The organism is Actinomycetospora sp. (genome assembly GCF_036497245.1).
Classification (GTDB): Bacteria; Actinomycetota; Actinomycetes; order Mycobacteriales; family Pseudonocardiaceae; genus Actinomycetospora.
Genome location: NZ_DASXJS010000006.1, coordinates 1 through 46,581, shown reverse-complemented (window position 1 = coordinate 46,581; position 46,581 = coordinate 1). Strand labels below are relative to the sequence as shown.

Below are 46,581 nucleotides of genomic sequence, written 5' to 3'. Positions count from 1 at the left end.
GTCTTCCTCGACGGCCTGGTCTTCCTCGACCGCCTGGTCTTCCTCGACGGCCTCGGCTTCCTCGACCGCCGGCTCGACGTCCTCGGCGGGCCCGTCGTCCGCCTCCGGTGGCCGCCGCCGCCGACGAGGACGTTCCTGGTCGCTCCCGTCGCGGCGGCGCGGAGCACTCTCCCGACGGTCGGGGGCGTCCCCGGTCGGCTCCCGGTCCGCGGGCCGGCGACGGCGTGGCCGTTCCTGGTCGGACGACTCGGCGGAGTCGGTCGAGTCGCGGGACTTCGAGGGCTGGCGTTTCGTCGTGCCCGACCCGGACGTGTCGGTCCGCGGCTTCCGGGCGGACGTCGAGGACCTCGTCGTCCCCGACCGCTTCGTCGTGCCCTTCGCACCCGTGGAGGATGACCGGCGGGGTCGGTCCTCCGCCTCCTCGCGGGCCCGGCGTCGGGGTGCGGGACGGTCGTCGTCGCTCACGCCGGACCCCCGGTCCCCGGGCCGGGCTCCGCCTGGGGCCCTCCGACGAGGCGTTGGAGGAGCACCTCCTGCTGCTCGTCCCGCTCGGCCTCGGTGATCTCGTCGCGCTCGAACGCCGCGTCGATCTCGTCGATCTGGGCACGGATCACGCCGGGGTCGTTGAGCCGGTAGTCGACCTGGTCCTGGATCTGCTCGGCGATCCACGAGACCCCGCGGACGGGGGCGAGGGGAAGCAGGAGCAGCTCGGTGAAGAACCCCACCTCAGCCCTGACCCTCCTCGGGAGGGTCGTACTCGGGGAGGAAGTCGAACGCGGCGGTCGGGCCGATGAGGCGCAGGTCGACCCGGCCGCTCCACGCGTCACCGAGGTCGTCGACCGCACGCTCGAAGTCGGTGCGGTGATCGCGCCGCACCAGGAACGCCACGTGCACCGCGCCGTTCTCCCCACCCGGCTCCTTGACCACGGTCGCGACGGCGTAGCGCTCGAGCGCATCGAGCGTGGCGTCGGCGTCGGCCTGGCGCAGCCGGTCCACCGAGTGCGAGATCGCCTCGCCGAGTTTGATCCGGTCGTAGTACGAGGCGTCCTCGTCCACGCCGGCGATCCGCTCCCGCAGCTGCTGGATCTCCGGGTTGTCCTCGACGATGCGGGTCAGCACGGCGGTCTGGTCGTACTCGCCGCGCAGCGAGAACTCGGTGAGGCCGTCCATCTGGCCGAGGGCCCGGACGAAGTAGTCCTGATGCGGCGTGAGCAGCTCGTCGGCGACGGCGTCGTCGTCGGTCACCACGGCGCCGAAGCGCATGGGCAGGACGGGCGAGTCCTGGGCGATCGCGTTGAGCACCGTCTCGTGCGCCATGAGGTCCTTGCGGGTCCCGAGGGCCCGCGTGGTCACCACGTCGCTGACCACCGCGGCGAGCTCGCCGACCGTGACCAGGCCCAGTCCGCCCTCGTCGTCACCACCGGGGATGGGCGTGAGCCCCTCGGGGATGCGCGTACCGGCCGGGATGATCCCGTAGATGTACGAGCCGACGGCGTCGTCGGTGCTGCTCTGTTCGGTGTCCACACCCACGTCCCCGCTCATGAGCTCCGCCTCCCGCGCCGGGCCGACTGCTGCTCGCCGTCGTTCCCGCGGACCTCGTCCCACTTCTCCTTGCCCGCGTCGAGCATTCCCTTCGTCTTGCCCTTGGCTCCGCCCTCCGTCACGTTCTCGGTGAGCCCACCCATGAACTCGCCGAGGTCCTTGCCGCCCTTCTGGTGCAGGTCGAGGCGGTTCGTGGCCTCGGCGAACCTCAGATAGGTGTCGACACTGGCGACGACGATCCGGGCGTCGATGGTGATGAGCTCGATGCCGACGAGCGACACCTTCACGAAGACGTCGATGACCAGACCCTTGTCGAGGATCAGGTCGAGAACCTCGGCGAGCCCCCCTTGGGGGGCCTTCTGGACGCCTCCGCCTCCTTGGCGCTGGCTGACGGTCACGCTGGACTCGCTTTCGTTCGGGGCGACCGGGCCGGACCCGACCTGTGGCCGGGTCCGACACCGATCGATCGGTCAGGCCGGGGTCCGCTGACGGCGGCGGCGCGGACGCTCGGGCTCGGGCTCGGGCTCCGCGTCCTCGGCGTCGGAGTCGTCGACCTGGTCGTCCTCGAGGTCCTCCTCGTCGTCGGTGTCCTCGAACTCGTCGTCCGTGTCCTCGGCGTCGTCGGGCTCGTCGTCGAGGTCGTCCTCGGACTCCTCGTCCTCGGCCACGAACTCGTCGTCGTCCTCCGCCGCGGGGGCGTCCTCGTCCGCGTATTCGGCGTCCTCGTACTCGTCGTCGAGGTCGTCCGCGTACTCGTCGTCGAGCTCGTCCTCGTCGGACGCCTCGGCAGCCGCCTGCTCCTCCTCCATCGCCTCCTCGTGGGTCTTCACGACCTCGCTGTCGCGGATCTCGCCGCGCCAGCCCTCGAGTTCCTCGCGATTGATGAGGGTGTCCATCATGACGTGGCGGCAGAAGTGCTTGAACTCCAGTCGCGCACGCCGGCCTACGGCCCGCCAGATGTTTCCGGTCTTCTCGAAGAACCCCTGCGGGTAGTACTCGAGAAGCAGAATGATGCGGGTCATGTTGGGTGCGAGCTCGGAGAAGGTCACGATGCCGTCCGCGTAACCCTTGGCTCCCGAGGACACCCAGATGATGTGGCTGTCCGGGACCTGCTCGCGAATCGTGGTGTTCCACGAACGGCGCGACCAGAACACCTTGGCGGTCCAGGTCGACTTCTCGTCGGATTCCTGGTCGACGGTCTCGAGCTTCTTCATGAAGCTCGGGAAGTCGGCGAACTGGGTCCACTGGTCGTACACGACCCGCAGCGGGACGCCGACGTCCTGCGCCTCGTAGATGTTCATGAACTTGAACTTGCCGCGGGAGCCGCCGCCTCCACCCCCGCCGCTGCCGCCGCTGCCGTCGGAGTCCTCGTCCTCGTCGTCCCCGCCGCCCATGCCGAGCGCACCCGTCACCTTGTCCTTGACGGCCGACGCGCCCGCTTTGAGCGCGCCGGTGATGCCGCCTCCGCCTTCGCCCTCGCCATCACCGTTGCCGCCGCCGAAGGCGCTCGAGAGGCCGACACCGCCGGACTCGGCGACATCGGTGAGCTTGCCGGTCAGGCCCTCGACCTGATTCACGGCGGTGCCGACGGCCTTGTCGCTGAGGGCCTTGAGCAACAGCTGGGCGGCCTGCCTGAGCCGGTCGGTCGGGAGGGAAGGCGTCTCGACGCCGTCGGACTCCGGTTCGGGGCTGTGCCCGTTGGTGGCTGCCCGCTCGTCGGTCTCAGTCATTCGACTTCGCCGCCGCGGTCCGGCGGGTCGAGCGACCCGAGCTGCTGCGCGTGCTGGAGCTGTTGCCGTTCGTGGAGCGCGCCGCCCCGGAGGTGCCGCCCGAGGAGGACTTCGTGGACGCCGCAGGCTTCTTCGCGGTGCTCGACTTGGTGGTCGAGCCCGACGAGGACCTGGTCGAGCCCGACGAGGACCTGGTCGAGCCGGCGTCGGACCGGGTCTTGCGACGGGCGCCGCCGCCCTGCGTGCTCGAGCGCTGCGAGCCGCCCCGTGGCGACGGTGCCTCGTCCGCACCGCCGGTGTCCTCGGCCTCGACGTCGTCGTCGGCGGAGTCCTCCGAGTCGTCGACGTCCTCGGCGGTCTCGTCCTCGAGCTCGTCGTCGGTCTCGTCCTCCGGCTCCTCGGCCGGCTCCGCCTCGGCCTTCCGCCTCCCGCGGCCCTTCCGGGTGAGCCCCGAGGCGGCGCTGCCCGCGCCACCCGCGACGCCACCGACGGCCGAGCCCGCAACGCCGGCCGCATCACCGACCGCACCGCCGGCGTGGCCGACGGTGTCGCCCGCGGCTCCGGCGGCCTGCCCGGCTGCCTGGCCCGCGGCCCCCACGGCGTCGCCCGCGGGCTTGCCGAGGGTCTCGACGCGGTTGACCAGGTTGTCGGTCAGGGCCTCCATGCGCGAGCTCGCCACGGCGAGGGCCGCGTCCTTGCCCGCCTCCATCAGCCGCCCGCGCACCGCGGTGTCGAGCTTCTGGAGCTCCGGCGATTTGTCGACCAGCCCGCCGGCGAGCTTGAGAAGCTGCGCGGGATCGGTGGGGAGTTTCTTCCCCATCAGCGCCCCACCGAGCATGATCGCGAATTTCATCTTCTTGGTGCGGCCCAAGAGGTAACCGCCGATGATCGCCGCAGCGATCTTTCCGCCGTCCATGAGTTCCTTCCCTGCCCGGGTCAGCCGGTCCGTTCCGGCCTTTCCGGCGTCCGGCGGCCCGACGCATTCCGCGCTCGTCGTGCCGCTCTCGGGCGCCGCGCCATCGGTGACCGTCTGTGTGCGACGCACTACTGGTCGCTCGCTGTGGGGTCGGACACTACCTCTGGACAATGGCATAGGAACTAGGCCGAGACGATCAATTATCGCCATGGACTGTTCGGAGCATCGTCCTGCTGAATGGCGCAGACCGGCATCCTGTCGTCAGACACCGTGCTGCTCCGACGCAGGCGAGGCCATACGGAGCACACCCGGGGGGCAGGGGCAGTAGCGCGTCTCACTCAGCGAAAGATGATCAGCAGTTCGGACCCGGACTGTCACAATATGTCTCAGGAATCCGGGGATACAGAAAATCATGAAATGTTCCGGCCATGCGCCCGGAATGCAGGCTCCGTCCAGGGATTCGTCGAACGAAACGTGGCATCCGGACCAACTCCGCGTGGCCCCGGAAGCGCGCCCGAGCGGGCCAGTGGGGTGGGCGGTAGCCGGTGGTCGCCGAGATGTCGCGGAATCGTGGCCCGCGCGCCCGGATCCGTGACGATCCGGTGACCACCGGGCCGGGCGCGGAGCGTGCGCCGTGCTCAGGAGGTGGCATCGGTCCCGGCGACGGCGTCCATGCAGCGGGTCAGCGCGTGCCACTCCCGCAGTCGCGACCGGGCGGCCCGCTCGCCGGCTGCGGTCAGGACGTAGAGGTGCCGCCCGGACGCGGGGTCGGGCTTGCGGGTGAGGAGACGGTTGCGGGCGAGGCGGTGCAGGGTCGCGTGGACCGTCCGCTCCGGGGCGTCGAGCTGCCCGCCGCTGCTCTCGCGGAGGCGGGTGATCACGCCCCGCCCGTCGGCCGGTCCGAGGCGCAGCGCCAGCAGGACGAGGAGATCGACGTGGTCCCGGGACGCGACGCGCGCCACGCCCCACCTCCGGTTGGTGCTCGTCCGGTTCGTGGTCGTGGGGTTCGCCCCCGCGCGCCTGCCGGACCGGGTGGGCGTCCGTTGAGCCGGGACGTCGACCGATGGCACGACGTCCGCGGGCGGGTCCGCCTCGGCCGCGGGGGCGGTCACGTCGGCCTCCGGTCCGCTCGCCGGGGTGGCGACCTCGGGCGCCGGCTCAGGTGGCCGGGCCTCCCCGCCACGCCGCGGCAGGAGGTCGCGCAGGCCCGCCGTCGCCGGTCTCCCGAAGACGTCACTGAGATCCTGGGACATCACACGGCCTCCACGTCGCGACGGATGGTGGGCTGCGCGACGGCTTCCTCGGCGTCGCGCAGCAGGGTCAGGAGTTCGACGCCGAGATCGCGGTAGTCGCCCGCGACCCCGGCGGCGGTCGGCGACACCCGGGGCGGGGTCGCCGTGCCGTCGCGGAGCGAGGCCCACCAGGCGGGCTGGGACGCGACCTCGAGCTCGAGCTCGTGCGCGAGCTTGCCCAGCCGCCGTGCGTCCTGGGCGCTGCGCTCGGCGTGGCGGATGGCCGTCGCGAACAGCGGAGAGCTCCCGCCGAAGGCGCCGGCCACCGCGCTGCGCACTTCGGCGTGGACGCGCCGCGAGCGGGTGCCGGTCCCGAACAGCACCGCGCCGAGGAGCCGGAGCTCCGGGTTCCGCTCGCGGGCCACCGAGAAGCGCTCGGCGACCAGGCGCATGCCGACGAGCCCTCCGACGTCGGACTTCGTCGGCATCACCACCCAGCGCGCGGCGGTCAGGGCGAGGTCGGTGAGGATCGGCGACTCCGGCGGGCAGTCCACGAAGACGACGTCGTAGGGCGCCGCCGTGGGAGCCAGGACATCGGCCAGGACGTCGAAGGCCTCCCGGCCGCGTTCCTGCATCCGCGCCACCATCAGCGGGACGAGGTCGGCCAGCCGGGCGCCGCCGGGCACCACGTCCAGGCCCTCGCGGACGTGCCGGACGGGGACGAGCGGGGTCTCGGTCAGGACGCTCAGCACCAGGCCCGCGCCGTGGTCGTCCCCGTCGCCGTCGCGGTATCCGAGGTCGTCGGCGAGGTTGGCCTGCCGGTTGAGGTCGACCACCAGGCAGCGGTAGTCCGCCGCGGCCAGCTGTCCGGCCAGGTTCGCGACGATCGACGTCTTCCCGACCCCACCCTTGTCGTTGACCATCGCGATCACGCGGGTCAGCGGGCCGTCCGGTCCGTCGAGGACGGTGCCAGGTTCCACCACGGCGCGGAGGGTGACCACGCGATGGCGCCGGGCACAAGGACGACGCACCGGTGCGGGCCCGAGTTGGGCCGGGCGCCGCGAGGTGCGTACGGACGGCCCAGGGCCGCCCGGCCCGGACGACGCACAGGGCGTGCGCGGGCGGGTGCGGCACGACCGGCGCACCGCCGGCCGCCTCCGGCGGGTCGGGCCTGCGGGGGACCACGCCGGTGATCGACGAGGAGAAGATCGACGACGGCGACACTGATCGCGGTGGGTCGTCGATTACCCCGTACGGGTGATTGAAACGATCGCGAGATCCTCGGCAGTGTGACTAAGAGTCATTGCGGGGAGGAGAAGTCCATGCAGCGCGCTGGGGTGTTCCTGGGGTTCGTGCCCTGGATCGTGTTCTCGGTGGTGTCCGGGCCGAGCACCTGGGGGTGGGCGGCGCTGGCCGCCCTGGCGTGCTCACTGATCCTGATCGTGCCGGGCTGGCAGCGGACCCACTCGATGAGCATCCTCGACGCGACCGGCCTGGTGTTCTTCGCCGTGATGGCCGTGCTCGCCCTCGTCCTCGACCGCGCCACCCTGCAGCCCCTCGAGGACCGCGCCCAGCTGCTCTCCAGCGTCGTGATCGCCCTGGTCGCCTTCGGTTCGCTGGCGCTCGGGCGGCCGTTCACCGAGTACTACGCGAAGCAGAGCACCCCGCGCGAGTACTGGAGCAGCCCGGTCTTCCGGCGCATCAACCGCGTGCTCACGGCGACGTGGGGCCTCGCGTTCGTGGTCAACGCGCTGTGCGACGTCGTCTCCGCCTACCTGGGCGGCAGCTCCGACGTCTTCAACTGGGTCCTGCCGGTGATCGTCATCGTCGCCGCGGTGCGCTTCACCATCTGGTACCCGGATCACGTGACCGGTGGGCTCGACCAGGACCGGTCCGGGAGCCCGGCCGTGGCCCCGCAGGCCTGACCGCGCCCTCCACCTCCTGGGACAGGACCATCATGACCACCATCTCGCCCGGCGCGCCGCCGCCCGTCGACGCCGCGTCCGATCCCCACCTGTCGGGGGTGTTCGAGCCGGTCGTCGACGAGATCGCGGCCGGGGACCTCCCGGTCGTGGGGGAGCTCCCGCCCGAGATGGACGGGCTCTACCTGCGCAACGGGCCCAACCCGCGGTTCACGCCACTCGGCTCCTACCTCTACCCCCTCGAGGGCGACGGGATGGTCCACGGGATCTGGCTCTCCGAGGGGCGGGCCCGGTACGCCAACCGCTTCGTCCGCACCCCGGCCCTCGAGGCCGAGGAGGCGGCCGGGCGCGCGCTGTGGGGCGGCCTGATGACGGGGTACACGCCCGGCGCCGCCGAGGTCGGTCCCTCGCTGGCCGGGACGATGAAGGATCTCCCGGACATCAACGTCGTGCGCCACGGCGGCAGGCTGCTCGCCCTCGCCGAGTCGGCACCGCCGTTCGCACTGACCCCGGAGCTCGCGACCTGCGGCCGGGAGACCTTCGGCGGGTCGCTGCCCGCGGGGATCACGGCCCACCCGAAGGTCGATCCGCGCACCGGCGAGATGGCCGTGTTCTGCTACGGCCTCGAGCCCCCGTTCCTCACCTGGTCGATCCTCGGGCCGGACGGCGTCGCGCGCCGCTCACCGACCCCGGTCCCCGACGTCGACCGCCCGGTGATGATCCACGACATGGGGATCACCGAACGCTTCCTCGTGCTGGTCGTGGCCCCGCTCTACTTCGACATGGCCGCGGCGATGACGGGCGGGTCGATGCTGGCCTGGCGTCCCGATGACGGCACCCGCATCGCCCTGATCCCCCGTGACGGCGGACCGGTCCGGTGGGCGCGCTCGGAGGCGTTCTGGACGTGGCACAGCGCGAACGCCTACGACACCGACGACGGCGGGGTGGTCCTCGACTACGTCGAATGGTCACGCCCGGGCGGCCTGAGCCCGGACACCGGCCCGGTGATCGGTGGCATCGCCCGCGCCCGGATCGACCCGGCGAGCGGCACGGTGCACCGCGACTGGCTGACCGACCCGGCCTCGATGGAGTTCCCGCGCATCGACGACCGCCGCATCGGGCGCCGCCACGACATGATCGCGCTGGGCACGGGGTCGGGGCGCCACCGTCTCGTGCCGGGTGACCACGACGCGCTGATGTGGCTCGAGCCGTCCACCGGACGCACCGTGCGCTGGGACGCGGGCGACCTCGCCGTCGGGGAGCTCTCCTACGTGCCCCGGCCCGGCGACGACGCCGTCGAGCACGGGTGGTGGGTCACCTACGCGATCGACCGCGCCGACCACACCAGCTGGTTCCTCGTCATCCCGGCCGCCGACCCCGCCGCGGGGCCGGTCGCGCGCGTCCGCCTCCCCGTGCGCGTCCCCCTCGGGCTGCACGGCGCGTGGCTCCCCACCCAGGAATGAGACGGGTCGTCGGCGGCCCGCCTGCCCTCATCGCCTGACCGGCAGCGAGGTCCCCAGCGCCCCGAGCTCGGCGGCGAGGAACCCCGGCTCGGCCACGACGGGTGCGTCCGGGTCCCGATCCGGTCCGTCGGCGGACGCCCCGCGCCGGGGTCCCCCGGAGCGCTCGGCCAGCCCGGCCAACCCGGTCATCTCGGTCCCGACGACGGCCGCCCGGGACGCGGAGATCGTCGGCGGGCCGTCGTCCGGGGCGCCTTCCTGGGCCCAGCAGGCCGCGAGGACCTGGTGGCCCAGTCGACGCGCCGCGTCGAGGGCAGGCCACCAGATCGTCGTGTCGCGGCCCCGTCGTACCGGCGCGGCCAGGTCGCCGACCTGGTGGGCCTCGGCCAGGGCGAGCAGCCGTTCGTTGAGGTCGCTGCGCGCCCGGCGGGCGGCCGGGCTCGTGGTGCTGCGGTCGACGAGGTGGGGGACCACCCGGGCTGCGTCCCGGAGCATGTCCGCCACCAGGACGGCGGGCGCGGGTACGGCGGCGCCCGGCCGGATCGCCAGGAACACCAGGACCCCGATCACGCATCCGATCACCGTGTCGAGACCGCGGGCGAGCAGGAGCTCGACGAGGTCGGCCGGGTGGCCTGCACTGCCGATCGTCAGCGCGGTGGGCGTCACGACGACGACCCCGAGGCCGTAGTTGCGGGGCATCGCCAGCTGGATCGTGCCCTGCAAGGCCGCCACCGTCACCGCCAACCACACCCCGGCCGGCTGCGCCGAGAGGACGGCCGCGGCGAGCAGGAGCCCGACCCACGTCCCGAGCAGCCGCAGGGCCGCCCGCTCCAGGGTCCCCGCCCAGCCGAGGCCCTGGCACAGGACCAGGACAGCACAGGCGACGGCCCAGTAGGCGTGGTCGAGGCCGAGCAGCGCGCCCGCGGCGCCCGCGAGCAGGGCCGCGACACCGACGCGCACCAGGACCACTCGCCACGGCGACCCGGGGGCGAGCATGGCCCGCGCCGTGCGCGCCGCCGTGGGGCCGCCCAGCGGGAAGGCGCCGGCATCGCGACGGCCGGTCGAGGCCGGCGGGTCGGCGACCGCGGCCTGCGCCGCGGCGACCCGGCCGGCGGCACCGGGATCGGTCGGGCGCCCGTCGTCGTGGGCCCGGACGGCCTCGGAGAGCAGACCGTGCAGGTCCAGGGCGATCGAGCGCAGCCGGGGCAGCGTCCCGTCGGCCCCGTCGACCGGGGGCTGCTGACCGACCAGCACGACCCAGCACCGGTGCATGGCCCGGGCCGCCTCGTCCCGCGCCACCGGGTAGCGGTCGTCGCCGACCGCGTCGACCAGTCGCGCCACCGCGGCCGCGCCGGCGGAGACCACCGCCTTCTCCGGGCGGCGCCCTCCGAAGAGGACACCGCTCATGTGCGCGAGCCAGGAGAGCGCCCCGCCCGCCAGCACCAGCAGCCCCAGGCGCCACGGCTCGGCGTCCGCCCCCGGGATGTTCGCCGCGGTGGCGCACGCGAGGACGAACATGTAGGCGCCCGGCGGGCCGGTGTCGAGGGCCTGGCACAGCCACGTGGCCACCACCGCGATCACGGACACGACGACGACCGTGGCCACCGGCGACGACTCCGACCACGCGCCGAGGGTCACGACGGCCGCGAACGCCAGCGCGACGACCGCGAGCGCCCGGGCGCGGGACCGGTACGGCCGGTGGCCGCCGTACAGGGCGGTGAACGCGCCGACGCTCGCCGTCAGGCCGGCGGAGACGTCGCCTGCCCACCAGCCGATCAGGACGACGCCGCCGGCACAGGACCCGGCGCGGATCGCGTCGACCCAGTCGAACCCGGTCCGGCGCAGCCGGACGAGGTCCCGGCCCCACCGGCGCCAGGAGGCGGAGGGCGGGGCGGTCGGACGGGCGGTCACCCGCTCAGTCTGGCGCCGTCGTCACCGGTCCTGGCCGCGCAGCAGGGTGTCGAGGCGCGGATAGACGCGCCGCGCGTTGCGCTCGTAGACGCCGTCGCGGACGTCGGGCGCCAGCGCGAGGGCGTCGACGTAGCGGCGGGTGTCGTCGAAGTGGTGGCCGGTCCGCGGGTCGATCCCGCGGACGGCGCCCACCATCTCGGAGCCGAAGAGGATGTTGGCGGGCTCGATGACCTCGAAGAGCAGGTCGATGCCGGGCTGGTGGTAGACGCAGGTGTCGAAGAAGACGTTGCCCATCAGGGCGTCCTCGACGGGGGGCCGTCCGAGCATGTCGGCCAGGCCCCGGAAGCGGCCCCAGTGGTACGGCACGGCGCCGCCGCCGTGCGGGATGACCAGGCGCAGGTCCGGGAAGTCGTGGAACAGGTCGGCCTCGAGCAGCTGCATGAACGCGGTGGTGTCGGCGTTGAGGTAGTGCGAGCCGGTGGCGTGGAAGGCGGGGTTCGTGACGGCGGAGACGTGCACCATCGCGGGCACGTCCAGCTCCACCATCGCCTCGTAGAACGGGTACCAGTGCTTGTCGGTCAGCGGCGGTGCCGTCCAGTACCCGCCGGACGGGTCCGGGTTGAGATTGCACCCGACGAACCCGAGCTCGGCGACGCAGCGACGCAGCTCGTCCACCGAGTTCTCGATCGGCACCGCGGGCGACTGGGGGAGCTGGCAGACCCCGGCGAAGTGCCGCGGGAACAGCCCGACCACCCGGGCGACCAGGTCGTTGCAGGCCCGGGTCCATGCGGTGCTCAGGGTCTCGTCGCCGCGGTGGTGGCCCATCGCCGACGCGCGCGGCGAGAAGATCGTCAGATCGATGCCGCGGTCGGCCATGAGCCGCAGCTGGCTGCCCTCGACGCTCTCCCGGATCTCGTCGTCACCGATCCCGGGGTAGAGCGGCGCGGCCGCACCGGCGTCGTGCGCGGCGACCTGCGCCTCGCGCCAGGAGGTGTGGGCGGCAGGCGCGGTGGTGTAGTGGCCGTGACAGTCGATGATCATGCCGTGCCTCCCGGGGGCTCGGGTGCGTCGCGCAGTGCGGCCAGCAGGTCGTGGGCGGCCGAGGCGGTGCGGGGCTCGACGCCGAGCTCCCGCAGCTGCTCGGCGGCCGCCGCCATCTCGTCGGCCCGCCGCCGGGCGTGACGATGGGTGCCGTCGACGAGCCGGTCGATGGACCGCTCGTCGAACCCGGCCAGCTCGGCGGAGATGTCCTGCGCGAGCCACTCCCCGCAGCCCGCTGCCTCGGCCCCGGCGAGGGCCTCGACCACCGCGGCGGCCAGCCCCTTGTAGAACACGCTGCGCAGCAGCTTGCGGGAGATCGCAGTGCCCGCGGGCCCCGGCTGGATCGTCACGATCGCGCCGAGGGGGCCGAGCAGCTCGGCGAACCGGGCCGCGCCGTCACCGGAGACGAGCATCGGCGTGCGCAGGCCCCGGCCCGGCACCGGCGACATGAGGGCGACGTCGACGACGCGGACCCCGGGCCCGGCCGCCCCGACCAGGGCGGCCTTCACCCCCGGCGACGCGGTGTTGAGGTCGGCCCAGACGGTGCCGTCCGCGAGCCCGGGGCGGGCGTTCGTCAGCGCCGTCATGGCGTCGTGGGAGCTGTTCACGCTGAGCGCCAGATCGGCGTCGCGCACGGCGTCGGCCTCCCCGGCGCGCGGGTCGATCCCGGTCCCGGGCGTGACCTTCGGGTCGTAGCCGCGGACGTCGGCCCCGGCCTCCACGAGGTCGCGGGCGATCTCCGAGCCTGCCTCGCCCAGGCCCAGCACGGCGACGCGCACGGGGGCGCTCACGAGGTGGCCCCGGCGACCGGCGGCGTGCCGTGGGTGTGGAACGAATCGCTGTCGTCGAGGACGGGGGTGCGCAGCTCGATATGGGCGAGGTGGGCGACGTCGTGGAGTGGGGGCACGCGGATCTCCGGACGAGGGATGGGCGGGGTCAGGCGCGCGGGAACGCGGTGCCGTCGAAGAGCTTGCGGGCGGTGCGGACGACACCGGAGCGGACCACGCGGGGCGGGGTGGTGGTCGCGTCCACGGCGACGTCGACCAGGAAGTGGCCGGTGGGGTGCTCGACGTCGACCCGGGTGGTGGCGGCCGGCCAGTCGGCGGTGAGCTCGTGGCCGACCGCGCCGGGGAGCAGCATCCCGGTGACCACGCTGACCGCGGCGAGCACGCCGATGGCGGTGTGCGGCCGGACCGGGATGAACGAGCGGGTGGCCACCTGGCCGCCGTCGGCGGGCGGGGCGAGCAGCACCGTCTTCGGCACGGAGGCGCGCGAGACGTCGCCGAGGCCCATGAGCGCCCCCGCCTTGGTCCGGAACGCGTCGACGCGCTCGCCGAGCCCGGGGTCGGCGGCGAGGTCCTCGTGCGACTCGTGCCCGGTGAGCCCGAACGCCTCAGCGCGCGCGAGCACCACGGGCATCCCGTTGTCCACGCAGGTGACCTCGACGCCGTCGACGGTGTCGCGCACGTTCCCGGTGGGCAGCAGCGCGCCGGTGGCGGAGCCCTCGGTGTCGGAGAAGGCGAGGGTGATCGGCGCCGCCGTCCCCGGCACCCCGGCGATGGCGACGTCGCCGCGGTACTCGACGCGCCCGTCCGGGGTGGGCACGGTGGCCACCGCGACGCTGTCGGAGTTGACCATGCGGATGCGCACGGAGGTCGTGGGGCGGTCCGCGGCGACCAGGCCGCGCTCGAGGGAGAAGGGCCCGACTCCGGCCAGGATGTTGCCGCAGTTCTGGGCCTCGGAGACGGTCGCCTCGTCCACGCCGAGCTGCAGGAACAGGTAGTCCACGTCGGCGTCGGGATGCTCCGAGGGTCCGACGACGGCCACCTTGCTGGTCAGCGAGGTCGCCCCGCCCAGGCCGTCGATCTGACGAGGGTCGGGGGTCCCCAGCAGGCGCAGCAGCAGGTCGTCGCGGGCGTCCGGGTCGGCGGGCAGGTCGCGGGCCTCGACGTAGAGGCCCTTCGACGTGCCGCCGCGCAGCATCATCGCGCGCACCCCGGTGTCGTCGTCGCTCACCGCACGTACTCCTCGTGGGAGACGTAGGAGATGCCGGAGTCCTTCAGCCGGTCGCGCAGCCCGTACCGGTCGAGGCCGAGCTCGCCCGCCTCGAACGCGGCCCGTGTGGCGGTCTCCTTCTCGACGCGGGCCCGGGAGGCGTCGAGCGCGCGGTCGACGTCGTGGCGGGGGACGACCATGACCCCGTCGTCGTCGGCGACCACGACGTCGCCGGGGCTGACGACCTGCCCGCCGACGGTGACCGGCACGTTCACCGCGCCTGCGGTGGCCTTGACCGAGCCCTGGGCGGAGACCGCGCGCGACCACGCGGGGAAGCCCATCCCGCGCAGCTCCGCGACGTCGCGGACCCCGCAGCCCAGGACCACGCCGCGGACGCCCCGGTGGGCGAGGGCGGTGGCGAACAGTTCCCCGAAGAGCCCGTCGGTCGAGGGCGAGTTCGTGGCCACGACGAGGACGTCGCCGGGGCGGCACTGCTCGACGGCGACGTGGATCATGAGGTTGTCACCGGGCCAGCAGAGGGCGGTGACCGCGGTGCCGCCGATGCGCGCGCCCGGCCAGGCGGGGCGGAGCTCGGGCCCGAGGTAGCCGACGCGGCCCAGGGCCTCGTGCACGGTCGCGACGCCGTACGTACCCAGCGTCTCGGCGTCCTCGACGTCCGCGCGCGGCGGGTCGGTCACGACCACCGTCCTCATCCCGGGCCCTCCTCGTCGTCGTCCGTCTGCCCGTCCCCGAGCGTTCGTCGTCGGCGGACGATTGTCAACAATTTCGGCGTCGTTCTTGTCGACGAACACGGCTGGTGTCTACGGTCACGTCCCCATGGAGGCCGACCACGCGAGCGGAGCGACGGCGATGACGAGCACCGAGCGACAGACGGCAGGCGATCTCACCGCCCGCCTCGACCGGCTCCCGCGCCGTGCCGTCATCGCCCAGGTCACCCCGCGGGCCCGCAACCGGGCCCTCGAGGATGTGTCGCCGTGAGCCGGGACGGGTCAGCGGACGGGCGGGGAGCCCACCTGCGGCAGGGTCTCGATGACGCTCGCCAGGTGGGCGCGCATGGCGGCCTCGGCGCGCTCGGCGTCGCGGGCGCGGATGGCCCCGATGATCTCCAGGTGCTGGGGGAGCGAGACCGACGCGCGCCCGGGCAGCAGGGCGAGCCGGAACTGGTGGCGGACGTTCTGACCGCGCAGTCGCTCGAGCACGTCGCCCGCGACCTTCTGGCCGCCGACCGCGCGCACCGTGGCGTGCAGCCGTCGGTTGAGCTCGGAGTAGCCGAACACGTCGCCGCGGCCGACGGCCCCCTGCATGTCCTCGCCGATCTCCCGCAGCACCTCGAGGTCGTCGTCGGTCGCGCGCTCGGCGGCCTTGGCGGCGCAGAGCCCCTCGACGACCATGCGCACCTCGGAGATCTCGATCGCCTCGGCCAGCGAGACTGCCCGCACCCGGGCGCCGCGGTTCTGGACGCGCTCGACGAGACCCTCGGCGGCGAGCTGCACCAGCGCGGTGCGCACGGCGGCCCGGCTGGCGCCGAACTGCACCGAGAGATCGGCCTCGACGAGACGCTGGTTCGGGACGAACTCGCCGTCGTGGATCGCCGTGCGCACGAGGTCGACGACGTCCTCGGTCCCGCCGGCGGTCGTGGTCACCGTGCTCATCTCCACCCCCACCTCGCCCCGGATCGCGCCCCGTCGACCGGTCCGAAGAGTACGCGTCCGCCCGGATCAGCCTGGCAGTCGCCACGGAATTCACACAAGATTGTCAACAATACTTGCGCCGATTGTGGCGGAAGTAGGAGTGTGTGGGACCTCAGCAACCGGACCGACCCCAGCGACGCCGGGAGGACTCCGTGGGCAGCGCGGACACCGTGAGCTTCACCCCGACGCCGGGATGGCGCGACCACGACCGGAGGCCGTCGACCCCGACCGTCGCGCTGCCGGCAGGCACGGTCGACGCGCACTGCCACGTCTTCGGGCCCGGCGAGGCCTTTCCCTACGCCCCCGAGCGCAAGTACACCCCGACCGACGCCGGCCGCGAGGAGCTCTTCGCGCTGCGCGACCACCTCGGGATCCACCGCACCGTCGTCGTCCAGGCGACCTGCCACGGGGCGGACAACAGCGCCATGGTCGACGCGGTGCGCGCCGCGGGCGACCGCGCCCGCGGCATCGCCACGGTGCGGCCCGACGTCACCGACGCCGAGCTCGCCGGTCTCCACGAGGCCGGCGTGCGCGGCGTGCGGTTCAACTTCCTCTCCCGGCTCGTCGAGGCCACACCCGTGCGCGACCTCGCGGTGGTCGCGCAGAAGATCGCGCCGCTCGGCTGGCACGCGGTGATCTACTTCGAGGCGTCCGACCTCGACGAGCTCGAGGGTGTCCTCGGCGCGCTGCCGGTGCCGTTGGTCATCGACCACATGGGCAGGCCCGACGTCACCCGCGGCGTGGACGGCTCGGCGTTCTCGCACTTCCTGCGCTTCGTGGACCGCCACGACGTCTGGGTCAAGGTGAGCTGCCCGGAGCGTCTCAGCGTGACCGGCCCGCCCGCGCTCGACGGCGAGCGGAACGCCTATCGCGACGTGGTGCCCTTCGCCCGCCGCGTCGTCGAGGAGTTCGGCGACCGCGTGCTGTGGGGCACGGACTGGCCGCACCCGAACCTGACCGATCACATGCCCGACGACGGTCTGCTCGTCGACCACATCCCCCACATCGCACCGACCGCGCGGGCCCGGCAACGCCTCCTGGTCGCCAACCCGACCCGCCTCTACTGGCCCGACGACCCGCCCGACACCGCCGTCGAGACGGAGGCCCTCCCGTGACCGCACCCCTGCCCGCCCCGACCGCCGCGCAACGGCTCGACCGGCTCCCGATCAGCCGGTTCCACGTCGTCACGCTGATCGCGGTGTCGTTCGCGTACTTCTTCGAGTTCGCCGACATCAACACCTTCGCCGTCACCGCGCCCCGGCTCATCAAGCTCTGGGGCGTCACGGTGAACCAGGTCGCCTACGTCACCTCGACGTCGTTCGTCGGGATGTTCCTGGGCTCGATCGTCGCCGGGGCGCTCGCCGACCGGATCGGGCGTCGACGCGCGCTCACCGGGACCACCGTGTTCTTCGGGCTGTTCTCGCTCGCCTCGGTGTTCTCGTGGGACGTGGTCTCGCTCGGTGTCTGCCGGTTCCTGACCTCCGCGGGGCTCGCCGCGATGACCGTCGTCGCCGTCATCTACCTCAGTGAGATCTTCCCCGCCGCCCGTCGCGGCAAGTTCCAGGCCTACGCGATCGCCATCGGGATCTGCGGCACCCCCGCGACCAACCTCATCGCGGCGGCGGTCGTCCCGCTCTCGGACTGGTCGTGGCGCCTGGTCTACCTCTGGGGTGCCCTCGGCCTGGTCTTCGTCGTGTTCGTCGGGCGGATCAAGGAGTCTCCGCGGTGGCTGGAGAGCCGCGGCGAGCACGACCGCGCCGAGGCCGTCCTGGCCGACATCGAGACGACCGTCGCCGCGCAGACGGGCCCGTTGCCCCCGGTCGCAGCGGCCGCGCAGGACGTCGGACCCATGGCGGAGGACAACCGCGGCGGCCGTCCGTGGCGGCTGCTCCTCCGGCGCCGCTACCTGCTGCCGACCCTGCTGCTCTGCGTCCTGTGGGTCACCCAGACCATCGGCTTCTTCGGCTACTCCAGCTGGGCACCGACGCTGCTGGCCAAGCAGGGCTTCAGCGTCGAGAACTCGATCTTCTACGTCGCCCTGACGACGATCGGTGCCCCGCTCGGCTGCCTGCTCGCGGCCGCGGTCACCGACCGGTTCGAGCGCAAGTGGGTCATCGCGGTGTTCGGCGCCGTCATCGGGGTCTGCGGGCTGCTCTACGGCCTGACCTTCGACCCGGTGCTCATCGTCGTGTTCGGCTTCCTGGTGAACCTCGTCGAGCGCGGCTACACCGCCCTCGCGTACGCCTACTCGCCCGAGCTGTTCGACACCAGGACGCGCTCGCTGGGCACCGGCATCTCCTACGGCGTGGGCCGCCTGTCCAACGCGGCGGGCCCGCTGATCATCGCGGCCCTCTACACCGGCAGCGGGTACCTCAGCGTGTTCGTCTTCATCGCCGCGACCTGGTTCGTCGGAGCCATCGCGGTCGCCGTCTTCGGGCCGCGGACCCGGGCGCGACGACCGGCGCCCGACACGGTCGCGAGCACCGCGTCGGCCTGACGCGCCGCGCCCTACCATCGGGCGCGATGGCGAGCGGACGACGCGTTCTCGGCTCGAGGACCCGATGACGACCGGGCCCGCCGGGGCGGGGCGGGTGCGCGTGGGCACGTCCGGCTGGACCTACGACTCCTGGCAGGACACCTTCTTCCCCGCGGGGCTGGCCCGCAGGCGCCGCCTGGAATACCTGGGCTCCCGCATGGACACCGCGGAGGTCAACGGCACCTTCTACTCGCTGCAGCGCGCCTCGTCGTTCCGGACCTGGGCCGAGGCGACCCCGGAGCAGTTCCGCTTCGCGGTGAAGGGCAGCCGCTACATCACCCACATGAAGAAGCTCCGCGAGGTCGAGGAACCCCTCGGGCGGTTCTTCGCGTCCGGTCTCCTGGCCCTGGGCGCGAAGCTCGGGCCGGTGCTCTGGCAGCTCCCGCCGAACCTGAGATGGGACGCCGCACGGGTCGAGGGCTTCCTCCGGCTGCTCCCGCGGACGACCGGGGAGGCGGCCGCCCTGGCCACCGGCCACGCGGACCGCGTCCCGGACCCGTGGACCGTCGCCGACGTGGACCGTCCGATGCGGTACGCCCTCGAGGTCCGGCATCCGAGCTTCCGCACCTCCGAGGCGGTCGCGCTGCTGCGGGCCCACGACGTGGCCCTCGTCGTCTCCGACGGTGCCGGGGAGTTCCCGCTGTTCGACGACGTCACCGCCGACCTGGTGTACGTCCGGCTGCACGGGCAGGCCGAGCTCTACCGCGGCGCCTACGACGCCGCGGCGCTCGACACCTGGGCCGCGCGCGCCCGTGACTGGGCGGCGGGACGGGCCCCGGTCACAGCCGCGACGATCGCCCCCGAGGACCCCGGCCCGGAGCGCTCCGCGGGACGCGAGGTCCTCGTCTACTTCGACAACGACGCCGAGGGCCATGCGCCCCGCGACGCCCTCGCGCTGGCTGGTCGGCTGTGCCAGTAAGTCACGCATTGGTGATCAGACTGCACCCGTCTGTAGGTATCTTTTCGCCTGTTCACTCGAAAGAGTGAGAGTATTGGCGTATCACAGCCACCCATGGTGACGATCTCCCCTGTGACGGACTCCCATCCGGGGGAGTCTCGGCACATCGTGGACCGGCCTGAGGAGATCGCCATGACGACAGCACCGCGGATGGTCCCGCTCGGCGGCGGCCCGGTGTTCGTCGACGCGAGCGGGCGGCGGCGGCGGACGATGAGTGTCCTCGGCTGGCTCGGCGCGGCGGCGTGCGCGATCTACCTGGCGGCGTTCGGGGCGACGATGACCACCAGCGCCGGCGCGCTCGGTGAGCTCGCCGGCGCCGCGCTGACGCCCACCCCCCTGCCCGACGAGGACGACGCGGGTGCCGACGATCCCGCCGACGCGACTCCTGTCGGGGTGATCCCGGCCGGGGTGACCCCGGTCGTCGGGGCTCCGGCTGCTGTGGCTCCGGTCCGTCCTGTCGTCGCGGAGCAGGTCCGTACCACTGCGGCGCAGGTCCGCACCACCGCGGCGGAGTCCCGCCCCGGTACGGGGCTCGTCGAGCTGCGTCGGCGCGAGCCGGCCGGGACCGCGCCCGCCACGCGGAACTCCCGCCCCTCCCCGGCGCCACGCGCGGCGGCGCAGCGCCGGGTCGCGGGAACGCCGGTGCGCCCGACGACCGCGGCCCGGACGGCCCGGCCGGCCCCGGCGAGCGCCCCGGTCGTCCCCCGGGCCACCGGCGGTGCCACCGCCACCCCGCGCAGCGGCGCGACGGGCACCGGCGCCGGAACCTCCGGCAGCGGCTCGTCGACGGGCACGAGCGGATCCGGTACGACCGGCACCGGTTCGACCGGGACGGGCACGTCCGGCACCGGCACTTCCACCGGCACCGGCACTGGCACCGGCACCGGCACGTCCGGAACCGGAACGACCGGGAGCGGCTCGACGGGCACCGGCACCACCGGCACCACCGGCACCGGGACAGCGACGTCCACGACCGGCACCGCCGGGCCGCTGATGGACGCCGCGACGTCCGACATCCTCACGATCGGTCCGATCTCGAACCCCGGGACGGTGTGAGGTGGCCCGTCACCGCGCCCTCCCGGCGCGCGCCGGATGGCGCGCGCACCCCACCCCGACGCGGTCCGGCACCGCGACCCGTCGTCGGCTGATCCCCCGCCCGGGCGTCCTGCTCATCGTGGTCGCACTGCTGATGTTCAGCTGCCTGCTCCTGGTGAACGGGCTCGCCAGCTCCGAGGTCGGCGTCGACCCGCCCGCGGCGGTGCCCAGCGCCGCCGCCATGGACGAGGTGCCGCGGACGGTCACCGACGGGGGCCCGGTCATCGACACCCGCGGCACCGAGCCGCGCAGCGCCGCGATGCCGGCGCGGACGATCGCGCTGACCTTCGACGACGGGCCCGACCCGACGTGGACCCCCCAGATCCTCGAGGTGCTGCGCCGCCACCACGTGCCGGCGACGTTCTTCGTGGTCGGCTCCCGGGCCGCGACCTACCCGGGTGTCCTGCGCGACATCCGGGCCGCGGGCTCCGAGGTCGGCATCCACTCCTTCACCCACCCCGACCTCGCCGCGGTCTCCGGGATGCGGCTCGACCGCGAGCTCGCCGAGACCCAGCTGGTCCTCGACGGCGCGATCGGCGAGTCCAGCTACCTGCTGCGCCCGCCGTACTCGTCGAGTCCCAACGCGGTCGACAACGACGCGCTGCGCTCGGTCCGCGAGGCGGGCTCGGACGGCTACGTCACGGTGCTCTCCGACATCGACAGCCGGGACTGGCAGCGCCCGGGCGTCGACGCGATCGTCCGCAACGCCCTGCCCTCGGGCGGCGCGGGCGGGATCGTGCTGCTCCACGACGCGGGGGGCGAGCGGTCGCAGACCGTCGCCGCCCTCGACCGGCTGATCCCGCAGCTGCAGGCCCAGGGCTACCGCTTCACCACGCCCGAGGCCGCCGTCGGGCTGCCGGCCGACAACCAGCCGGTCTCGGGCGCCGCGCACCTGATGGGCAGCACGATCATCGGGCTCGTGGCCGTCGCCGGCGTCGTCGTCGACGCCCTCGCGTGGCTGCTTCTGGTCGTCGGGGTCCTGGTCGTGGTGCGGCTGGTGCTCATGCTCGTCGTCGCCGTCCGCCACCACCGCCGTCGCCACCGGCCCGGCTTCTCGTGGGGACCCCCGGTGCGCGCGCCCGTGTCCGTGATCGTGCCCGCCTACAACGAGAAGGAGAACATCGCCGCGACGGTGCGATCCCTCGTGGCGAGCGAGCACCCGGTCGAGGTCCTCGTGGTCGACGACGGCAGCACCGACGGGACCGCCGACATCGTCGATGCGCTCGGCCTGCCGAACGTGCGGGTGCTGCGCCAGGCCAACGGCGGCAAGCCCAGCGCCCTCAACGCCGGCATCGCCCACGCCCGCCACGAGCTGATCGTGATGATCGACGGCGACACCGTGTTCGAGCCCGCGACGATCGGGCGGCTCGTGCAGCCGTTCGCCGACCCGACGGTCGGGGCGGTCGCCGGCAACGCCAAGGTCGCGAGCCGTCGCGGACTGATCTCGCGCTGGCAGCACATCGAGTACGTCATGGGCTTCAACGTCGACCGGCGGGTCTACGACGTCCTGCGGTGCATGCCCACGATCCCGGGCGCGATCGGTGCGTTCCGCCGCGGGGTGCTGCTGCAGGTCGGGGGGGTCAGCGACGACACGCTCGCCGAGGACACCGACCTGACCATGGCCATCTGCCGCACGGGCTGGCGCGTGGTCTACGAGGACTCCGCGCGCGCCTGGACCGAGGCCCCCGCGACCCTCGGACAGCTCTGGCGCCAGCGCTACCGGTGGAGCTACGGCACCATGCAGGCGATGTGGAAGCACCGCCACGCGGTGCTCGACCGCGGCGCCTCCGGCCGGTTCGGCCGGTTCGGGCTCGCGCACCTCGCGGTGTTCCAGATCCTGCTGCCCCTGCTGGCCCCGCTGGTGGACATCTTCCTGGTCTACGGGCTGATCTTCCTCGACCCGGTGACGACGCTGCTCATGTGGGCGGGCGTGCTGGCGGTCCAGGTCGCCGCCGCCGTCATCGCGTTCCGGCTCGAGCGGGAACCGGTGCGCGTGCTCTGGCTGCTGCCGCTGCAGCAGATCGTCTACCGCCAGCTGATGTACGCGGTGCTCATCCGGTCCGCGGTCACCGCGCTCGGCGGCATCCGGCTCGGGTGGCAGAAGCTGCGCCGGGTGGGCGGGCTCGACGCCCTGCTGGCGGCGCCGGAGAACAAGGAGTCGCCGCGACGGGAGCTCGACCTCAACCGTCGTTGACCGTCACCGGCACCGTCGGGGACCGAGTGCCGCGGCGAACGCCCCGTCCCCTCGTGGGGACGGGGCGTTCCTCATCTTCAGCGAAGTGAACCCGCCGCGCTCCCCGTTCGTGTTCCCTGTTGTCGGCCACCCGCGCCGCGGACCCAGGAGACCGGACCGATGACCGTGCTCGCCCCTCACACCGTCGCGGCGGTGTCGTCGGGTCCCGTCCGACGGTTCCCGGTGCGCGCGCTCCAGCTGCTCGCCGGTGCGGCGGTCGTCGTGGCGGTGGCGCTCCGGCTCGGGACCGGGGCGGTGCTGGACGGCGTCCGTGCGGTGTCGCCGGGTGCGCTGGTGGTCGCGCTGTCGATCGGGGCGGTCACGACGGCGGCCTCCGCGGCCCGGTGGTGCGTGGTCGCCCGCGGACTGGGGCTGCGGATCGGATTCGGCCCGGCGGTGGGGGACTGCTACCGGGCGCAGTTCCTGAACTCGGTGCTGCCGGCCGGCGTGCTCGGCGACGTGCACCGCGCGGTCGACCACGGGCGCCGTGCCGGCGACCTCGGGCGGGGCGTGCGCGCCGTGGTGCTCGAGCGGGTGGCGGGGCAGGTTGTCGTCGTGGTGGCCGGGACCGTGGTGCTGCTCGCGATACCCAGCCCGGTGCGGGGCCTGGTGGCCGGGTTCGGACCGGTGGCGCTGGTCGCGGCGGGGGTGGTCGTGGGGCTGGTCGGGATCGCGGTGCTCCCACGGGTGCGGCGCGGACTGGCCGGGCTGGTCGCCGGGACGCGGGAGGCGGTCCTGACCCGCCGGAGCGCGCCGGCGGTGCTCGGGCTGTCGGTGGTGGCGATGGCGGGCCATCTGGGGCTGTTGGCGGTGGCCGCGATCGCCGTGGGGGTGCGGGTCGGTCCGGTCGAGCTGGTGCCGTTGCTGGTGCTGCCGTTGCTGGCGATGGGGCTGCCGCTGAACGTGGGCGGGTGGGGGCCGCGGGAGGCGACCACGGCCGTGTCGTTCGGGGTGGCCGGGCTGGGCGCGCAGACCGGGCTCGCTACGGCGGTCGCGTTCGGGGTGCTGGCGCTGGTGTCGACCCTGCCCGGTCTCGGGGTGCTCCTGCTCCGCGGCGGCCCGGCGATCCGTGGACGATCAGGCCCCGGTCGAGAGGTATCGTCCGATGGTCGTCGATGAGGTGGCAGCGACGTGGACGAAGTGGGTGAGGACAGCCGTTCCGAGGCCGACCGCGTCAGCGGCGGCGAGCGGATCGGTCGCGCTGCCTATGACCTGTTCTCCCGGTACGGCGTCCGTGCGGTCGGCGTGGACGCGGTCGTCGCGCGCGCCGGCGCGGCGAAGATGACCCTCTACCGCAACTTCCCGTCGAAGGACGACCTGATCCTCGACTTCCTGTCGCGGCGGGAGCGGTCGTGGACCGAGCAGTGGCTGGTGCACGAGAGCCGGCAGCGCGGCCACCTGCCCCAGGACCAGCTGCTCGCCCTGTTCGATCTCTTCGGTGAGTGGTTCGCCCGGCCCGACTTCGAGGGCTGCGTCTTCCTCACGACGATGATGGAGATCAACGACCCGGGGGACACCGTCTTCCAGGCGGCCGTCGGGCACCTGCGGCGGATCCGGGACTACCTGCGCGAGCTCGCCGAGGAGGCGGGCGTGCCCGACCCGCTCCTGCTGGCGCGGCAGTGGCACATCCTCATGAAGGGTTCGATCATGGCCGCGCACGAGGGCGACCGCGAGGCCGCCGCGGCGGCCCGCGAGATGGGGGTCATGCTGCTCCGCGCGCACGGTCTCCCGGCGTCCGGCCCGGCAGGCTCGCCCTGACCCGTGCGGTGCCCTCGACCATCGCGCGCAGCTTGGCCGTCGCCACGGCCGTCGGGAGGTTGCGCAGCCCGCAGTCGGGGTTGATCGTCAACCGCTCCGGCGGCACCAGCTCGAGGGCCTGCTCGATCCGCGCGCTCACCAGCTCCGGGCTCTCCACCTCGTGGGACTTGACGTCGATGACCCCCAGGCCGATGCCGCGGTCCCACCCCGAGCGCTCGATGACCGGCAGGTCCTCGTAGCCCTTGCGCGCGAACTCGAGGACGAGCTGGTCGACCCGCGCGTCGAGCACGGCGGGGAACAGGAAGTCGTAGTGGCCCTCCCACAGCGGGCGGGCGTAGCGGTTCCCGTAGCAGACGTGGAGCGCCCAGGAGACGTCCACGTCGGCGGTGACGATGTTGATCGCCTCGACGGCGAGGCCGACCTGCTCCGGGTGGCCCGCGAGGAACGGCTCGTCGATCTGCAGCAGGTCCGCGCCCGCGTCCCGCAGCGCCCGGGCGGCCCCCGCGAGCACGTGCGCGATGGAGCGCACGAGGTCGGCGGGGTCGTCGCCGGGCCCCACGGTGACCCGTCGGGAGAGCGAGAACGGCCCGGTGAACGAGAACCGCACCGGCCGGTCGGTGCGCGCCCGGGTGAAAGCGAAGTCGTCGTCCAAGCCGAGCCCGCCGCCCGTCGCCGGGGCGACCGGTGAGGTCCGTGCCCTGGCCTCGTAGTAGTCGTAGTAGAAGTCCTTGCTGGTCACCGGGATCTCGATCCCGGGGACGCGGGCGAGCAGGTAGTCGACGTCGTTGTCCCGGCGGAGCTCGCCGTCGGACACGATGTCGATCCCGGCCAGCTCCTGCTCCTTGATCGCGGCCGTCACCGCGCAGTCGTGGATCTCCTCGAGCTGGGTGCGGCTCATCCGGCTGCGGAAGTAGTCGGTCTTGAGCCGCTCGAGCCACTCCGGCACCGGCCAGGACCCGACCACCGTCGTCGGGAGGACCAGATCGTCCATCGTCAGTCCCTCACCTGGGCGGTCATCGTGACGACGTTCGTGCCGGGGCGGTGGGCGAACGGGGTGTAGGTGACGTCGAAACCACGGCGACGCCCGATGTGCGCGAGCAGGGGACCGTTCACCCAGTTCACGACCGAACCGTCGTACTTGCCGGGCCCGCGGAAGCCGCTGCGGTAGGCCCCGACGTCGTCGGCGAACAGGTCGTGGCAGATCAACCGGCCGAAGGGGTGGAGCAGCGGGAGGGTCTCGGTGAAGCTGGCGACGGCGCCGTTGCTGACGTGCATGCGGAGGTCCGCGCCCGACTCGAGCAGCGGGCGCAGCGCCTCGCCGGTGACCGACGGCGAGAGGGCGTAGAGATCGAGGCCGGCGAGCCCGACGTAGCGCTCGGCGAGCCGGACCGCCGACCAGGTCCGCCGCCAGAAGTCGACGGCGTCCTCCGGGCTCGAGACGTGTGCCGGTGCGGCCTCGGCGAGCAGCCGCGGGCCGAGCCGCAGCAGCTTGCGCACCAGGCCCGCGAGCTCGTCGGGGCGGGCGTTCACGGACGCGGCGAGCTCGGCGGCCTCGGTGGCGGGGATGTAGGCCCGGGACTCGACGAGGTAGGTACGGCCGCCGAGCTGCGCGACCTCGTCGGTCGGGAGGTTGTCGTAGACGTTCGAGATGTAGATCAGGAACACGCGGAACTGCAGGAAGCCCAGCGCGGAGCGCGGCCGCGTCGCGTCCAGGACGAAGGCGCTGACGTGCTCGGAGTGCTCGGCGACGGTCTCGCGGGCCAGGTCGAGCACGTGCTGGGAGTAGTCGCACATCAGGTACTGCAGACGGCGGTAGTACCCCCGGCCGTGCCGGGCGTCGAGCGCCCGGAACTCGTCGAGGAAGACCCGGGCCTGGTTGCCGTTGCCGACGCCGAGCTCCACGACGTAGAGCTCGGGCGGGAGGGCCCGGCGGTCGGCCAGCCCGTCCCACACCGCGAACAGCTCGGTGAGGATCTCCCGGGCCGCGTCGCGGTTGCGTGCGTCGCTCTCGCCGCCGGGGAGGGCCTGCTCGTAGGCCCGGCCGGTGGCCTTCTCCCACAGCTCGAGCGCGGACCAGTAGAGGGCGTTGAAGTCCCAGATGCAGCTCTGTCGACCCGGTCCCCAGTCCTCGAGGAGCACCCGTCCGGCGTCGGCGGTGCCCTCGGCGTGGGCGTTCAGGGCGTCACGCGTCGCGTCCCCGAGCGCGGTCTCGGTGCCGCGCCGCACGTCGACGGCGATCTCGAGGTCGTCGTCGCGGACGCCCTCGGGGACCGGTCCGCCGCGCGGGTCGCCGGGCGCCACGATCGGCCGCACCTCGACGACCTCGCGGAAGTTCTGCCGGTACTGCACCCAGTCGCAGACGACCCGGACCCGGGACAGATCCGTGGTGCTCCCGCTCAGCGCGTCCACGACCGGCGCGATCGAGTCGCCCGCGGTCACCGGGGTCCGTGCGCTGCGCAGGCGGCCGTGCGGGCGGAAGTCGACGAGCATCCGTGCCTCCTCTGCGGCGGTGGACCCCGGTGCTCCGCGCGCGGGCCGCCGATCCGTTCCGCGGTACGACGAGCGTGCGACGTCCCGCGGGTCACCGTCTTCGTCGGCGAGGACAGGAAGTGCGGCCCGAATGTTGTGGCGCGGCCCAGCGGAGGGGTCGCGCCGATTGACGTGAGCGACGTCACATCCTACGGTCGAGATGGGAGAGACCGGTCTGTCTCACGACGGGCCGTCCCGGGCGCTGCCGCGAGCACGTTGCCCCTGGTCGCGCCGCCCCACCGAGCCAATGACGGACATCGGAGGAACGCACCCGTGAGTGGATACGACCCGAAGCAGGCCACCGGCATCCCGACCGAGCAGGTCGGATCGCTGCCGCGCCCCCAGAAGCTGCAGGACGCCTACGCCGCGTACGACAAGGGCGAGATCGGCAAGGACAAGCTGGAGTCCGCGCAGGACGAGGCGGTCAAGAACTCCATCGAGGGCCAGGAGAACGCCGGCTCGCCGATCGTGTCCGACGGCGAGCAGCGCTGGTCGAGCTTCGCGACCTACCCGATCGCCGACACCCTGGCGGGTACCGGCCTCGCGGACAATCTCGCGGGCGACGGCGGCCAGTTCTTCGCGATCTTCGCCGACGGGCACAACCGCCAGCTGCCGCGCTTGACCGGCGGCCCCTTCCGGTACAAGACCTACGCCGCGGACACCCTCGCGAAGTCGATCGGCTACGCGAACCGGCCGATGAAGCAGGCGGTGATCGCGCCGTCGATGCTCTACCTGCTCTACCCGCTGGAGAAGGAGGTGCCGGGCTACTCGAAGGAGCAGTTCGAGCACGACCTCGCCGACGAGTGCGAGCGGGACATCCGGAAGGCCTTCGAGGCGGGCGCCGCCCGGGTGTCCATCGACTTCACCGAGGGGCGGCTCGCGACGCGCAACGACCCCCGCAACCCCTGGACGGGCGCGGGTCTGCTCGACCGGTTCATCGAGATCAACAACTGGGTGCTCGACCGGTTCACCCCGGAGGAGCGCGCCAACATCGGGGTGCACACCTGTCCCGGTGGTGACCGCGACTCCGTGCACTCCGCGGACGTGCCCTACAACAACCTGCTCCCGAAGATGTTCGAGATGAACGCCGGCTACTTCCTCATCCAGCTGGCGAGCGAGCGGGACAAGGACCCGGTGTACGAATCGATCGGGAAGCACGTCCGCACTGACGCGAACGGGGTCGCGCAGACCGCGTTCGTCGGGGTGATCAATCCGCTCAACCCGCGGATCGAGAGCCCCGAGGAGGTCCGCGACGCGCTCGTGCGCGCATCCAACTTCATCCCGCGCGAACAGCTCGGGGCGACCGACGACTGCGGGTTCTCGCCGTTCTCGATCGACGAGAAGCCCAGCCACGGCTCTCCGGACTTCGCGCGCGATGTCGCGTTCCAGAAGATCCACAACCGGATCGAGGGGGTTCGCGCCGCGGCCGAGAAGCTCGGCGTCTGATCGCGCCCGCCCGGGGGCTGTTGTCCACCCGCACAGTTCCCGGGCCCCGGCGCTGTTCCTGCGCACGAAGCGCCGCGCCCCGCCGGTCCACGAGAATCGAACCGTCCCGGGCGGCCGCCGTCGCCGCCCGATCCGGGAGGTCCGATGCGGTGGGATCCGAGCGAGGAAGCCGTGTGGGTCGCGGCCCGGCGCCTGATGGGTGGCTTCAGCGTGGAGGTGACCCCGCGGGAGTCGGGCAAGCTCGACGCCGTCGCCCGCGCCCTCGAGCCGGGGACCGCGGTCTACGTCACCCACCTCGCCGCCGTCGGGTTCGACCGGGTCCTCGAGACCGTGCGGCAGGTGCGCGAACGGGGTCTGCGGCCGGTGGTCCACCTGGCGGTGCGCGCGATCCCGGACATGGACGCCCTGGACCGCACGCTCGGCGCGCTCGTCGACGAGGGGGTGGCCGACCTCCTGCTGATCGCCGGCTCCATGAGGCCGTCCGGCGGGATCGAGAACACCCTGCAGGTCCTGGAGTCGGCCGCCCTGAGGCGGCGGGCGTTCACCGGGATCGGGGTCGCGGGCCACCCGGAGGGCAATCCGGGCGTCGACCCGGGCACCGTCGATCACGCCCTCGCGCGGAAGAACGAGATCGCCGCGGAGCTCGGGCTGCCCCTGCACGTCGTCACGCAGTTCGGCTTCTCCCCGGACCCGATCCTGCGCTGGGAGCGGCGGATGCGCGACGAGGGGATCGACCTCCCGGTCCACGTCGGGCTCCCCGGGCTGACCACGCCGGCGAAGCTGATCAGGTTCGGTCTCTCGTGCGGGGTCGGGCCGTCGCTCGCGGTGCTGCGCAAGCAGAGTCGCGGGGTCCTCACCCTGGCCACCCAGGAGTACCGGCCCGCCGACACCGTGGCGGGCCTGGCCCGCGCCGTGGCCGCCGACCCGGACAGCCTGATCTCGGCCGTGCACTTCTTCCCGTTCGGCGCCGTGCTCCCCACCGCGGCGTGGGCCACCGCGATCAGCGAGGGCCGGTTCGCCGTCGCCGAGGACGGCGGGCTGGTGACCGACGTGGATCGCGGGCGGCCGGCCCGGGAGGTCAGAAGTCGTCGGTCAGGAAGTGCTGGATGACCGGCCCGTAGGCGGCGACCAGGGTCACCCGGTCGGCGTCGGCGAGGTACGGCAGCGCGATCACCTCCCGGGGCACCAGGATCCCCAGGATCTGCGAGGCGCAGAGCTCCGCGCGCAGCTGCCCCAGGCCCGGCGACGGTCGACTCAGCCCGTCGCGTCGGTCAGCGCGGCGTCGAGGATCGCCACGCCGCGGTCGATCTCGGCGTCGGTGGCGGTCAGCGGGGGAGCGATCCGGAAGGTCCCGCCCATCCCCGGCAGCTGCACGATGTTCATGTGCAGCCCGAGGTCGGCGCAGCGGCGGGTGACGGCGGCCCCGAGCTTCTCGGCCTCGCCTCCGGAGGGGTCCACCAGCTCCAGCCCCACCAGCAGGCCCCGCCCGCGGACGTCACCGATCACCGGGTGACGGCCGGCGAGCTCGAGCAGGCCCGACCGCAGCCGCTCGCCGAGCTCCCGGGCCCGCCGGTCCAGACCGTCGCGCTCCAGGACCTCCAGCACGGTGGTGCCGACGGCGGCCGGGAGCGGGTCGTTCACGTGGGTGGTGAAGAACAGGAAGCCGCGCTCGTGCGCCCGTGCCTCGATCTCCGCGCTGGTCACCACGGCCGCGAGCGGCAGCCCGGCGCCGAGGGTCTTCGACAGGGTGAGGATGTCGGGGACCACGCCGTCGCGCTGGAACGCGTACCAGTCGCCGGTCCGGCAGAGCCCGGTCTGGGCCTCGTCGAGGATGAGCAGCATCCCGCGCTCGTGGCACTTGTCGCGCAGCGCCGCGAGGTAGCCGGGCGGCAGGTCGACCACTCCGCCGGAGCTGAGGATCGGTTCGACGAGGCAGGCGGCCGGGCTGCCGACGGACTGGGCGTCGACGAGGTCGAACCCGAGGTCGAGCTGACGACGCCAGTCGAGGTTCCCGTCGGTGTCGACGATGCCCGGGCGGAAGCGGTCGGGGACGGGCAGGGCGACGTTCCCGGGGACGCCCGGCCCGTACCCCGTCCGGCCCGCGCTGTAGGTGGCGCTCGCCGCGGCCTGCGTCATCCCGTGCCAGGAGCGGGCGAACGACACCACCTCGTGGCCGCCCGTGACGAGCTTCGCCATCCGCAGCGCCGCCTCGTTCGCCTCCGCGCCCGTCGTCAGGAACATGACGCTCTCGAGCGGGTCGGGCAGGGTGCCGACGAGGCGGTCGGCGAGCTCGAGCACCGGAGGGCTCAGCATCCCGCTGTAGAGATGATCGAGCCGTCCGATCTGCTCCCGGACGCAGCGGACGATCTCCGGGTGGGAATGGCCGAGGATCGCGCTCATCTGCCCGGAGGTGAAGTCGAGCAGCTCGCGGCCGTCGGTGGTGAACACCGAGCTGCCCTCCGCCCGCTCGATGATCTCGGGGCTGAACTCGCCCCGGCCCGAATAGCGGATGAGACGTCGCGAGTTGGACACGGCCGCCGACGCTACGAACCTCCCGGCGGCGTGTCCACGGTCGGGTACGGCAGGCCGCCGAGGCGGCCTCAGCCCCTGGCGTCGGCCGTCGGCGCCGACGCCGTCCGCGCCGGATCCGCGTCGGCGGCGGAGTCCGGACGGACCTGCTCCGGCACCGAGACCTGGCCGGTCGCGACGGGCCACCCGGGAACGCGCGGCCGGAGCGGACCGACCGCGTCCGGTGTGCTGAACACCCACCGGAGCAGGGCGCGCGTCGCCCGTTGGACGAGACCGACGGCCCGCACCGCCGCACCCAGCAGCACCAGGGCGAACCCGGCAAGGGCACCGACGGCGACGGCGAGCCCGAGCGGAGGTGCGAACGGCGGGGCGGGAACGGTCGGGGCGGAGTCCGTCGCCGCGATGATCGGGGGCACGGCACCGGGTCGCGTCTCGAGGGTGCTGATCGCGGACATGAGCGACTCGTCGACGGCCTGGGCCCCGGCCGTCGCGACCTCGGGGGTGGGGGCCTGCACCGCGACGGCGAGGAGGTTGCCGCCCCGGGCGGCGGAGACCGCGACCGCAGGGCGCAACGCGTCGGTGGTGGTGCCGAGCTGTCGGGCGGCAGGCCCCAGGACCCGATCGCTGAGCGCGAGCCGGGCGTAGGTCGTCATCCGGTTCGACAGGTACTGGTCCTCGGTCGCGGCCGCGTCGGTGGCGGGGCGGAACGCGGGCCCGACCGAGAGCACGACCTGCGACTCGGAGAGGACCGGCGTCCGGTCGAGGACGAGTCCGGTGACCAGCCCGGCCAGGGCGCCGAGCAGCACACCGAGGACCAGGAGTCGGCGCATCGTCCGCGCCGTGGGAAACCCCGCCGAGGAAGCCACGTGGACCAGCCTGCTCCGCGACTGTCATCCGCCGGTGAGGATCGGCGCGGAAATCCGGAGGATCACCGGAATTGGTGGGCGCCGATGACGGCCAGCAGGTCGAGCTTGTCCCGCGCATCGGTGCCCGCCGTGGGGAAGTACGCGATCAGCGCCAGGTCGGCCTCACGGGTCAGCAGCACCTCGCACGTCAGGTGCAGCAGCCCGACCTCCGGGTGGTGCATCCGTTTCCGGTCGTGTCGACGGGGAGCGACCTCATGGCGTTCCCACAGGGTGCGGAACTCGGCGCTCTGCTCGAGCAGGTCGTGCACCAGGGAGGTCACGTCCGTCTCGCCTGCGCGGCGGGCGTAGGTCGCGCGCAGGTCGCGGACGTGCCCGGCCGACAGGTGCGGCCAGTCTTCCTCCGGGGCCCGGTCGCGCCACCCGGAGCCGGTGAACCAGTCCCGGACGTCGCGGCCGGGGCGCCCGGGTTCGGTGTTCACGGGGCCGAACGCGGCGTCGGCGAGCGGGTTCTGCCAGAGCACGTCGTACAGGTCGGTGCACACGCGGGCCGGGACGTCGGTGAGGTGGTCGAGCAGGTTCATCAGGCCCGGTGGGACATGGCGGCCTGCGCGCCGCGGCGGCGGGATCAGGCCGGTGAGATGGAACAGGTGGTCGCGTTCGTCGAGGTCACAGCGCAGCGCGCGGGCGAGCGCGGCGACGACCGGTTCGGACGGGTGCGACCCGCGGGACTGCTCGAGCCGGGAGTAGTAGTCGGTCGACAGTCCGGCCAGCGCGGCGACCTCCTCGCGGCGCAGCCCCGGGGTCCGGCGCCGCACCCCGTCGGGCAGCCCGACGTCGGCGGGTCGCAACAGCTCACGACGGCGGCGCAGGAAGTCGGCGAGCCCGGCACGGTCGATCACGTCCCCCAGCGTCGGCGCTCCGGGGCCGCTCAGCCAGGGTCGGGCGCTCCCTGGTTGGGCCGACCCTGCCTCCGGGGCGGTTCCGGGAGCACCGTGGTCGCCATGACATCGCAGTTCGACATCCACCGCCTCGGCCGCACCGGACCCGAGGTCACGTCCCCCGGCCTGGGCTGCATGGGCCTGTCCGGCGCCTACGGATCGGTCGACGACGACGAGGGCGTGCGGGTCATCCACGCCTACCTCGACGCAGGCGGCACCCTGCTCGACACCGGTGACTTCTACGGCTCCGGGCACAACGAGTGGCTCATCCGCCGTGCGCTGGCCGACCGGAGCCGCGACGACGTCGTGCTCTCGGTGAAGTTCGGCTCGATGCGCGGGCCCGACGGAGCACTGGTGGGGAACGACGGCCGGCCGGCGTCGGTGAAGAACTTCCTCTCGTACTCGCTGCAGCGGCTCGGCGTCGACCACGTGGACGTCTACCGCCCGTCCCGGCTCGACCCGTCGGTCCCGATCGAGGACACCGTCGGGGCGATCTCGGAGATGGTCGAGAAGGGCTTCGTCCGCCACATCGGGCTCAGCGAGGTCGGGGCGGAGACGATCCGCCGGGCCGCGGCGGTCGCGCCGATCAGCGACCTGCAGATCGAGTACTCGCTGCTCAGCCGGGACATCGAGGACGCCATCCTCCCGACCTGCCGCGAGCTCGGCATCGGGATCACCGCCTACGGCGTGCTCTCCCGCGGCCTGATCGGGGGCAGCGGGACGATCGACGGCGCCCGGGCGGCCGTACCGCGGTTCCAGGGCGCGAACCTCGAGCACAACGAGGCCCTCGTGGCCCGGCTGCGGGAGACGGCCGAGGCGAAGGGCGCCACGATCGCGCAGCTGGCCATCGGCTGGGTGACCGCGCACGGCGAGGACATCGTGCCGATCCTCGGCGCACGACGGGTGGACCAGGTCCGGACGCTCGTCGGCGGGGTCTCGCTCGACGCCGAGGACCTGGCCCGGATCGATGCGCTCGTCCCCCGGGGCTCGGTGTCCGGCGACCGCTACCCCCCGGCAGCGATGGCCGCGCTCGACAGCGAACGCTGACCCCGCCACGGCCTGGACCGGGGTCGTCGATTCCGGAAAGCTCGCACGATGACTCCACTCGCGGAGACCGACGGGATCGCGGTGGTCGGCAGCGTCGCGACCGCCGACTCCGTCACGGTGGCGGGCAGCGTCGCCACCTCAGGCAGCGTCGCCGTGGCCGGCAGCGTGGCGACGGCGGGCAGTGTCGCGGTGGCGGGCAGCGTCGCGACGGCGGGCAGCGTCGGGGTCGCCGGGAGCGTCGCGACCGCAGGCGGCGCCGGGATCCTGGGCAGTGTGCTCACCGTGCTAGGCGTCGGGGTCCGGCGGTGCGCGGGCATGCTGGCCTGCGTGAACTGCGACCGGTGCGTGGGCTGCATCGCGTGCGTGGACTGCGTCGACTGCGTGGGGTGCGTCGGCTGTGTCGGCCTCCGTGGCGCCGTGGGAGCGCGCGGCGTCCGCGCCTGACCGGCGGCGTTCACGTCACCTGTTGACGGCCTGCATCGCGGCCACCGCCCCGCGGTGCTCTCGGTCGCGGTCAGCCCGGGAAGGGCCTGCCGTCCCGCGCCGTCCTACCGTGGACCGATGCCCATGATCACCGGGCCCTCATCGGTCCGTGGACGCGCCGCGACACCCACTCGCGCCCGGTGATCATGGGGCCGCCACCGACGGGCCACGACCACCTCACCCTTCGAGGGTGGCCGCGTTCGCGAAGCCGGTCAGCTCGAGGACACGCCGGGCCGGCGACGCCGGGGGCGCGTGGACGGTCAGGTCGATCTGGAGGACCTCGAGCCGTGCGGCCAGGGCGAACATCAGGCGCAGTCCGGCGCTGTCGAGATAGGTGAGGTCGGAGAGGTCGATCGTCACCGACGCCGCCTGGTTGTCGATGGCCGCCGAGAGCTGTTCCTCGACGATCTCGGCGTTCTCGAGGTCCACCTCGCCGCTGATCGTGATCGCCACGGCGGGGCCCGGCGAGCGGGTCGTGACGCTGGCCGACGTCATGTGATCCCTCCCGTGAGGTGGTGCTGCATCCGCACCGTCGTGCCGTTCGGCCCCGCGGTGACCTCGACCTCGTCGCTGCACTGCTGGATCAGCGTCGTGCCCCGCCCCCGGTTCTCACCGCGTGCGGAGCGCCAGCGCCCGTTGTCCCACACGGTCACGATCACGTGCGAGTCGACGTGCTCGGCGTGCACCATCAGAGCACCACCGCCGGGTCCGTAGGCGTGCTCCACCACATTCGAGCACGCCTCGCCGACGGCCACGAGGACGTCGGAGAGATCGTCGGCGGTCCCACCGACCGACGGCAGCCAGCGCCGCAGGGCCGACCGCACCTCGCCCAGCGACCGGAGCACGGCCGGCAGGACGAGCTGCAGCGGCGCGGCTTCCGAGGCATCCGCGCGTCGGGCGACCAGGACGGCGACGTCGTCGGGGACCGGTTCCGCACCCACCAGCCTGCTCATCACCGTCGTGCAGGTCTCCTCGACGTCGTCGGCGTGCACGGCCGCGCAGAGTCGCGCCAGACCTTCGTCGAGCGACCGTCCACGACGCTCGACCAGGCCGTCGGTGTAGAGGAACAGGAGCGATCCCGGAGGCAGGTCGACGGCCGTCGCCCGCCGGGGCGGCCCCACCGAGACGCCCACCGGCATGTCGACCGGCAACTGCAGCAGTGTTCCCGCCTGCCCCGGCAGCGCCAGCACGGGCGGCAGGTGACCGGCCACGCTGAGGGTCACGTGCTCCAGCGACGGTTCGAACACCGCGTAGAGGATCGTCGCCATCACGTTGTCCTCGAAGTGCTGCACGTTGCCGTCGAGGCGCTCGAGGACCTCCGCCGGATCGTCCTCCTCCCGGGCGAAGGCCCGCAGCGCGCTGCGCAGCCGGCCCATCACCACGGCGGCCTGGAAGCCCCGCCCGACGACGTCGCCCATCACCACCCCGACGCGCCCGGACGGGAGCGTGAACACGTCGTACCAGTCACCGCCGAGGGCGCCCGCCTGACCGGGCACGTACCGGGCGGTGAGGCCGAGTCCCGCGATCTGCGGCAGCGCCCCGGGCATCAGGCTGTGCTGCAGGGCCTCGGCGGCCGCACGGTCCACGTCGCTCTGATGGGTGCGGGTGACCAGCGCGACCCGGTCGGCGACCAGCTGCAGCAGGTGCGTGTCCGCCTCGGTGAACACCCGCGGTGTGAGGGTCCCGACGTGCAGCACCCCGAGCACGGTCCCCTCGGCGACCAGGGGGACACCGAGCAGTGAGCGGATCGCCTTCTCGCGCAGGATCGGGTTGAGGACGTTCGAGTGGTCGACATGCTCGATGATCACCGGCCGTCGTTCCGCGGCGATGCGCCCGGCGAATCCCCGGCCCAGCGGGATGCGAACGCCCTGCCGGACCTCCTCCTCGATCCCGCGGGCCGCCGTGGCCACCAGATGCGTCGAGGAGGCGTCGAGGAGCAGGACCGCGGCCGTGTCCACGCCGAGCAGGGTGCACACGCGATCCAGGAGCTCGGCGAGGAGATCCTTGACGTCGAGGTGGGCGAGCTCGGCATCGGTCACGAACTCGATCCGGCGGAGCCTGTCCTCGTCCGCGGTGGTCGGCACGGTCACGCGTCACAGAGTACGCAGTCCGAAACTATGAGCCGCGTCACCTGGTGCCGCGATGCGGCCCATCCCGACCCGCCATGTGCGGCGCTGATCACGAAGGGTGAGAGGGCGTGCATCGAGTGGCGGCGTTGTGGGTGGAATCATGAGCCCGCTAGCCTTCACGGGTGGCGATGACGGCAGCCGACTTACTCTCCGTGCTGCCTGACGCGCTCGCCATCACGGTGGGCGCCGACCATGTGGTCGAGTCGTTGAGCCCGCGCGGTGGTCAGCTGTTCGGAACCGCGGTCCGGCCGGGCCATCCGATCCGCGAGACGGTCCCGACGGGTGGGCTCGTCGCCGCGCTCGACGCCGCCTACCGCAACGGGGAGACGACCGTCGTGCCCCACGGGGTGCTGTCGTCCGTGTCGGTCGAGGCGGCGAGCGGGTGGGAGTTCGGCGTCAGCGCCTCGCCGGTGGGTGACGGGCCCCGCCACATCTCCGGTCTCCTGCTGCGGGTCCTCACCGTCGGGCCGGCCGAGGGCGACCCGTCCCGGAACTCCCGCGCGCGGGAGTTCCAGCGCCTGACCGAACAGCTCTCGAGCGCCGTGACGCCCGCGGACGTCGGCCGGCTCACCGCCACCGCCGCGGCCGCGTTGATCGGCGCCGACGCCTGCGTGGTCTACGGGCGCGCCGAGGGAGCGGACGAGGTGGAGTCGCTGGATCACGCGGGCTGGCCCGGCGACACGGTCGACCGCTACCGGCGGCTGCCGCTGCAGCGCGGGCGGCCGCTGTCGGACGCGGTGCTGACCGGCCTCCCGGTGTGGCTCGAGGACGCCGAGCAGTGGCAGAGCTCCTACCCGGAGATGGCCCCGGTCGGTGTCGGTGAGGGACACCAGGCCAGCGCCTGCCTCCCGCTGCGCGTGGAGGACCGCGAGCTCGGCGCGGTCGTGTTCAGCTTCTACCGGCCCCAGGCCTTCGGCCTGGCCGAGCGGGAGTACCTGCTCGCCGTCGCCGCCCTGTGCGCCCAGGCGCTCGACCGCGCGCGCCTCTACGCCGCCGAGCGCGAGGCGCGTGCCGCCGCCGAGCGCGAGCGGGACCGGATGTCCTTCCTGGCCGAGGCGAGCCGGCTGATGGAGGCGCCGCTCTCGGTCGAGGAACGCCTGCGCCAGTTCGGCCAACTCGCCGTGAAGGGGATCGCCGACTGGTCCGCGGTGCACTTCGTCCGCGGCACCCACGTGGAGCGGGTCTCCGTGGCCCACCTCGATCCCGCCAAGGTCGCCTTCCTCGAGGAGCTCGAGCGGCGGTATCCGCCGGACCCGGACGCCCCCGGCGGTGCCATCGAGGTGGCCCGCAGCGGGGTGCCGGTCGTCATGTCGGACGTGCCCGACGAGCTGCTCGTCGCGTCCGCGCAGGACGAGACGCACCTCGAGCTGATCCGGGCGATCGGGCTGCGCTCGGCGATCGTGATGCCCCTGCTGTCCCGCGGACGCAGCCTCGGGGCGTTGACCCTCGTGCACGCCGAGTCGGGCGAGCGGTTCACCGACGACGACCTGACGTTCGTCGGCCAGCTCGCCACCACGGCCGCGCTCGCCCTCGACAACGCCGCCCTCTACGAGCAGCAGCGCACGGTGGCCCGGACCCTGCAGACGGCACTCCTGCCCGCCGAGCTCCCGGACGTGCCCGGCATGCAGTGCGCCGGTCGCTACCGTCCGCCGAGCCCCGAGCTCACCGACGTCTACGTCGGCGGGGACCTCTACGACATCCACGAGGACGTCGAACGCGGGCGGTGGGCGCTCACGGTGGCCGACGTCTGCGGCAAGGGCCCGCAGGCGGCCGCCCTGACCGCGCTGATCCGACACACCGTCCACGCCGAGGTCGGGCACGGCTACGCGCCTGCCGACGTCGTGCGCCGCGTCAACACGGCGATGTTGCGCCACCACGGCGGCGCCCGGGTCCGGTTCGCGACGATGGTCCATGCCGCGCTGACGGTGGGCCCGACCGGAGCCGCGGTGACACTGGTGAACGGCGGGCATCCGCCGGGGCTGGTGCTCCGGGGTGACCGGGTCGAGTCGATCGCCGTCCCGGGCACGCTCGTCGGGGTCTACCCCGACCCCAGCCTCACCGAGATCGAGATCCACCTCGGGCACGGCGACACCCTGGTGCTCTACACCGACGGGGTCACCGAGGCCCACGGCCCGCGCGGCTTCTACGGACCCGAGCCGCTCGAGGCCCTCCTGGCCACCTTCGCCGGCAAGTCCGCCGACGCCATCGCCGACGGCATCCTCGACGAGGTGTCGGCCTTCCAGAACGGTCACCTCCGCGACGACGTCGCCCTGCTCGTGGTGCAGGTCCAGCGATGAACGAGCCGCGGGACACCGCGCCGGCCGAGACCTCCGACGGACTGCGGGTGGTCAGCTCGTGGGAGGCCGACCGGCTCATCCTGGTCCTGCACGGAGACCTCGACATCGACACCCTGGCGGTCGCGCAGGACGCGGTGACGGCCGCCGAGCGCCAGGCGCCTCCGGTCCTCGTCCTGGACCTCTCCCGGCTGGGCTACGTCGACTCCTCCGGGGTCCGGTTGGTCCTGCTGGCCCGGCAGGTCGCCGACGACGCGGACCGTCGTCTCGCCGTGCGTCTCGGGCACGGCTCCCCGCGACGCGTCTTCGACATGCTCGGGATCACCGAGCGCCTCGAGGTCCTCGACGACGACGGGGAGGCCTCGCCACGGTGACCAGCGCTCCCGATCGGTCCCCGGTGACGTCGGCAGGCCCCGACCCCTTCCGTCACCTCGCCCTCGTCCACCACGGCGTCGAGGACCTGCTCGACACCCTCGGGCCGTTGCTCCGCGACGCCGTGACCCGCAACGACCTCGTCTGGGCCGCCGTCGACGACGCCACCCGCGACGCCATCGAGCGCCGCCTCGGCACCGCGAGCTTCGGCTTCGTCTTCGGCGAACCGGGCCAGCCCTACAGCTACAGCGGACAGACCACGGCCGCCCGCCGCGGGGACCGGCTGCGCGACATGATCGGCCACGGCCGCGCGGCCCTGATCCTCAGCGACGCCGCCACCGTGGGCGGCGCCGGTCCGGACTCGTCCGCGCCGGACGCCTGGAGCGTCGTCGACGCCAGCTGCAACCTCGCCCTGACGGGCCTGCCGGTGACGCTGATCTGCCTCTGCGACGCCGGGCGCAGCTCCGAGGACACCGAGCGCTTCCGCTACTGGAACCATCCGGAGCTGTTCGTCGGGGCCACCGCGAGCCCCAACCCGCGCTACCGGGCTCCCACCGAGGTGCTCGCCTCGACCCCGGCGCTGCCCGCGCCCGAGCTCGGGCCCCCGAGCCAGGAGCAGGAGTTCGCGAACGGCACCACCACGCTGCGCGGCGTCCGGGCCTGGACGAAGCGGCACGGGCTCGAGGCCGGTCTGGACCCGGCACGGATCGACGGGCTCGTCCTGGCCGTGTGCGAGCTGGTCAGCAACAGCATCGAGCACGGAGCCGGGCACGGGACGCTGTCCTGGTGGATCCGGCCGGGACGGGTCGTGGCCCAGATCCACGACCCCGGCCACATGGGCACGATCACGCCCGGGCTGCGCAGGCCCGACGCGCTGTCCGTGCGCGGGCGGGGTGTCTGGCTGGCCCGCCAGCTCTGCGACGTCCTCCACCTCTGGACCGCCGTCGACGGCACCCACGCCCGCCTGGAGGTCGGGGCCTGACACCCGTGCTGCTCGTTCCGGGAACGTGGCGGGGTGCTCAGGAGAGATCCGCGGGCTCCGCCGGCGAGGACGGCACCGGCTCGCCGACCGCGGGCGGTGTCGGTTCGGCGGCGCGAGCCGGCGACTTCTTGGCGCTGAACGCCGGTGCGCTGTTGACGATCGTGTCCTGGGCCCATCGCTCGCTGAATCCGGCCAGGAATCCCAGCGCGACATAGAACAGCGTGATGTCCTGCAAGGTCGCCGGGGCGATCGTCACGGCGATGAGACCGCTCTTGAGAAATATCAGGATGATGCCTCCGAACACCGCGCCGATGATGGGGCGGAACCCCCCGACGAGGAATGCGATGGCGCGACCCCGTTCGTAGTCGATATTGAGGTTGACGTTGTTGGTGATGCGCACCATCACGCTGATCACCGCGCCGACCCCGCCGGCAGCGGCGCAGGTACCCACCAGGCTCAGAGGGGTGGTCCCGAGCATCAATTCAGCCGGGCCCGACAGGTACCAGATGATCAGGCCGGCGAATATGACGCCGAAGGGCATTCCGGCGAAGTAGGCTTGAAGTGTCGCCCTGCGGGCGAGACCCGACGCGAATCTCTGGACGACCGGCAGATACTCCTTCACCGCCGTCGCGGTCACCGAGATCATCGATTCCTGGCCGGGAGTGGGCTTGGCGTCGGGTCGCAGGTCCTGGACCCGTAGCAAGGAGGCGATCAACGAGAACAGCTGGGTCAGAACGATCTCTTCGGATCGACCGCTGAGGACGGGCCGCCAACGGCTCTCCTCGAAGCGGGTCTTCCGGACGGCGTCATCCAGATCGGGGTCGAGCGCCTTCGCGTAGTAGGCCCGGATCCGGTAACTGTGTCGCCGCAGGAAGTCTGTCTTGTCCGTGAGATAGACGCCGCTCTCGGAGTTGACGGCGATGTACTCGTCCTGAATCCTGCCGTACTCCTCGACGAACTCGGACCGCAGGGCCTTGTACGCCGATCTGTTTTTCTTGTGGTGCGCCACGATGAGATCGTGCACCGATGGCGCGCCGTCCGGATTCTCGGTCTGGTCGCCGGGCCGATCCGGTCCGGGGTCCCCATCGTGACGTGAGGACGACCCGGTCGTCGGGCCGGAATCGTCAGCTCGACCGGCATGATTCGTCTCGGTCTCCATGGTGGCCCCCCAGGCTCACACGATGATCTCCAGTGCTCCCCGGATATAGTGTTGAGCGTTCTCGGTCATCTGCCGCCGATAGTCACTCTGATGGTCTAGAAAAGTCACACGTGACAGCGTTTCGCGTACGTCCCGTTCTCGTGACGTGGAAAGGATGCCCGCCTTCGAGCACCATGGCACCGTTCTCGAGGAGACACCGGTCGAGCGAGGAGCGCGAGTGGCCCAGTTCTACGTCGATGGCTACCGGCCCGGCGACCCGTTCGTCAGCGAGCCCCTGGACGCCCCGGGGAGCCGATCCGGCGTCGACATCCGCTCCCCGGGGCCGGAGGGCCTGCCCGGGACCGCCGACGTCCTGATCGTCGGCGCCGGCCCGGCCGGGCTCGTGCTGGCCGCGCAGCTGGCGAACTTCCCCGACGTCCACACCGTCGTCGTCGACCGCAGGGACGGGCCGCTCGAGGTGGGGCAGGCCGACGGGGTCGCCTGCCGCACGGTCGAGATGTTCGAGGCGTTCGGCCTCGCCGGCCGCCTCGTCGAGGAGGGGTACCTCGTCAACGAGGTCAGCTTCTGGCGCCCCGACCCGGAACGGCCCGGGGAGATCGCGCGCACCGGCCGCATCCCGGACGTGGAGGACGGCCTCTCCGAGATGCCCCACGTGATCGTGAACCAGGCGCGCATGCTCGCCTACCTGCGCGATCACATGGCCCGCTCACCGCGGCGGGCGGAGCCGTTCTACGGACTGCAGGTCGACGACGTCGTCGTCGACACCACCGGGTCGTCCGACCACCCGGTCTCGGTGACCATGGGGCATCGCGGCGGGACCTCGACGATCCGGGCGCGCTACGTCGTCGGGTGCGACGGCGCCCGCAGCGGCACCCGCGCGGCCATCGGGCGCGAACTGCGCGGCGACGCGTCGAACCAGTCCTGGGGCGTGATGGACGTCCTGGTGGACACCGACTTCCCCGACATCCGGCTCAAGAGCGCGATCACGTCGGCCGAGGGCAGCATCCTCGTCATCCCCCGTGAGGGCGGCTACCTGGTCCGGCTCTACATCGAGCTGGACAACGTGCGCGACCGGGAGATGCTCGGTGACCGCAGCATCACCCCGGAGAAGCTCGCCGCGGTCGCCAACCGCATCCTGCGCCCATACACCCTCGAGGTGCGCGACGTCGGGTGGTGGTCGGTCTACGAGGTCGGCCAGCGCCTGTGCGACCGGTTCGACGACGTGCCGGAGCCGGAGGTCGCCACCCGCCGGCCGCGGGTGTTCATCGCCGGGGACGCGTGCCACACCCACAGCGCCAAGGCCGGCCAGGGGATGAACGTCTCGATGGCCGACACGTGGAACCTGGGCTGGAAGCTCGGTGCCGTGCTGCGGGGCACCGCGAGGCCCGAGCTCCTGCACACCTATTCCGAGGAACGTCAGCGCGTGGCGCAGGAGCTGATCGACTTCGACCGCGAGTTCGCGGCGATGTTCAGCGCGCATCCGGACGGGGCGGACCCCGACCCGGAGAAGTTCCAGCGCTACTTCCGCGACCAGGGTCGCTTCACCGCCGGGGTCGCGGTGCGGTACGGCCCTTCCATGATCACGGCGGCCGACCCGGCGCAGCACCTCGCGGCGGGTTTCGGAGTCGGGACGCGGTTCCACTCCGCGCCCGTCGTGCGGCTGGCCGACGCCCGGCCGCTGCACCTCGGGCACGTCGCCCGCGCCGACGGCGCCTGGCGCCTCTACCTCTTCGCCGACCGGGACGGCCCGCGCGAGGGCTCGGCACTCCGGGCCCTCTGCGGGCACCTGGCCACGGCGCTGCCGACCGTCACGCCTGCGGGTGCCGACCCCGACGCCGTCGTCGACGTCCGGGCGGTGCTCCAGGCGCATCACCACGACGTGAGCACGGCGGATCTGCCCGCGGTCCTGCGGCCCCGCAAGGGCCGGTTCGGGCTGGTCGACCACGAGAAGGTGTTCTGCCCCGACCCGGCCGCCGACGACGTCTTCGACCTCCGCGGCGTCGACCGCGACGCCGGCGCCGTCGTCGTCGTCCGCCCGGATCAGTACGTGGCGCACGTGCTCGGGCTCCACGAGCACGACGCGCTCGACGCCTTCCTCGCCGGAATCCTCGTCGAGGTCCCGTGACCGGGCATCGGGACGAGTGACGACGACCCCGGAAAGCCACGGCTCAACCTGACGCGGCGGAACGGTCGCCCGTAGGGTCCTGGGCTGTCCGCAGCTGCGACGAGGAGGACGGACATGCTCTGTGTCCTGGCCGGCCGGGGCCGGTACAGCGGTGGGGTCGACCGTCCTGCGGGACCGGACGGCGGGCCACCTCCCGAGATCGAGATCGTGGCCGCCCGCCGCCCCAAGCGCGTCGACGCCGAGGTCGGCGAGGTGTACGACGTCGACGTCCTCGTCTACCGCCTGGACGGGTCGACCCCGGACGGGGAACCCCGGTACGTCCGCGACCGCGACTACACCGAAGAACGCCACGCCTGACCTCGCGGCGCCCCGCGCTCCGCGGCCATCACCGCATAGTCGGGTAGGTCGATGGCGTCCGCCTTGCTGAAGAACATCTTCTTGGCCAGGCCCTTGAGGGGCCGAGTGATCATCAGCCGCATCGAGAGCACTCGCAGGCGGATGGCGAGCCGGGTGCGCGGGGCGTAGCCCTCCATCCCGCCGGGCGGGAGCTCCTGGCCCTGCCGGACGTAGGGGCGCATCCGCTCCTCGTAGGCGGCGAACGCGCGGTCGTGGTCGCCGTCGGCGCGGGCCAGCTCGCCGGCCAGCACGTAGGCGCCGACGAGGGCGAGGCTGGTGCCCATCCCGGTCAGCGGACTCGGGCAGTAGCCGGCGTCGCCGATGAGCACGACCCGTCCCGCCGACCAGCGGTCCAGGTGCACCTGGAGCATCGCGTCGAGGTAGAAGTCGTCGGCGCCGGCCATCGCGGCGACCAGGTCCGGGGCCGGTCCGGCACTGTCGGTGAACCGGTCGGCGACGAGGCGACGTTGGGCGGCGAGGTCACGCCGGTCGTAGGTCAGCGGCTCGGACAGGAACGAGAGCCCGGCCTTCATCCGTCCCGGGTTCCGGTCCGGTCGCATCGACGCCACGAGCCCGGGCTCGTTGTACATCGTGAACCAGCCGTCGAGGCCGGCGTGGTCGGTTGCGGTGAACCAGGCCATGTAACCCCCGAGTGGTCGGGTCATGGTCTCCTCCGGCCCGAACGCGAGTGCCCGTATCCCCGAGTGGGGGCCGTCCGCCCCGACGACGAGGTCGAAGGGGCGCACGGTGCCGTCGGAGAAGGTGACCTCGACGTCGTCGGCGCGCTCCTCGAGGGCCGTCACCCGCAGGCCGAACAGGTACTCGACGTCGTCCCCGGTCGCGTCGGCCAGCACGTCCGCCAGGTCGCCCCGCTGGATCTCGATCTCGCTGACGATGCCGACGCCGTCGAGGGAGTCCACCGACATCTCCGCGAGCCGCCGCCCGGTGGCGTCGACGTAGGCGACGCCCCGCTGGTCGACGCAGGCCGCGCGGACCGCGGACATCAGGCCCATGCGCTCGACGACGGTCCGCCCGGCCCCGCGGAGGTCGACGGTCTGCCCGCCGGGGCGGCGGGCGGGGGAGGCCTCGACGACCGTGGGGACGAAGCCGTGGCGGTGCAGCCAGAAGGCGAGCGCCGGGCCGGCGATCCCGGCCCCGCTGACGAGGACGGTGCGGTTCTTCATCGGGCGTACCTCTCGATGCGATCGGGGTGATGCACTGAGGGTACGCTGTACGCAGTTGTCGCGCCAATGTCTGTGCCGCTCTCTCGAGGTTTGGCCCGGGAGACGTACTAGTACGGTGGCGGGTCGCACGGCATCACGGGGCGGTGCACTAGTACGGTCACCGGTGGAGCGAGGGAGCGTGATGGAGGCACCGCCGTACGCCCGGATCGTCGAGGTGATCCGGGGCCGGATCGAGGCGGGTGACCTGGCGCCCGGCGAGCGGGTGCCGTCGACCCGGGGGATCGTGGCCGAGTTCGGGGTCGCGATGGCCACCGCGAGCAAGGTGCTGGGCGCCCTGCGCCGCGACGGCGTCGTCCGGGTGGTCCCGGGGGTCGGGACGGTGGTCGCCGAGTCCGAGGCGACGACGCCGTCGAGGACCCGCCGCGACTCCCCGGATGCGGAGCTGGGGCGCGCCGCCATCGTCCGGGCGGCGATCCGGATCGCCGACGCCGAAGGGATCGACGCGCTCTCGATGCGCCGGGTCGCGGCCGCGCTCGGCGCCGGCGCGATGTCGCTCTACCGCCATGTCCCGGGCAAGGACGAGCTCATGCTGCTCATGCGCGACGCGGTCTTCGCGGAGTTCCCGCTGCCCGCCGCGGTGCCGCCGACCTGGCGGGCGGCGCTGGAGCTCACGGCGCGCGCGCAGTGGCGGCTCTACCGTCGCCACCCCTGGCTCGCGCGGACGACGTCGCTGACCCGGCCGTACGCCGGTCCGAACCAGATGCCCTACTCGGAGTGGAACCTGCGCGCGCTCAGCGAGCTGGGGCTCGACGACGACGTCGTGTTCCTCCTGCACCTGTCGCTGTTCAGCTTCGTGCACGGCTCGGCGGCCAGCCTCGAGGCCGAGGGCCGCGAGGAGGCCGACACCGGGCTCACCGGACACCAGTGGCTCGAGCAGCGGGAGGAGGCCACACGCTCGGTGTTCGGCTCTGGGGCGTTCCCCGTGTCGGCGCGCGTCTTCGGCGCCCCGGACCTGACGCTCGATCTCGACCGGCTCTTCGAGTTCGGTCTCGCCCGACTCCTCGACGGCATCGAGCAGTACGCCGCACAGGGTCCGCCCGGCTCTTCGTCCGCCGGCGCGACGTGTCAGGCGTGATCAGGCCCGGGTAGCCGCCCAGGCTGATCGAACGGTGACGACCGCCCGGCGCCGGGCCGGGGGCGTCATCGGGAGCGTGCTCGAGCCTTGGCTGGGGTACGGACGGGACAGGGAGGCGAGGATCGGGATGAGTGCTGACGGTGACACCGACCAGGCGGCCATCGAGACCGGGCTGGCCTCGCCGGTCGCCCGGCGCTTCGTCGAGGCGCTGCGCGCGATCGAGGACCGTGGGGATCTCGACGGCATGATCGCGCTCGGCGGCGAGACGACCCGGTGGTGGGGCACCGGTCCCGACGAGGCGCAGTCGGGGCCCGACGGGGCGCAGCGCTTCTGGTCGGGCTACCGCCGCGCCTTCGCCGAGATCGAGTCCGAGTTCACGGACGTCACCGAGACGTCCTCGCGGATCGTCCTCGAGTGGACCAGTCGCGGTCGCCATCACAGCGGGGCGCCGGTGCGCTACACGGGCGCGACGGTGCTGGCCCTCGGCGGATCGCCGGACGAGCCGGAGCTGGCGGCGGTACGCCTCTACTACGACACCGCCGCCACCCTGGTCCAGGCGCCCGAGCCCGGGAACCCGCACGCGGGCGACGGCGAGCCCCCGATGCTCGACCGCGAGACGGCCGCCTCGGGCCGCAATTCCGGGCTCACCGACCGAGGCTGACGCCCGGCCCCGCAGGCGCCGCGCGAGAAAGGAGACCGTCCAGTGTCGGCGCTGACCATCGTCACCAGCATCGCCCAGGTGCTCTCACCGCTGCTGTACGCGGTATTCATCGTGGTCATCTACTTCCAGCTCCGCGAAGCGCGCTCCTCGGTCCGCGAGGTCCAGCAGGAGTTCCTGGCCGGCGGGCGACCGGTGGTGGCCGTCCACGACGAGTACGACCACGAGACCGGCACGTTGAACCTGGCCGTCGAGAACGTCGGACAAG

The 46,581-nt window shown here is 73.0% G+C and carries 45 protein-coding genes and 1 pseudogene; 22 read left to right on the top strand and 24 right to left on the bottom strand.

The window, feature by feature from the left end; translation table 11 throughout:
* From VGI02_RS00895 to VGI02_RS00860, 8 genes and pseudogenes are all read right to left on the bottom strand, one after another.
* Positions 1–465: pseudogene (locus VGI02_RS00895) on the bottom strand (hypothetical protein); the annotation flags it as partial.
* The gene (locus VGI02_RS00890; RefSeq protein ID WP_331625336.1) at positions 462–725 is read right to left on the bottom strand and encodes a gas vesicle protein GvpG; all 264 of its coding nucleotides are present in this window, start codon (positions 723–725) and stop codon (positions 462–464) included. The gene VGI02_RS00890 and the pseudogene VGI02_RS00895, both read right to left, overlap by 4 nt.
* 1 nt (position 726) lies before the next feature.
* The gene (locus VGI02_RS00885) at positions 727–1,542 is read right to left on the bottom strand and encodes a GvpL/GvpF family gas vesicle protein (RefSeq protein WP_331625335.1); all 816 of its coding nucleotides are present in this window, start codon (positions 1,540–1,542) and stop codon (positions 727–729) included.
* A complete protein-coding gene (gene gvpJ, locus VGI02_RS00880; protein ID WP_331625334.1) occupies positions 1,539–1,940 on the bottom strand; it encodes a gas vesicle protein GvpJ in 402 nt (133 codons plus the stop codon). The genes VGI02_RS00885 and gvpJ overlap by 4 nt, the downstream gene beginning before the upstream one ends.
* A gap of 72 nt (positions 1,941–2,012) precedes the next feature.
* Entirely contained in the window at positions 2,013–3,272 is a 1,260-nt protein-coding gene (locus tag VGI02_RS00875; RefSeq protein WP_331625333.1) for an SRPBCC family protein, read from the bottom strand.
* A complete protein-coding gene (locus VGI02_RS00870; RefSeq protein WP_331625332.1) occupies positions 3,265–4,188 on the bottom strand; it encodes a hypothetical protein in 924 nt (307 codons plus the stop codon). The genes VGI02_RS00875 and VGI02_RS00870 overlap by 8 nt, the downstream gene beginning before the upstream one ends.
* A 638-nt stretch (positions 4,189–4,826) precedes the next feature.
* The gene (locus tag VGI02_RS00865; protein WP_331625331.1) at positions 4,827–5,441 is read right to left on the bottom strand and encodes a PadR family transcriptional regulator; all 615 of its coding nucleotides are present in this window, start codon (positions 5,439–5,441) and stop codon (positions 4,827–4,829) included.
* Complete coding sequence (locus tag VGI02_RS00860) at positions 5,441–6,403, bottom strand: ParA family protein (protein WP_331625330.1); 963 nt, start codon at positions 6,401–6,403, stop codon at positions 5,441–5,443. The genes VGI02_RS00865 and VGI02_RS00860 overlap by 1 nt, the downstream gene beginning before the upstream one ends.
* 339 nt (positions 6,404–6,742) lie before the next feature.
* Here VGI02_RS00860 and VGI02_RS00855 point away from each other — a divergent pair, with 339 nt between their 5' ends.
* Positions 6,743–7,345 (top strand): DUF3159 domain-containing protein, encoded by a 603-nt coding sequence (locus VGI02_RS00855; protein ID WP_331625329.1) that lies wholly within the window; start codon positions 6,743–6,745, stop codon positions 7,343–7,345.
* A gap of 32 nt (positions 7,346–7,377) precedes the next feature.
* Positions 7,378–8,805, top strand: a complete 1,428-nt coding sequence (locus tag VGI02_RS00850; RefSeq protein ID WP_331625328.1) for a carotenoid oxygenase family protein — start codon at positions 7,378–7,380, stop codon at positions 8,803–8,805.
* Positions 8,806–8,832: 27 nt separating this feature from the next.
* On the opposite strand, the gene VGI02_RS00845 is transcribed toward VGI02_RS00850, so the two are convergent.
* The 5 genes from VGI02_RS00845 to VGI02_RS00825 all read right to left on the bottom strand — a co-directional run bounded on the left by VGI02_RS00845 (position 8,833) and on the right by VGI02_RS00825 (position 14,462).
* Positions 8,833–10,713 carry an FUSC family protein gene (locus tag VGI02_RS00845; RefSeq protein ID WP_331625327.1) on the bottom strand — a complete coding sequence of 627 codons (1,881 nt, stop codon included), beginning with the start codon at positions 10,711–10,713 and terminating at the stop codon, positions 8,833–8,835.
* Between the two features lie 21 nt (positions 10,714–10,734).
* Positions 10,735–11,754, bottom strand: a complete 1,020-nt coding sequence (locus tag VGI02_RS00840) for an amidohydrolase family protein (RefSeq protein ID WP_331625326.1) — start codon at positions 11,752–11,754, stop codon at positions 10,735–10,737.
* Complete coding sequence (locus tag VGI02_RS00835; RefSeq protein ID WP_331625325.1) at positions 11,751–12,545, bottom strand: DUF1932 domain-containing protein; 795 nt, start codon at positions 12,543–12,545, stop codon at positions 11,751–11,753. Before VGI02_RS00835 ends, VGI02_RS00840 begins: the two co-directional genes overlap by 4 nt.
* Positions 12,546–12,690: 145 nt before the next feature.
* A complete protein-coding gene (locus tag VGI02_RS00830) occupies positions 12,691–13,770 on the bottom strand; it encodes a 4-oxalomesaconate tautomerase (RefSeq protein ID WP_331625324.1) in 1,080 nt (359 codons plus the stop codon).
* Positions 13,767–14,462: a 4-carboxy-4-hydroxy-2-oxoadipate aldolase/oxaloacetate decarboxylase gene (locus VGI02_RS00825; RefSeq protein ID WP_331625323.1), complete on the bottom strand. Its 696-nt coding sequence runs from the start codon at positions 14,460–14,462 to the stop codon at positions 13,767–13,769. Before VGI02_RS00825 ends, VGI02_RS00830 begins: the two co-directional genes overlap by 4 nt.
* A gap of 124 nt (positions 14,463–14,586) precedes the next feature.
* On the opposite strand from VGI02_RS00825, the gene VGI02_RS00820 reads away from it, so the two are divergent.
* Entirely contained in the window at positions 14,587–14,748 is a 162-nt protein-coding gene (locus VGI02_RS00820; protein ID WP_331625322.1) for a hypothetical protein, read from the top strand.
* 11 nt (positions 14,749–14,759) lie between these two features.
* Here VGI02_RS00820 and VGI02_RS00815 read toward each other — a convergent pair whose 3' ends face one another.
* Positions 14,760–15,422 carry a GntR family transcriptional regulator gene (locus VGI02_RS00815; protein WP_331625321.1) on the bottom strand — a complete coding sequence of 221 codons (663 nt, stop codon included), beginning with the start codon at positions 15,420–15,422 and terminating at the stop codon, positions 14,760–14,762.
* Between the two features lie 191 nt (positions 15,423–15,613).
* Here VGI02_RS00815 and VGI02_RS00810 point away from each other — a divergent pair, with 191 nt between their 5' ends.
* The 7 genes from VGI02_RS00810 (at position 15,614) to VGI02_RS00780 (ending at position 24,041) form a co-directional block, all read left to right on the top strand.
* Positions 15,614–16,576, top strand: coding sequence for an amidohydrolase family protein (locus tag VGI02_RS00810; RefSeq protein ID WP_331625320.1), 963 nt, complete (start codon positions 15,614–15,616; stop codon positions 16,574–16,576).
* Complete coding sequence (locus tag VGI02_RS00805) at positions 16,573–17,958, top strand: MFS transporter (RefSeq protein ID WP_331625319.1); 1,386 nt, start codon at positions 16,573–16,575, stop codon at positions 17,956–17,958. The genes VGI02_RS00810 and VGI02_RS00805 overlap by 4 nt, the downstream gene beginning before the upstream one ends.
* Before the next feature lie 64 nt (positions 17,959–18,022).
* Positions 18,023–18,916, top strand: a complete 894-nt coding sequence (locus VGI02_RS00800) for a DUF72 domain-containing protein (RefSeq protein ID WP_331625318.1) — start codon at positions 18,023–18,025, stop codon at positions 18,914–18,916.
* Positions 18,917–19,087: 171 nt separating this feature from the next.
* Positions 19,088–20,011 (top strand): hypothetical protein, encoded by a 924-nt coding sequence (locus tag VGI02_RS00795; protein WP_331625317.1) that lies wholly within the window; start codon positions 19,088–19,090, stop codon positions 20,009–20,011.
* Between the two features lies 1 nt (position 20,012).
* Positions 20,013–22,244 (top strand): bifunctional polysaccharide deacetylase/glycosyltransferase family 2 protein, encoded by a 2,232-nt coding sequence (locus VGI02_RS00790; protein WP_414638168.1) that lies wholly within the window; start codon positions 20,013–20,015, stop codon positions 22,242–22,244.
* Positions 22,245–22,403: 159 nt separating this feature from the next.
* Positions 22,404–23,402 carry a lysylphosphatidylglycerol synthase transmembrane domain-containing protein gene (locus VGI02_RS00785; protein ID WP_331625316.1) on the top strand — a complete coding sequence of 333 codons (999 nt, stop codon included), beginning with the start codon at positions 22,404–22,406 and terminating at the stop codon, positions 23,400–23,402.
* 12 nt (positions 23,403–23,414) lie between these two features.
* Positions 23,415–24,041 carry a TetR/AcrR family transcriptional regulator gene (locus VGI02_RS00780; RefSeq protein ID WP_331625315.1) on the top strand — a complete coding sequence of 209 codons (627 nt, stop codon included), beginning with the start codon at positions 23,415–23,417 and terminating at the stop codon, positions 24,039–24,041.
* Here the strand turns inward: VGI02_RS00780 and VGI02_RS00775 are convergent.
* The gene (locus VGI02_RS00775) at positions 23,986–25,032 is read right to left on the bottom strand and encodes a uroporphyrinogen decarboxylase/cobalamine-independent methonine synthase family protein (RefSeq protein ID WP_331625314.1); all 1,047 of its coding nucleotides are present in this window, start codon (positions 25,030–25,032) and stop codon (positions 23,986–23,988) included. The two genes, VGI02_RS00780 and VGI02_RS00775, sit on opposite strands and share 56 nt — an antisense overlap.
* Before the next feature lie 2 nt (positions 25,033–25,034).
* Complete coding sequence (locus VGI02_RS00770; RefSeq protein ID WP_331625313.1) at positions 25,035–26,531, bottom strand: hypothetical protein; 1,497 nt, start codon at positions 26,529–26,531, stop codon at positions 25,035–25,037.
* A gap of 312 nt (positions 26,532–26,843) precedes the next feature.
* Between VGI02_RS00770 and VGI02_RS00765 the strand changes: the two genes are divergently transcribed.
* Positions 26,844–28,016, top strand: coding sequence for a uroporphyrinogen decarboxylase/cobalamine-independent methonine synthase family protein (locus VGI02_RS00765; protein ID WP_331625312.1), 1,173 nt, complete (start codon positions 26,844–26,846; stop codon positions 28,014–28,016).
* A gap of 144 nt (positions 28,017–28,160) precedes the next feature.
* Positions 28,161–29,126 carry a methylenetetrahydrofolate reductase gene (locus tag VGI02_RS00760; protein WP_331625311.1) on the top strand — a complete coding sequence of 322 codons (966 nt, stop codon included), beginning with the start codon at positions 28,161–28,163 and terminating at the stop codon, positions 29,124–29,126.
* Here VGI02_RS00760 and VGI02_RS00755 read toward each other — a convergent pair.
* From VGI02_RS00755 to VGI02_RS00740, 4 genes are all read right to left on the bottom strand, one after another.
* Positions 29,095–29,202: a hypothetical protein gene (locus tag VGI02_RS00755; protein ID WP_331625310.1), complete on the bottom strand. Its 108-nt coding sequence runs from the start codon at positions 29,200–29,202 to the stop codon at positions 29,095–29,097. The two genes, VGI02_RS00760 and VGI02_RS00755, sit on opposite strands and share 32 nt — an antisense overlap.
* Before the next feature lie 68 nt (positions 29,203–29,270).
* Positions 29,271–30,548, bottom strand: a complete 1,278-nt coding sequence (locus VGI02_RS00750) for an aspartate aminotransferase family protein (RefSeq protein WP_331625309.1) — start codon at positions 30,546–30,548, stop codon at positions 29,271–29,273.
* Positions 30,549–30,616: 68 nt separating this feature from the next.
* The gene (locus VGI02_RS00745) at positions 30,617–31,375 is read right to left on the bottom strand and encodes a YveK family protein (protein ID WP_331625308.1); all 759 of its coding nucleotides are present in this window, start codon (positions 31,373–31,375) and stop codon (positions 30,617–30,619) included.
* 98 nt (positions 31,376–31,473) lie between these two features.
* Positions 31,474–32,310 (bottom strand): helix-turn-helix transcriptional regulator, encoded by an 837-nt coding sequence (locus VGI02_RS00740; protein WP_331625307.1) that lies wholly within the window; start codon positions 32,308–32,310, stop codon positions 31,474–31,476.
* Between the two features lie 102 nt (positions 32,311–32,412).
* On the opposite strand from VGI02_RS00740, the gene VGI02_RS00735 reads away from it, so the two are divergent.
* A complete protein-coding gene (locus VGI02_RS00735) occupies positions 32,413–33,396 on the top strand; it encodes an aldo/keto reductase (RefSeq protein ID WP_331625306.1) in 984 nt (327 codons plus the stop codon).
* Positions 33,397–33,444: 48 nt separating this feature from the next.
* Positions 33,445–33,840 (top strand): hypothetical protein, encoded by a 396-nt coding sequence (locus VGI02_RS00730; protein ID WP_331625305.1) that lies wholly within the window; start codon positions 33,445–33,447, stop codon positions 33,838–33,840.
* 216 nt (positions 33,841–34,056) lie between these two features.
* Here the strand turns inward: VGI02_RS00730 and VGI02_RS00725 are convergent, their stop codons facing one another.
* Both VGI02_RS00725 and VGI02_RS00720 read right to left on the bottom strand, forming a co-directional pair.
* A complete protein-coding gene (locus VGI02_RS00725; protein ID WP_331625304.1) occupies positions 34,057–34,374 on the bottom strand; it encodes an STAS domain-containing protein in 318 nt (105 codons plus the stop codon).
* A complete protein-coding gene (locus VGI02_RS00720) occupies positions 34,371–35,969 on the bottom strand; it encodes an ATP-binding SpoIIE family protein phosphatase (protein WP_331625303.1) in 1,599 nt (532 codons plus the stop codon). The genes VGI02_RS00725 and VGI02_RS00720 overlap by 4 nt, the downstream gene beginning before the upstream one ends.
* A 167-nt stretch (positions 35,970–36,136) precedes the next feature.
* Here VGI02_RS00720 and VGI02_RS00715 point away from each other — a divergent pair, with 167 nt between their 5' ends.
* Genes VGI02_RS00715 through VGI02_RS00705 form a run of 3 tightly spaced genes read left to right on the top strand, consistent with a single transcriptional unit; the run spans position 36,137 to position 39,656 of the window.
* Positions 36,137–38,305: a GAF domain-containing SpoIIE family protein phosphatase gene (locus VGI02_RS00715; protein ID WP_331625337.1), complete on the top strand. Its 2,169-nt coding sequence runs from the start codon at positions 36,137–36,139 to the stop codon at positions 38,303–38,305.
* On the top strand, positions 38,302–38,676 hold the full coding sequence (locus VGI02_RS00710; RefSeq protein WP_331625302.1) for an STAS domain-containing protein: 375 nt from the start codon (positions 38,302–38,304) through the stop codon (positions 38,674–38,676). Before VGI02_RS00715 ends, VGI02_RS00710 begins: the two co-directional genes overlap by 4 nt.
* Entirely contained in the window at positions 38,673–39,656 is a 984-nt protein-coding gene (locus VGI02_RS00705; protein WP_331625301.1) for an ATP-binding protein, read from the top strand. Before VGI02_RS00710 ends, VGI02_RS00705 begins: the two co-directional genes overlap by 4 nt.
* Before the next feature lie 37 nt (positions 39,657–39,693).
* Here the strand turns inward: VGI02_RS00705 and VGI02_RS00700 are convergent, their stop codons facing one another.
* Positions 39,694–40,815 carry a hypothetical protein gene (locus VGI02_RS00700; protein WP_331625300.1) on the bottom strand — a complete coding sequence of 374 codons (1,122 nt, stop codon included), beginning with the start codon at positions 40,813–40,815 and terminating at the stop codon, positions 39,694–39,696.
* Between the two features lie 217 nt (positions 40,816–41,032).
* On the opposite strand from VGI02_RS00700, the gene VGI02_RS00695 reads away from it, so the two are divergent.
* Together VGI02_RS00695 and VGI02_RS00690 are read left to right on the top strand one after the other, a co-directional pair.
* Entirely contained in the window at positions 41,033–42,940 is a 1,908-nt protein-coding gene (locus VGI02_RS00695) for an FAD-dependent monooxygenase (RefSeq protein ID WP_331625299.1), read from the top strand.
* 114 nt (positions 42,941–43,054) lie between these two features.
* Positions 43,055–43,297, top strand: a complete 243-nt coding sequence (locus VGI02_RS00690) for a hypothetical protein (protein ID WP_331625298.1) — start codon at positions 43,055–43,057, stop codon at positions 43,295–43,297.
* On the opposite strand, the gene VGI02_RS00685 is transcribed toward VGI02_RS00690, so the two are convergent.
* A complete protein-coding gene (locus VGI02_RS00685; RefSeq protein ID WP_331625297.1) occupies positions 43,273–44,520 on the bottom strand; it encodes an FAD-dependent monooxygenase in 1,248 nt (415 codons plus the stop codon). The genes VGI02_RS00690 and VGI02_RS00685 overlap by 25 nt on opposite strands.
* A gap of 181 nt (positions 44,521–44,701) precedes the next feature.
* Between VGI02_RS00685 and VGI02_RS00680 the strand changes: the two genes are divergently transcribed.
* The 3 genes from VGI02_RS00680 to VGI02_RS00670 form a co-directional block, all read left to right on the top strand.
* Complete coding sequence (locus VGI02_RS00680; RefSeq protein WP_331625296.1) at positions 44,702–45,655, top strand: TetR/AcrR family transcriptional regulator; 954 nt, start codon at positions 44,702–44,704, stop codon at positions 45,653–45,655.
* 127 nt (positions 45,656–45,782) lie between these two features.
* On the top strand, positions 45,783–46,316 hold the full coding sequence (locus VGI02_RS00675) for a nuclear transport factor 2 family protein (protein ID WP_331625295.1): 534 nt from the start codon (positions 45,783–45,785) through the stop codon (positions 46,314–46,316).
* A 42-nt stretch (positions 46,317–46,358) separates the two neighbouring features.
* A partial coding sequence (locus tag VGI02_RS00670; RefSeq protein WP_331625294.1) for a hypothetical protein occupies positions 46,359–46,581 on the top strand: 223 nt, incomplete at its 3' end.

Bases quoted from the DNA above. Each gene is read 5' to 3' on its own strand.
- VGI02_RS00850 (WP_331625328.1), top strand. From the start codon at position 7,378: ATGACCACCATCTCGCCCGGCGCGCCGCCGCCCGTCGACGCCGCGTCC.
- VGI02_RS00690 (WP_331625298.1), top strand. From the start codon at position 43,055: ATGCTCTGTGTCCTGGCCGGCCGGGGCCGGTACAGCGGTGGGGTCGAC.
- VGI02_RS00700 (WP_331625300.1), bottom strand. From the start codon at position 40,815: ATGGAGACCGAGACGAATCATGCCGGTCGAGCTGACGATTCCGGCCCG.
- VGI02_RS00715 (WP_331625337.1), top strand. From the start codon at position 36,137: ATGACGGCAGCCGACTTACTCTCCGTGCTGCCTGACGCGCTCGCCATC.
- VGI02_RS00710 (WP_331625302.1), top strand. From the start codon at position 38,302: ATGAACGAGCCGCGGGACACCGCGCCGGCCGAGACCTCCGACGGACTG.
- VGI02_RS00775 (WP_331625314.1), bottom strand. From the start codon at position 25,032: ATGGACGATCTGGTCCTCCCGACGACGGTGGTCGGGTCCTGGCCGGTG.
- VGI02_RS00885 (WP_331625335.1), bottom strand. From the start codon at position 1,542: ATGAGCGGGGACGTGGGTGTGGACACCGAACAGAGCAGCACCGACGAC.
- VGI02_RS00875 (WP_331625333.1), bottom strand. From the start codon at position 3,272: ATGACTGAGACCGACGAGCGGGCAGCCACCAACGGGCACAGCCCCGAA.
- VGI02_RS00795 (WP_331625317.1), top strand. From the start codon at position 19,088: ATGACGACAGCACCGCGGATGGTCCCGCTCGGCGGCGGCCCGGTGTTC.
- VGI02_RS00815 (WP_331625321.1), bottom strand. From the start codon at position 15,422: ATGAGCACGGTGACCACGACCGCCGGCGGGACCGAGGACGTCGTCGAC.
- VGI02_RS00800 (WP_331625318.1), top strand. From the start codon at position 18,023: ATGACGACCGGGCCCGCCGGGGCGGGGCGGGTGCGCGTGGGCACGTCC.
- VGI02_RS00820 (WP_331625322.1), top strand. From the start codon at position 14,587: ATGGAGGCCGACCACGCGAGCGGAGCGACGGCGATGACGAGCACCGAG.
- VGI02_RS00840 (WP_331625326.1), bottom strand. From the start codon at position 11,754: ATGATCATCGACTGTCACGGCCACTACACCACCGCGCCTGCCGCCCAC.
- VGI02_RS00685 (WP_331625297.1), bottom strand. From the start codon at position 44,520: ATGAAGAACCGCACCGTCCTCGTCAGCGGGGCCGGGATCGCCGGCCCG.
- VGI02_RS00745 (WP_331625308.1), bottom strand. From the start codon at position 31,375: ATGCGCCGACTCCTGGTCCTCGGTGTGCTGCTCGGCGCCCTGGCCGGG.
- VGI02_RS00825 (WP_331625323.1), bottom strand. From the start codon at position 14,462: ATGAGGACGGTGGTCGTGACCGACCCGCCGCGCGCGGACGTCGAGGAC.
- VGI02_RS00870 (WP_331625332.1), bottom strand. From the start codon at position 4,188: ATGGACGGCGGAAAGATCGCTGCGGCGATCATCGGCGGTTACCTCTTG.
- VGI02_RS00855 (WP_331625329.1), top strand. From the start codon at position 6,743: ATGCAGCGCGCTGGGGTGTTCCTGGGGTTCGTGCCCTGGATCGTGTTC.
- VGI02_RS00770 (WP_331625313.1), bottom strand. From the start codon at position 26,531: ATGCTCGTCGACTTCCGCCCGCACGGCCGCCTGCGCAGCGCACGGACC.
- VGI02_RS00730 (WP_331625305.1), top strand. From the start codon at position 33,445: ATGACTCCACTCGCGGAGACCGACGGGATCGCGGTGGTCGGCAGCGTC.
- VGI02_RS00785 (WP_331625316.1), top strand. From the start codon at position 22,404: ATGACCGTGCTCGCCCCTCACACCGTCGCGGCGGTGTCGTCGGGTCCC.
- VGI02_RS00675 (WP_331625295.1), top strand. From the start codon at position 45,783: ATGAGTGCTGACGGTGACACCGACCAGGCGGCCATCGAGACCGGGCTG.
- VGI02_RS00725 (WP_331625304.1), bottom strand. From the start codon at position 34,374: ATGACGTCGGCCAGCGTCACGACCCGCTCGCCGGGCCCCGCCGTGGCG.
- VGI02_RS00865 (WP_331625331.1), bottom strand. From the start codon at position 5,441: ATGTCCCAGGATCTCAGTGACGTCTTCGGGAGACCGGCGACGGCGGGC.
- VGI02_RS00680 (WP_331625296.1), top strand. From the start codon at position 44,702: ATGGAGGCACCGCCGTACGCCCGGATCGTCGAGGTGATCCGGGGCCGG.
- VGI02_RS00735 (WP_331625306.1), top strand. From the start codon at position 32,413: ATGACATCGCAGTTCGACATCCACCGCCTCGGCCGCACCGGACCCGAG.
- VGI02_RS00760 (WP_331625311.1), top strand. From the start codon at position 28,161: ATGCGGTGGGATCCGAGCGAGGAAGCCGTGTGGGTCGCGGCCCGGCGC.